Annotated in this window: 53 protein-coding genes (2 of these 53 cut by a window edge); 43 read left to right on the top strand and 10 right to left on the bottom strand. The window is 45.5% G+C overall.

From position 1 onward, the window contains the following. The 10 genes from AC5ZC7_RS28085 to AC5ZC7_RS28040 form a co-directional block, all read left to right on the top strand. A protein-coding gene (locus tag AC5ZC7_RS28085; RefSeq protein WP_496160731.1) for a M28 family peptidase crosses the window boundary here: on the top strand, positions 1–1,072 show its 3' portion. It extends 455 nt beyond the left edge of the window; 1,072 of the gene's 1,527 nt are visible here — the last part of the coding sequence; its start codon lies off the left edge, out of view; its stop codon occupies positions 1,070–1,072. Positions 1,073–1,579: 507 nt separating this feature from the next. Next, a complete protein-coding gene (locus AC5ZC7_RS28080) occupies positions 1,580–2,113 on the top strand; it encodes a DUF308 domain-containing protein (RefSeq protein WP_496160730.1) in 534 nt (177 codons plus the stop codon). Positions 2,114–2,402: 289 nt separating this feature from the next. Beyond that, positions 2,403–2,903, top strand: coding sequence for an RNA polymerase sigma factor (locus AC5ZC7_RS28075; protein WP_079471211.1), 501 nt, complete (start codon positions 2,403–2,405; stop codon positions 2,901–2,903). Positions 2,904–3,297: 394 nt separating this feature from the next. Continuing rightward, a complete protein-coding gene (locus AC5ZC7_RS28070) occupies positions 3,298–4,368 on the top strand; it encodes a fatty acid desaturase (RefSeq protein ID WP_496160729.1) in 1,071 nt (356 codons plus the stop codon). Between the two features lie 252 nt (positions 4,369–4,620). Further along, positions 4,621–6,957 (top strand): UvrD-helicase domain-containing protein, encoded by a 2,337-nt coding sequence (locus AC5ZC7_RS28065; RefSeq protein WP_496160728.1) that lies wholly within the window; start codon positions 4,621–4,623, stop codon positions 6,955–6,957. Between the two features lie 113 nt (positions 6,958–7,070). Further along, positions 7,071–7,529, top strand: a complete 459-nt coding sequence (locus tag AC5ZC7_RS28060; protein ID WP_496160727.1) for a RecX family transcriptional regulator — start codon at positions 7,071–7,073, stop codon at positions 7,527–7,529. Positions 7,530–7,594: 65 nt separating this feature from the next. Then, positions 7,595–8,398 (top strand): amidohydrolase, encoded by an 804-nt coding sequence (locus tag AC5ZC7_RS28055; RefSeq protein WP_496160726.1) that lies wholly within the window; start codon positions 7,595–7,597, stop codon positions 8,396–8,398. A 45-nt stretch (positions 8,399–8,443) separates the two neighbouring features. Beyond that, the gene (gene gloA2 / locus AC5ZC7_RS28050) at positions 8,444–8,833 is read left to right on the top strand and encodes an SMU1112c/YaeR family gloxylase I-like metalloprotein (protein WP_496160725.1); all 390 of its coding nucleotides are present in this window, start codon (positions 8,444–8,446) and stop codon (positions 8,831–8,833) included. Positions 8,834–8,852: 19 nt separating this feature from the next. Beyond that, positions 8,853–9,950, top strand: coding sequence for an N-acetylglucosamine-6-phosphate deacetylase (nagA, locus tag AC5ZC7_RS28045; protein ID WP_496160724.1), 1,098 nt, complete (start codon positions 8,853–8,855; stop codon positions 9,948–9,950). 40 nt (positions 9,951–9,990) lie between these two features. Further along, positions 9,991–11,670 carry a glycosyltransferase family 39 protein gene (locus AC5ZC7_RS28040; protein WP_496160723.1) on the top strand — a complete coding sequence of 560 codons (1,680 nt, stop codon included), beginning with the start codon at positions 9,991–9,993 and terminating at the stop codon, positions 11,668–11,670. A gap of 106 nt (positions 11,671–11,776) precedes the next feature. On the opposite strand, the gene thiL is transcribed toward AC5ZC7_RS28040, so the two are convergent. Together thiL and AC5ZC7_RS28030 are read right to left on the bottom strand one after the other, a co-directional pair. After that, a complete protein-coding gene (gene thiL / locus AC5ZC7_RS28035) occupies positions 11,777–12,811 on the bottom strand; it encodes a thiamine-phosphate kinase (protein ID WP_496160722.1) in 1,035 nt (344 codons plus the stop codon). A 2-nt stretch (positions 12,812–12,813) separates the two neighbouring features. Next, entirely contained in the window at positions 12,814–13,584 is a 771-nt protein-coding gene (locus AC5ZC7_RS28030) for an inositol monophosphatase family protein (protein ID WP_496160721.1), read from the bottom strand. A 179-nt stretch (positions 13,585–13,763) separates the two neighbouring features. On the opposite strand from AC5ZC7_RS28030, the gene AC5ZC7_RS28025 reads away from it, so the two are divergent. Beyond that, positions 13,764–15,302 carry a GH3 family acyl-acid amido synthetase gene (locus AC5ZC7_RS28025; protein ID WP_496160720.1) on the top strand — a complete coding sequence of 513 codons (1,539 nt, stop codon included), beginning with the start codon at positions 13,764–13,766 and terminating at the stop codon, positions 15,300–15,302. Positions 15,303–15,331: 29 nt separating this feature from the next. Then, complete coding sequence (locus AC5ZC7_RS28020; protein WP_496160719.1) at positions 15,332–15,970, top strand: LysE family transporter; 639 nt, start codon at positions 15,332–15,334, stop codon at positions 15,968–15,970. A 127-nt stretch (positions 15,971–16,097) separates the two neighbouring features. Here AC5ZC7_RS28020 and AC5ZC7_RS28015 read toward each other — a convergent pair whose 3' ends face one another. Together AC5ZC7_RS28015 and AC5ZC7_RS28010 are read right to left on the bottom strand one after the other, a co-directional pair. Further along, on the bottom strand, positions 16,098–17,135 hold the full coding sequence (locus tag AC5ZC7_RS28015; protein ID WP_496160718.1) for a thiamine pyrophosphate-dependent enzyme: 1,038 nt from the start codon (positions 17,133–17,135) through the stop codon (positions 16,098–16,100). Between the two features lie 62 nt (positions 17,136–17,197). Continuing rightward, positions 17,198–17,542 (bottom strand): carboxymuconolactone decarboxylase family protein, encoded by a 345-nt coding sequence (locus tag AC5ZC7_RS28010; protein WP_477077300.1) that lies wholly within the window; start codon positions 17,540–17,542, stop codon positions 17,198–17,200. 230 nt (positions 17,543–17,772) lie between these two features. On the opposite strand from AC5ZC7_RS28010, the gene AC5ZC7_RS28005 reads away from it, so the two are divergent. After that, on the top strand, positions 17,773–19,986 hold the full coding sequence (locus AC5ZC7_RS28005; protein ID WP_496160717.1) for a transferrin receptor-like dimerization domain-containing protein: 2,214 nt from the start codon (positions 17,773–17,775) through the stop codon (positions 19,984–19,986). Positions 19,987–20,157: 171 nt separating this feature from the next. Here AC5ZC7_RS28005 and AC5ZC7_RS28000 read toward each other — a convergent pair whose 3' ends face one another. Both AC5ZC7_RS28000 and AC5ZC7_RS27995 read right to left on the bottom strand, forming a co-directional pair. Continuing rightward, positions 20,158–21,897: an N-acetylmuramoyl-L-alanine amidase gene (locus tag AC5ZC7_RS28000; protein WP_496160716.1), complete on the bottom strand. Its 1,740-nt coding sequence runs from the start codon at positions 21,895–21,897 to the stop codon at positions 20,158–20,160. A 173-nt stretch (positions 21,898–22,070) separates the two neighbouring features. After that, the gene (locus tag AC5ZC7_RS27995) at positions 22,071–23,864 is read right to left on the bottom strand and encodes an acyl-CoA dehydrogenase FadE (RefSeq protein ID WP_496160715.1); all 1,794 of its coding nucleotides are present in this window, start codon (positions 23,862–23,864) and stop codon (positions 22,071–22,073) included. 291 nt (positions 23,865–24,155) lie between these two features. Here AC5ZC7_RS27995 and AC5ZC7_RS27990 point away from each other — a divergent pair, with 291 nt between their 5' ends. From AC5ZC7_RS27990 to AC5ZC7_RS27945, 10 genes are all read left to right on the top strand, one after another. Then, positions 24,156–24,956, top strand: a complete 801-nt coding sequence (locus AC5ZC7_RS27990; protein ID WP_496160714.1) for an alpha/beta fold hydrolase — start codon at positions 24,156–24,158, stop codon at positions 24,954–24,956. Between the two features lie 6 nt (positions 24,957–24,962). Then, entirely contained in the window at positions 24,963–26,105 is a 1,143-nt protein-coding gene (locus tag AC5ZC7_RS27985) for a glycosyltransferase (protein ID WP_496160713.1), read from the top strand. 20 nt (positions 26,106–26,125) lie between these two features. Continuing rightward, a complete protein-coding gene (locus tag AC5ZC7_RS27980) occupies positions 26,126–27,253 on the top strand; it encodes an ABC transporter permease subunit (RefSeq protein WP_496161206.1) in 1,128 nt (375 codons plus the stop codon). A 49-nt stretch (positions 27,254–27,302) separates the two neighbouring features. Next, positions 27,303–27,737 (top strand): hypothetical protein, encoded by a 435-nt coding sequence (locus AC5ZC7_RS27975; protein WP_496160712.1) that lies wholly within the window; start codon positions 27,303–27,305, stop codon positions 27,735–27,737. A 77-nt stretch (positions 27,738–27,814) separates the two neighbouring features. Then, positions 27,815–28,930, top strand: coding sequence for a glycosyltransferase (locus AC5ZC7_RS27970; protein ID WP_496160711.1), 1,116 nt, complete (start codon positions 27,815–27,817; stop codon positions 28,928–28,930). A 61-nt stretch (positions 28,931–28,991) separates the two neighbouring features. Then, complete coding sequence (gldC, locus tag AC5ZC7_RS27965) at positions 28,992–29,339, top strand: gliding motility protein GldC (protein WP_496160710.1); 348 nt, start codon at positions 28,992–28,994, stop codon at positions 29,337–29,339. A gap of 18 nt (positions 29,340–29,357) precedes the next feature. Continuing rightward, entirely contained in the window at positions 29,358–29,810 is a 453-nt protein-coding gene (locus AC5ZC7_RS27960) for a GatB/YqeY domain-containing protein (protein WP_496160709.1), read from the top strand. Positions 29,811–29,884: 74 nt separating this feature from the next. Continuing rightward, on the top strand, positions 29,885–30,427 hold the full coding sequence (locus tag AC5ZC7_RS27955; protein WP_496160708.1) for a CvpA family protein: 543 nt from the start codon (positions 29,885–29,887) through the stop codon (positions 30,425–30,427). Positions 30,428–30,498: 71 nt separating this feature from the next. Continuing rightward, the gene (locus tag AC5ZC7_RS27950) at positions 30,499–31,275 is read left to right on the top strand and encodes an alpha/beta fold hydrolase (protein WP_496160707.1); all 777 of its coding nucleotides are present in this window, start codon (positions 30,499–30,501) and stop codon (positions 31,273–31,275) included. Positions 31,276–31,392: 117 nt separating this feature from the next. Continuing rightward, complete coding sequence (locus AC5ZC7_RS27945) at positions 31,393–32,052, top strand: CBS domain-containing protein (protein ID WP_496160706.1); 660 nt, start codon at positions 31,393–31,395, stop codon at positions 32,050–32,052. A gap of 16 nt (positions 32,053–32,068) precedes the next feature. Here the strand turns inward: AC5ZC7_RS27945 and AC5ZC7_RS27940 are convergent, their stop codons facing one another. Then, entirely contained in the window at positions 32,069–32,278 is a 210-nt protein-coding gene (locus AC5ZC7_RS27940; RefSeq protein WP_496160705.1) for a hypothetical protein, read from the bottom strand. Positions 32,279–32,302: 24 nt separating this feature from the next. Here AC5ZC7_RS27940 and AC5ZC7_RS27935 point away from each other — a divergent pair, with 24 nt between their 5' ends. The 17 genes from AC5ZC7_RS27935 (at position 32,303) to AC5ZC7_RS27855 (ending at position 52,541) form a co-directional block, all read left to right on the top strand. Continuing rightward, the gene (locus AC5ZC7_RS27935) at positions 32,303–33,715 is read left to right on the top strand and encodes a POTRA domain-containing protein (RefSeq protein ID WP_496160704.1); all 1,413 of its coding nucleotides are present in this window, start codon (positions 32,303–32,305) and stop codon (positions 33,713–33,715) included. A 123-nt stretch (positions 33,716–33,838) separates the two neighbouring features. Continuing rightward, positions 33,839–34,729 (top strand): NAD kinase, encoded by an 891-nt coding sequence (locus AC5ZC7_RS27930; protein WP_496160703.1) that lies wholly within the window; start codon positions 33,839–33,841, stop codon positions 34,727–34,729. A 155-nt stretch (positions 34,730–34,884) separates the two neighbouring features. Further along, positions 34,885–35,742, top strand: a complete 858-nt coding sequence (gene porG, locus AC5ZC7_RS27925; protein WP_496160702.1) for a type IX secretion system protein PorG — start codon at positions 34,885–34,887, stop codon at positions 35,740–35,742. Between the two features lie 211 nt (positions 35,743–35,953). Further along, positions 35,954–36,715 (top strand): undecaprenyl pyrophosphate synthase, encoded by a 762-nt coding sequence (gene uppS, locus AC5ZC7_RS27920; protein WP_477077284.1) that lies wholly within the window; start codon positions 35,954–35,956, stop codon positions 36,713–36,715. Beyond that, the gene (locus AC5ZC7_RS27915; RefSeq protein ID WP_496160701.1) at positions 36,696–39,452 is read left to right on the top strand and encodes a POTRA domain-containing protein; all 2,757 of its coding nucleotides are present in this window, start codon (positions 36,696–36,698) and stop codon (positions 39,450–39,452) included. Before uppS ends, AC5ZC7_RS27915 begins: the two co-directional genes overlap by 20 nt. A 67-nt stretch (positions 39,453–39,519) precedes the next feature. Beyond that, positions 39,520–40,035: an OmpH family outer membrane protein gene (locus tag AC5ZC7_RS27910; protein ID WP_496160700.1), complete on the top strand. Its 516-nt coding sequence runs from the start codon at positions 39,520–39,522 to the stop codon at positions 40,033–40,035. A 57-nt stretch (positions 40,036–40,092) separates the two neighbouring features. After that, positions 40,093–40,602, top strand: coding sequence for an OmpH family outer membrane protein (locus AC5ZC7_RS27905; protein WP_496160699.1), 510 nt, complete (start codon positions 40,093–40,095; stop codon positions 40,600–40,602). Positions 40,603–40,784: 182 nt separating this feature from the next. Continuing rightward, positions 40,785–40,940, top strand: coding sequence for a 50S ribosomal protein L34 (gene rpmH / locus AC5ZC7_RS27900; protein ID WP_012788729.1), 156 nt, complete (start codon positions 40,785–40,787; stop codon positions 40,938–40,940). A 13-nt stretch (positions 40,941–40,953) separates the two neighbouring features. Continuing rightward, entirely contained in the window at positions 40,954–41,349 is a 396-nt protein-coding gene (locus AC5ZC7_RS27895) for a ribonuclease P protein component (RefSeq protein ID WP_496161205.1), read from the top strand. A 116-nt stretch (positions 41,350–41,465) separates the two neighbouring features. Beyond that, on the top strand, positions 41,466–41,696 hold the full coding sequence (gene yidD / locus AC5ZC7_RS27890; RefSeq protein ID WP_477077281.1) for a membrane protein insertion efficiency factor YidD: 231 nt from the start codon (positions 41,466–41,468) through the stop codon (positions 41,694–41,696). A 49-nt stretch (positions 41,697–41,745) separates the two neighbouring features. Next, positions 41,746–43,422: a S41 family peptidase gene (locus AC5ZC7_RS27885; RefSeq protein WP_496160698.1), complete on the top strand. Its 1,677-nt coding sequence runs from the start codon at positions 41,746–41,748 to the stop codon at positions 43,420–43,422. A gap of 34 nt (positions 43,423–43,456) precedes the next feature. Further along, positions 43,457–44,002 carry a sigma-70 family RNA polymerase sigma factor gene (locus tag AC5ZC7_RS27880; RefSeq protein ID WP_496160697.1) on the top strand — a complete coding sequence of 182 codons (546 nt, stop codon included), beginning with the start codon at positions 43,457–43,459 and terminating at the stop codon, positions 44,000–44,002. A 96-nt stretch (positions 44,003–44,098) separates the two neighbouring features. Beyond that, entirely contained in the window at positions 44,099–45,139 is a 1,041-nt protein-coding gene (locus AC5ZC7_RS27875) for a FecR domain-containing protein (RefSeq protein ID WP_496160696.1), read from the top strand. Between the two features lie 161 nt (positions 45,140–45,300). Next, positions 45,301–48,732 carry a SusC/RagA family TonB-linked outer membrane protein gene (locus tag AC5ZC7_RS27870; protein ID WP_496160695.1) on the top strand — a complete coding sequence of 1,144 codons (3,432 nt, stop codon included), beginning with the start codon at positions 45,301–45,303 and terminating at the stop codon, positions 48,730–48,732. A 20-nt stretch (positions 48,733–48,752) separates the two neighbouring features. Beyond that, on the top strand, positions 48,753–50,432 hold the full coding sequence (locus tag AC5ZC7_RS27865; protein WP_496160694.1) for a RagB/SusD family nutrient uptake outer membrane protein: 1,680 nt from the start codon (positions 48,753–48,755) through the stop codon (positions 50,430–50,432). Between the two features lie 134 nt (positions 50,433–50,566). Further along, entirely contained in the window at positions 50,567–50,968 is a 402-nt protein-coding gene (locus tag AC5ZC7_RS27860; protein WP_496160693.1) for a hypothetical protein, read from the top strand. 181 nt (positions 50,969–51,149) lie between these two features. Further along, a complete protein-coding gene (locus tag AC5ZC7_RS27855) occupies positions 51,150–52,541 on the top strand; it encodes a Gfo/Idh/MocA family oxidoreductase (protein ID WP_496160692.1) in 1,392 nt (463 codons plus the stop codon). A gap of 120 nt (positions 52,542–52,661) precedes the next feature. Here the strand turns inward: AC5ZC7_RS27855 and AC5ZC7_RS27850 are convergent, their stop codons facing one another. Beyond that, a complete protein-coding gene (locus AC5ZC7_RS27850; protein WP_496160691.1) occupies positions 52,662–53,270 on the bottom strand; it encodes a Fe-Mn family superoxide dismutase in 609 nt (202 codons plus the stop codon). Positions 53,271–53,572: 302 nt separating this feature from the next. Between AC5ZC7_RS27850 and AC5ZC7_RS27845 the strand changes: the two genes are divergently transcribed. The 3 genes from AC5ZC7_RS27845 (at position 53,573) to AC5ZC7_RS27835 (ending at position 55,881) form a co-directional block, all read left to right on the top strand. After that, positions 53,573–54,277: a LuxR C-terminal-related transcriptional regulator gene (locus AC5ZC7_RS27845; protein ID WP_496160690.1), complete on the top strand. Its 705-nt coding sequence runs from the start codon at positions 53,573–53,575 to the stop codon at positions 54,275–54,277. Between the two features lie 292 nt (positions 54,278–54,569). After that, positions 54,570–54,785, top strand: a complete 216-nt coding sequence (locus AC5ZC7_RS27840) for a hypothetical protein (protein ID WP_496160689.1) — start codon at positions 54,570–54,572, stop codon at positions 54,783–54,785. A gap of 166 nt (positions 54,786–54,951) precedes the next feature. After that, positions 54,952–55,881 carry an SPFH domain-containing protein gene (locus AC5ZC7_RS27835; protein ID WP_496160688.1) on the top strand — a complete coding sequence of 310 codons (930 nt, stop codon included), beginning with the start codon at positions 54,952–54,954 and terminating at the stop codon, positions 55,879–55,881. Here the strand turns inward: AC5ZC7_RS27835 and AC5ZC7_RS27830 are convergent, their stop codons facing one another. Next, on the bottom strand, positions 55,882–56,343 hold the full coding sequence (locus AC5ZC7_RS27830) for a deaminase (protein ID WP_496160687.1): 462 nt from the start codon (positions 56,341–56,343) through the stop codon (positions 55,882–55,884). 54 nt (positions 56,344–56,397) lie between these two features. Next, positions 56,398–57,671 carry the 3' portion of an NAD-dependent DNA ligase LigA gene (gene ligA / locus AC5ZC7_RS27825; RefSeq protein ID WP_496160686.1) on the bottom strand. 841 nt of this gene lie beyond the right edge of the window, so 1,274 of the gene's 2,115 nt are visible here — the last part of the coding sequence; the start codon falls outside the window, past its right edge; its stop codon occupies positions 56,398–56,400.

Here is a 57,671-nt window from a genome sequence, read left to right as displayed (position 1 = left end):
TGATATAAAAGGACAGGTAGTCATGATCAGAGATGTGGTTAAAAAAGGCCCGGGTCATGATAAAGGCACATTGCAAGACAAAATAAAAATAGCTGGAGGAAAAGGCGCCTCGGCCATATTGGTTATTTCACCGTCTGCCGGCCGTTTCAGCGCATTAAATCAGCAAAAACTCCGTACTACGGGTCTTTACTGGGAAAAAGATACTGTTGGCAAACCCAACACCTACTTCATTACACCCGCGCTGGCTGCCGCTATTATGGGCATTAGCTCCGGCGAAACCTTGCTGGAGGACCTGGAGAAAGGCAGGAAAATACCCACTACTATTAAAACGCCCATCCATATTGTATTTGATAAAATAGCGACCGTATTACATCCGTCTAATGTATTGGCATACCTGGAGGGCACCGACAAAAAAGACGAACTGGTGTTTATTACCGCGCATTATGACCATCTCGGAAAAGAAGGAGACAAAATATTCTATGGGGCTGACGACGATGGTTCCGGTACCAGCGCAGTGATAGAGATTGCCACAGCTTTTGCCCGTGCAAAAAAGGAAGGACACGGTCCCCGTCGAAGCATGGTGTTTATGACCGTTTCAGGAGAAGAAAAGGGGTTGCTGGGATCTGCTTATTATACAGATCATCCCACTTACCCATTAACCAATACCGTTACTGATCTGAATATCGATATGATTGGCCGCATTGATCCGGCCCACGAGAAAGATACGAACTACCTGTATATCATTGGCGACAATAAACTCAGCTCTGAGTTACGTCCCATCAATGAAAAGGCCAATAATACCTACACAAAACTTAAACTGGATTATAAATACAATGACCCCAATGATCCGGAAGCTTTTTACTACCGGTCAGACCACTACATGTTTGCACAACACAACATCCCTATTATCTTTTACTTTAATGGCACACACGCCGACTACCACCAACCAACAGACACCGTAGACAAGATCAGCTATGAATTGCTGGCGAAGCGGGCCCGTCTCGTTTTTTATACGGCCTGGGATATCGCTAACCGCGAGCATAAATTGATTGTAGACCGGCACGAAAAGTAAAACAAAAGCGTACTCTACAGTAAAAATCATGCTTAAAATGCAGTATTATCTAACGTTTTAGATAGTAAGGAAACCTATTTGTTTATTTTAACAAAATTTTTTAAATTGTGTTAGAGCGTCTTTTTTGCCGCAAAGAGTCATTATATACTTTCTTTCAGAGTTATGAAATTGGTGAATGTAGGAATCCGTTCGGTAAAATGTTATCAGGCCATTATTTTTTTTGAGCGTCAGGCTCCCACTAAACATTTTTAACGAAGCTGTTGTTGTTCGTGAAAACTCCGCCACCTTTTTAACTGAGAGTGAAAGCTATCCCACAAGGTGAGCACCCTTGTGTTCTAATTTATCGATGTGACGGAAGTACCTGGTATTCATGCATTTTTTTTTAGACACCTAGTTTAGTTTTAGTAGTCCTGGTTGTTCAGAATAATACGGAAACACTTATTTGCACGCAATGGTATACCCTGCCATGATATTGTTACGTTTTGTGAAACCTTAAACTGAGAATGCATGCTTAATTTTTATAGCGCTTATTGGTGGATCTTTTTGTTGAGAGGAATTTTCGCCCTGGCATTGGGTGTGCTGGCTGTTGGATGGCCTGGTATTACCTTTGCCACTTTCATTGTTTTTATTGGTGCCTATCTTTTTATCGCCGGATTATTTGCTATTATTGGCGCCATTGCAGCACGTAAAACAACTGAAAATTGGGGCATCTTTCTTATCTCCGGGCTCCTGGGCGTTATATTCGGCATCCTCACATTTTATAATCCGTTTGCCACTGGTGCAGCGCTCATATACTTGATTGCATTTTGGGCCATGATAGCCGGATTATTTGAATTGATTATGGCGATCAGGTTAAGGAAAGTTATCACGGGAGAAGGCTGGTATATTGCCGGTGGTTTACTGACCATTATTTTCGGTCTCCTCCTGGTCACCAACCCCGTTGCTGCCGCCGTAACACTTACCTGGATGTTTGGGATTTATGCAATTGTTACTGGTATTATGCTGATATCATTGTCTTTCAGACTCCGTAACCGGCGCTGAAAACAATAGCTGAAGTTAAGATACAATACCCTGTTTACTATTTTTAAAAGTACCCCACATGCAAGCTTATTCTTTAACTAAAACTATTCCTGATGATAACAACACCTGATTAAGGCACCTGCACTGCTTTCAGGGTGTTGGATATTGCCCTGTTAAAGCGTTACAGGTGCCAGCAAAACCAACCCGGGATGGAGAACCGGCGGCTTACTATTACCATTATATGCAGTCTCCCCCTGGCCATTGAACCGGCTGCCGTAGCAAATTGTGAAATAACTTAAAGTTAACCGTTATGTCATCCACCGAATTTAACAACTTATTACTGGGCAATGCTGACTTCCTGCGCCCATACGCAGTTACCCTAACTAAAGATTCAGAATCAGCAAAAGACCTTTACCAGGAAACGCTGTTCAGAGCACTGTCTAACCGCGATAAGTACCTGGCAGGTACCAATATACGGGCCTGGTTGTATACCATCATGCGAAACATTTTTATTAATAATTATCGCCGTGGTAACCGCCAGTACCGGTTGCTGGACAATGCGGTAGGAGACTACCTGTTGAGCCATCAGCCAAGTGCTATCGGGAATTTTGCAGAATCAGACCTGCGTGTGAAAGATGTACAAATGGCCGTATACAATCTGCCGGTCATCTTCAAACAGCCGTTTCTGTTATATTTTGAAGGCTACAAGTATTATGAAATTGCAGCCATCCTGAACGAACCTTTGGGTACCGTGAAAAGTCGTATTCACTTTGCCCGTAAAATGTTGAAAACCCGCATTACCAGGCACTGATGTACTGTATTGAATGATATAATTTAACCCACTCAGGCTTTTGGACACAGAAGTCTGCAAACCCTTGGCAAACCCACTGTCAGCTGATGCTATAACACTATGAATACCCGGTAATCAGCTTCAAATTGTTGTTAGTGAAACCTGCTGTATTATCTGTTAACCTATTGCGGATAAACGGTGAGCCTGCTGTATGCCCGTTTGCAGACTTTTGTTTAATCCGGAAAATACCACGTATCTTCACATGCTGCCTTTTAGCACAATTCTTTGTTAAATAACCACTTATTATTAAAGAAAAGGTACAATTACCGGTTTAAAACCGTTATTTAGCGTGCACAGTATTCAAAATATTCCGGGTGTCCTAGAACTGTCTGTATGCCGGACGTAACAATTAAATATGCCAAAAGTAACTTTCAACAACAAGAATGCGATGTTTTTTCCTGCGCTGAAATCGGCCGTGGAAGACTATTTTAAGTCAAATAACATCCGGAAAACCGGCAACTGGAAGCTGTATCTTAAAACAGCGATCTTGCTGCCGGTAGCAGTAGCCTTGTATGTGTCGTTGTTGTTTATCACCATGCCTGCGGCGCTCTCGATAACCTTATGTGCGGTGCTGGGTTTCGTATTGGCCAGTATCGGATTCAATGTAATGCACGATGCCTGTCATGGCAGCTATTCTACCAACAACCGGGTAAATGATACCCTGGGCCTTACACTAAATGCACTGGGCGGCAACGCCTTCATCTGGAAACAGAAACATAATATCATTCACCATACTTACACCAATGTAGACGGACTGGACGACGATATTGCGAAAAGCCCGCTGATGCGTCAATGCAGCTCCCAGAAATGGGTCCCTATGCACCGTATTCAGCATATCTATGTAGTATTGATATACGCTATATCTTCTTTTGCCTGGGTGTTTATCATGGACTTTGTAAAATACCTGGGTCGTAAAGTATATACCACGCCACTGCAACCCATGAAATTAACCGATCATATGGTTTTCTGGGGCAGTAAAGTATTGTACATGGTATTTTACATTGCACTTCCAATTGCTTTGTTGGGTTGGAAAGCCTGGGGAATTGGTTTTACGGTGATGCACGTGGTGATGGGCTTTACCCTGGCCATTGTATTCCAGCTTGCGCATGTAGTGGAAGAAACCACTTTTGAAGCCGCCGGAGAAGATGCTAAAGTAATTGAAAACGAATGGGCTATCCATCAAATAAAAACCACGGCTAACTTCGCGCCTGGTCATAAACTGATTTCCTGGTTCGTAGGTGGATTAAACTACCAGGTAGAACATCACCTGTTTCCCCGTATTAGTCACGTACATTATCCTGCACTCAGCAAAATTGTGGCCGCCAAATGTGCGGAGCATAATTTGCCTTACAACAGCATTCCTACTATGCAGGGAGCCGTGGTATCGCATTTCCGGTTCATGAAAGCATTGGGAGCTAAACCATAAGCGAATTTTATCTTTATCAGGATTAGACTGATTAAGCTGATTTTATATTTTATAAAAGATAAAGGGAAGACATTAGTGAATAACTTTCGCTAATATCTTCCCTTTATCTTTTTAAAATCTTATTAATCAAAAAAATAAAAATCAGCTTAATCAGTCTAATCCTGATAAAGACAAAATCCGTATTTCTTTTCGTACTTTTACACCCTTCTGAAATACTCATCTTACTATAAATAAATATAAACAGCAGTCGTGATGAAGGCAAATTATTTAGACGAGCTTAACGAACAACAGCGGAAAGCAGTAACACATATTAACGGCCCTTTGATGATTGTAGCAGGCGCCGGTTCGGGAAAAACCAAGGTGCTGACCACCCGTATCGCACACCTGATGCGAAATGGAGTGGACGCGTTTAATATTTTGTCACTCACGTTTACTAATAAAGCCGCCCGTGAAATGAAAGAAAGGGTGGAGAAAATACTCGGTGGCAGCGAAGCCCGTAATCTTTACATCGGTACCTTCCACTCCGTATTTGCCCGCCTGCTCCGCGCAGAAGCCAATAAACTGGGCTATCCAAACGACTTTACCATCTACGACTCTGACGACGCCAAAAGCGTTATCAAAACCATTATCAACGAGCTTAACCTCGATGATAAACACTATAAACCCACCTTTGTCTACAACCGCATCTCGGCCGCTAAAAACAGCCTGATGGGGCCAGATGAATACCAGCTGGATCACCTGGTACAACAGGAAGATATGCGCGCTAACAGGCCGCTCATCGGCAAAATATACGATATGTACGCCAAACGCACCTTTAAGAATGGCGCCATGGACTTCGATGACCTCCTGTTCAAAATGTATATTCTCCTGAAATCATTTCCGGAAGTACTACATAAATACCAGCATAAGTTCAAGTACATCATGATCGATGAGTACCAGGATACCAACCCTGCCCAGTACGAAATCATCAAATTACTGGGTGCCGTAAATGAAAATATTTGTGTAGTGGGAGATGATGCACAAAGTATCTACTCCTTCCGCGGCGCTACGATAGAAAATATCCTCCAGTTTGAAAAAGATTACGATGATGTGAAAGTGGTAAAACTGGAACAAAACTATCGCAGTACCAAAACAATCCTGGGGGTAGCCAACGAAGTGATTGCCCACAATAAAGGGCAGATCGAAAAAAATCTCTGGACAGATAATACCGACGGTGATACTATTAAACTGGTACGCACCAACACAGATAACGAAGAAGGTAAATTTGTAGCCGATACCATTGCAGAACAAAAGCTGCGTAATCACTACGACAACCGCGACTTTGTAATCCTGTACCGCACCAACGCGCAGAGCCGTTCCTTTGAGGAAAGCCTGCGTCGTAAGGCAATACCTTACCGCATCTTCGGGGGCTTGTCGTTCTACCAACGTAAAGAGATCAAGGACTTCGTAGCCTATCTCCGCATTACGATGAATACCCGCGATGAAGAAAGCCTGAAACGTATTATCAACTACCCGGTGCGTGGTATCGGAAAAACTACCATCGAAAAAACCATTGTACTGAGCAACGAACACAATATCACCATGTGGGAAGTGTTGGAAAGAGGCCGTGAATTTGGTTTCAAAGGCGGTACCGTGGAAGCGATGGAAGCTTTTGTGATCATGATTAAAAGCTTTCAGGCATTGCTGACCACGCACAATGCGTACGATGTAGCAGTAGCAGTAGGTAAATCCACTAACCTGGTAAAAGAATTATTCAACGATAAAACTACGGAGGGTCTTGCCCGTTATGAAAACGTGCAGGAGTTACTGAACTCCATCAAGGAGTTTACAGAAACCCCCGATGAAGAAGGCGAACTGCTGGATAAGAGTATGGGCTCTTACCTGCAGCAGATTACACTGCTCACAGATGCAGATCAGGGCACGGATGAAAACAGTGATGTAGTGAAGCTGATGACCATCCACGCTGCAAAAGGACTGGAATTCCCGGTAGTATTTACAGTAGGATTGGAGGAAACCTTATTTCCCAGCGGCATGTCTATCAATACCCGCGAAGAGCTGGAAGAAGAAAGGCGGCTGTTTTATGTAGCCATTACCCGTGCAAAGGCACGTCTCTGGCTTACTTATGCCAATAGCCGTTATCGCTTTGGTAACCTGGTACAGAATGAGCCCAGCCGCTTCCTCGAAGAAATGCCGGAGAAGTTCATTGACCGCAGTTATGCCGGCGGAGGTAGTGTACGTAACGCCTTTGGTGGTGGCAACACATCCGGATGGAGTAACAGCAACAATATGTTTGACCGGATGCAGAAGAAATCACCGGCTCAGGCATCATCGCAGCCAGCTGCACAGAAACCGGCTCCCAAACCCGTTTTCACCGGTGCTACCACGCACGTACCTTCTGAAAACTTTACCCCGGATGATCCGGCAGGTATGGAACCCGGCATGCAGGTTGAGCACCAGAAATTTGGCTTTGGTACCATTGCCGGCCTGGAAGGTGCCCCCAACAACAGGATTGCTACCATCATATTCCCTAAAGGCGGTGGCGAAAAGAAAATCATGTTGAACTATGCCAAGCTGCGGATAGTGAGATAGCTGCTGGCCATTAGCGATTAGCTGTTAGCCTTTTATGCAAAGGCTGATAACTAAAAGCAGCGCTCTGGCTTTTCATTAACTACAAATACTAAACACTAAAAGCTAACAGCGAAATGCTAACAGCTATATTAAAGCTCCGGCAGTTTTGTGCTTACCAGGAACGGAGTCACCAGGAAACCCGGTACAAATGCCTGGAACTGGGACTGAGAGGAGAAGAAGTGGAGCAAGCCATTACCGAACTGATAGCAGAAAACTTCCTCAATGAAGAACGATTTGCCAAAGCCTATGCTGGCGGCAAATTCCGTATCAAACAATGGGGCCGGAAGAAAATAAAAATGGAGCTGAAGCAAAAGCAGGTATCTGATTACTGTATCCGGAAAGGAATGGAGGAGATTGATGAAGAAGATTATGCTGCTGTGTTGCGCAAGCTCACCGAAAAGAAATATGAATCGCTGAAGGGGGAAACCGATATAAAGCGCAAGTATAAAACCATGCAATACCTGTTGCAAAGGGGCTTTGAATCAGAGTTGATTAATGATGCGCTTGAACAAATCGCAAATAAAGCCGTATAAGCAGGCAATAATTTGAAAAGTTTCTAATCCGTCAGGCCGTAATTTTGTGATCACAATAACCGACAATGTCAGATCTGAAAGTAACACTTATACAGTCGCAATTGCATTGGGAGGACAAAGAAGCCAACCTCCGCATGTTTGATGAAAAAATCAACAGCATCAAGGAAAGAACAGAAGTAGTGGTTTTACCGGAAATGTTCAGCACCGGCTTCAGCATGCAGTCGTCCAAACTGGCTGAAACGATGGATGGCAGCGCCGTGCAATGGATGAAGAAAAAAGCAGCAGAGAAAAATATTATTATCACCGGCAGCCTGATCATTGAAGAGAACGGCCAGTACCTGAACCGCCTCGTATGGATGCTGCCTAATGGCACTTATGGGACCTATGATAAACGGCACCTGTTTGGTTATGCTGGAGAGCAGGATCATTATCAACCCGGCGATAAGCGCCTGATTGCACAGGTGAAAGGCTGGAAAATTAATCTGAGCATCTGTTACGACCTGCGTTTCCCGGTATGGGCGCGTAATAACATACAAGCCGATACCAACGAGCCTGCTTATGATGTGCTGATCAATGTAGCTAACTGGCCACAGAGACGCAAAACTGCCTGGATGACCTTATTGCAGGCAAGAGCTATTGAAAACCAATGCTTTGTAATTGGTGTAAACAGGGTTGGAAACGATGGCAACAATATCTATCACAGTGGTGAATCCAGCCTGATTGACCCTATGGGAGAAATCATTTACCGGAAATCTGATGAGGAGGATATCTTTACGTATACCCTTCAACGTGATCATCTCAATGAAATCAGGAAAAATATTCCTTTCCTGAAAGATGCTGATGCATTTACCATTTTACCGAAAGCATAATACTAGCTGCTAATGGCTAACTGCCAATAGCTATAAAATATAATCATGTTCCTGCAAGCCGTCCATCACATCGCTATTATTTGTTCCGACTACCAACGTAGTAAAACATTTTATACTGATGTGCTGGGCTTGCAGGTAATCCGCGAAGTGTACCGGGAAGAACGGGATTCCTGGAAGCTGGACCTGGCTTTGGGGCAGCAGTACATTATTGAATTATTTTCTTTCCCGGATCCTCCGGCAAGAGTGAGCCGTCCGGAAGCTGCCGGGTTACGTCACCTGGCCTTCTCTGTTACCGATATCGATAGTGCAGTAGCGCAATTACTGCAAAAAGGCGTTTCCACTGAGCTTATACGTATCGATCCTCATACTAATCAACGATTTACATTTTTTGCGGACCCGGATGGGCTGCCTTTAGAGTTATACGAAGTTCATTAAGCCTATAAAAATTTACCGTATGTCTGTAACCTACATCAACGCCAACATATTTACCGGTGAGGAAATATTGGAGGACCATGTTGTGAGTACCCATCAGGGTAAAATCACCAGTGTGATGCCTTCGGCAAAAGCAACGCTTACCGGCGATGAAACAGACCTGGAAGGCGCTTTGCTGGCCCCGGCGTTTATTGACTTACAGATTTATGGTGGAAATGGACAATTGTTTTCGTTGTATCCATCGGTTACTTCACTGGCGGCTACTGTAGCCTACAGCAAAGCTGGCGGCGCCGCCTGGATCATGCCTACCCTCGCTACCATTGGCTCCGATATTATGCTGAAAGCCATGAAAGCTATCAGGGCTTATTGGGAGCAAGGCGGACAAGGCGTGCTGGGATTGCACCTGGAAGGTCCGTTTATGAACCCGGCAAAAAAGGGCGCCCACCTCGACAAATATATCCGCATCCCTACACAGGAAGATATTAACTGGATCCTGGAAAATGGCCGGGATGTGGTGAAAATCATGACGCTGGCGCCGGAACGTTGTGATCCGGAACTGATCCGGCAATTAGCTGCAGCCGGCATCACCATATTTGCCGGTCATAGTAACGCTACTTACGCACAGGCATATACGTCGTTTGATAATGGTATCCATCATGCTACGCACCTGTTTAATGCCATGTCGCCACTGGAAAGCCGGGCACCTGGTATTGTGGGTGCTATTTACGACCACCCCCGGGTCTGTGCCAGCATTGTAGCAGACGGTATCCACGTAGATTTTGCATCTGTCCGTATCAGTAAAAAAATGATGAAAGAACGGCTATTCCTGATCACTGATGCCGTAGAAGAGAATAAAGAAGGGGACTATATCTATCTCCGGGAAAAGGATCGCTATGTTAGCGCCACCGGCGTACTCTCAGGCTCTTCTTTAACCATGACCCAGGCTGTTCGTAATTGTGTAGAACAGGTGGGTATTCCGCTGGAAGAGGCATTGCGTATGGCCTCCTTGTATCCGGCCCGCGCTATAGGCCGTGAGCAGGCATTGGGCCGTATTGCGGTGGGCTATGATGCTGCATTGGTGGCAATCGACTCCAACTGGAATACTACAGTATACTGTTAATAGCGCTATCTTCGCAGGATTAATCATACTGTATATCCACATGAGTGCATTAACTCGCTTCTTTAAAAAAGACCGATATAAAAATCTGTTCCTGCTAGGTTGGCTGGTGCTGGGCCTGTTACAGGCCTGCTTCTCTGAGTTATGGGATGATGAAGCCTATTATTGGGTGTATTCACGTCACCTCGACTGGGGATATTTTGACCATCCGCCAATGATCGCCCTGTTGATCAAAATAGGATATGGTATTTTTCATAACGAGTTGGGAGTGAGGCTGCTGATTGTATTGGTGAACACGCTCACGTTGTGGGTAACCGCCCGTCTCATTGCGGCGAAAGACAATACGTTGTTCTACCTGCTCATAGGCGCCATGGGCGCCATGCAAATAGGTGGTATGCTGGCTGTTCCAGATGTGCCGCTGATATTTTTCGCCGCCATCTACTTCTGGGTATACCGCAACTTCCTGAAGGAGCAAACCTGGAAAAACACGATTCTACTGGGTATTTCCATGGTATTAATGTTCTACAGCAAGTATCATGGCGTGTTACTGGTTTTCTTCACTGTATTATCGAATGTCAACCTACTGAAGGTATTCAAGTTTTATGTGGCTTGTATTATTACCACCTTGCTGTTCCTGCCGCATATTTACTGGCAGTATACACATGGTTTCCCTTCTTTGCAATATCACCTGGTAGACAGAAATGCTTCTTCCTATGATATCAGTTATTCACTGGATTACCTGGGAGGACAGCTACTGTTATTTGGGCCTTTACTGGGCTGGCTGATATTGTATTATGCATTCCGTTCTCCTATTCAAAATGCCTTTGAGCGGGCGCTTAAATTTTGTGTAATAGGCGTGCTGGCATTTTTCCTGCTTAGTACCTTCAAAGGCAGGGTAGAGGCTAACTGGACAGTGATGCTCTTTACACCAGTGATGATATTGGCGCATCAGGCGATTGTCCGGAAGGGCTGGTCGCGAAAATGGCTGGTATATACTCTGCCAGTGACGCTCTTGCTGGTATTGGTGGTGCGGGTGTATATGATCTGGGATTTTATGCCAGGTGTGGAGATAAGGCCGGAAATACACAACAATCGTGTGTGGACTTCCCAGGTAGCCGCCCGGGCCCAGGGTAAGCCAGTGGTGTTTGTGAACAGTTATCAACGACCATCGAAGTACATGTTTTATACCGGGCAGTTGTCTTACAGCCTTAACAGCCGTTATGCCCGCAGAAGTCAGTATAATTTCTGGAATACAGAAACAGAATTATGGGGGAAGCCCGTGATGGTAGTATTTGATCCGGGTGCCGGTATTCCGATTACAGACAGCCTGAAAACAGTGCTGGGTACCTGGGACTACAACATCCAAAACGACTATTATTCTTACTCACTTATACAGTTAAAACCTGCGCTGAAATCTATTAAGGCAAAGCGTGGAGAACATGTAAATGTGATCCTGCAGCCTAATAATGATTATCACCAGCCTATCCGCCTGGACAGAACCAATGAACCGGTATTGGGATACGCGTTTACTGCCAAAGAGGATTGGTTGCCGCCGGTAAAATCAACCATGACACTGGAAAAGGCGGTGTTGCGGCGTTTAATTAACCTGGAGGTAGTGATGCCGGAGAAGCCGGGTAAGTACCAACTGAAGTTTTCAGTATTTGCGGGAGATATGCCACCTACGCATAACAGCCCGGTGATACCAGTAGAAGTGGTGAAGTAGCGATTAGCAGTTAGCTATTAGCTTTTAGCAAAAATGCAGCGAGTAACATATTACGTTATGTTCTCCGCTGCATTTTTGCTAAAAGCTAATAGCTAACTGCTAATCGCTACTGTTTGAACGCATTCCATCCCTGGGCTACCAGTTTAAACTTGTTGCCTCCTTTGGTATGAATATGTGCGCCTTCGCTGATATCGGCCATGTAGCCTATCACGCTGATTTGTTCGTTGAGTACTATTTTGTCGTAGTCCTGTTGTTTCATGGTAAACAGCAGTTCGTAGTCTTCTCCACCACTTAGTGCGCAGGCGGTAGGATCCAGGCCAAATTTCATGGCTATTTCCTTGCTTTCCTGTGCAATAGGAATTTTCTCTTCATACAGTACTACGCCCAGGTTGCTTTGTTTGGCGATGTGGAGTATTTCGGAACTGAGTCCGTCGCTGACGTCCATCATGGCAGTAGGCAAGATGTCTTCTTGTTGGAGGAACTCGATAATATCTTTGCGGGCTTCCGGTTTTAGCTGGCGGCCAATGATATAGGTTTGATCTTCCAGGTCAGGCTTTACGGTAGGGCTTTCGAGGTAGATTTTCTTCTCTCTTTCCAGCAGGGTAAGACCGAGATAAGCAGCGCCTAAATCGCCGGTAACGCAGAGCAGGTCGCCTTTTTGGGCAGTAGATCTTTTTACGAATGTATCTGGTGTTACTTCACCGATGGCGGTAACACTGATAATGAGTCCTTTTTGAGAGTTGCTGGTATCTCCGCCCACCAGGTCTACGCCGTATTTTTCGCAGGCAGCATATACGCCTTCGTAAAATTCGTTGAGTGCTTCCAGGGAGAAACGGTTAGAGAAGGCAATGCTCATGGTAATTTGGGTGGGGGTGGCATTCATCGCGTAGATGTCTGACAGGTTCACTACAACCGACTTATATCCCAGGTGTTTCAGTGGGGTATACATGAGGTCAAAGTGGATGCCTTCCACCAGCATATCTGTGCTGATTACGGTTTGTTTGCCGAAGTGATCTATCACAGCAGCATCGTCGCCTACACCTAAAACGGTGCTGGCATTTTGTATTTCAATGTTCCTGGTCAGGTACTCGATTAATCCGAATTCCCCCAGGTCTTGTATTTCTGTTCTTTCCTCTTCCATCTTTATTTACCGTTAACAAGGTCTTGTAATGCACTATGGATATGGCTATTAGTTGCCAATATTTCTTTTTGATAGGGAGAATACCGGTTTCCGGAGAAGTCGGTCACTTTGCCTCCGGCTTCTTCCACGATGAGGTAGCCGGCGGCAGAATCCCATGCCTGGAGGGAATGTTCATAAAATCCATCGAATCGTCCGCAGGCCACCCAGCAAAGGTCTATGGCGGCAGATCCCAGCCGGCGTACGGGAATCCCCTGTTTAATGAGATGTCCCAGCACCTGTAACGGATTATTGGGCATATCCTGCCATTTATAGGCAAATCCCGTGACAAGGCAGGAAGTGGCTACATCGGCTTTGGTGGATACCTGGATGGGTTTATCATTCAGGGTAGCTCCTTTGCCTTTTTCCGCCACAAACAGCTCGTTCATGAAGGGATTATACACGGCGCCCAAAATCATTTCTCCATCTTGTTCTACCCCTATAGATACGCAACAGATGGGGATTCCGTTCGCATAGTTGACAGTGCCGTCGATAGGATCAATGATCCATTTTACGGAGGAGTTGGTTTTTATCTCCCCTACTTCCTCACTCAAGATAAAATGGTCTGGATAAGTTTCCCTGATAATGTTGATGATAGCGGTTTCCGACCTTTTATCCACCTCTGTTACCAGGTCGTTAATGGAACTTTTACTGCTCACCTCGAAAGGGCCATTGAAATATTGTTGCAGTATTTTTCCGCCGGCTTCAGTAGCTTTGAGTAAAGTTGTTTTTAACATGCCGCAAAGGTAATTACGAATTACGAATTATGAATTGCGAATTATAGCCTACATCTTTGGATATTTTGTATGTATAGAAGACTTATAGATAACTCTTATCCTGTAATTCCGAATTATCAGTCAACTTATATTCAATATTCCACTTATTTTTGTAGTTCAATTAAAGAGAGGGAAAGTTAATGGCCATTATAGGTAATCTTATTTCCAGGTCACTACGCATCAGGAAGAAGTTCACGTTTAAATTAGGAACACCTCGCCAATACCAGCTGCAGGTGCTGCATCGGTTGCTGGAGAAGGCCAAGGAGACAGAGTTTGGTCGGCACTATCAATTCCAGGAAATTTTGGATAGTCCCAATTTTATTGGGCAATACCGTGAGAAAATACCTGTGCATAACTATACCAAAATGCACAAGGAGTGGTGGTATCGCTGCCTGGAAGGGGAAGCCAACGTGAGCTGGCCGGAAAAGATAAAATATTTTGCATTGAGTTCAGGTACGTCGGAATCTGCCAGTAAGCATATCCCTGTTACCAAAGCAATGCTCAAAACAGTGAAGAAAGTAGGGGTGAAGCAGCTGTATTCTATGGCTAACTTCAACATACCTCCCCGTTCCTTTGAAAAAGGGATTCTGATGCTGGGGGGTACTACTTCATTATATGAGAAAGGAGATTACTATGAGGGAGATATGAGCGGCATCCAGGCCAAAAATATCCCGAAATGGTTTCGCCGTTTTTATAAGCCTGGTGGTAAAATATCCCGGAAACCCAATTGGGAACAGCGTATCAAACTGATTGTGCGCAAAGCCAGGGAATGGGACGTAGGTACTGTTTGTGGTGTACCTGCCTGGGTACAAATTGTGTTCGAGGAAATTATCAAGTATCATGGCGTGAAGAATATTCACGAAATATGGCCTAACCTGGCTGTTTATATTCATGGTGGCGTATCCTTTGAACCCTATCGCGATAGCTTCCAGAAGCTGCTCGGAAAGCCGATTGCGTTTATTGAAACGTATATGGCTTCTGAAGGCTCTTTTGGATTCCAGGCCCGTCCGGGTACCAGGGGTATTAAGCTGGTACTGAATGCAGGCATTTTTTACGAATTCATTCCATTCAATGAAGAAAACTTCGATGCAGAAGGAGAGGTAAAACCTAATCCTAAATCTTACATGATCAATGAGGTGGTGGAAGATGTGGAATACGCAGTGATGCTCTCTACTTGTGCAGGTGCATGGCGTTACCTGATTGGTGATGTGGTGAAGTTTACGTCTGTAAAAGAACATGAAATTGTGATTGTGGGTCGTACCAAACAGTTCCTCAGCCTTTGCGGAGAGCATATGAGTATCGACAACATGAACAAGGCGATAGATAATGTACAGAAGAAACTGGGTATCACTGTAAGAGAGTTTACCGTAGCTGGTTTCCCTTATCAGAACCTGTTTGCACACCGTTGGTATGTGGGTACAGATACTCCGGGAGTAGATGCAGAGAAAGTACGTGAAATCATTGACCAAACGCTCAGCGAAGTAAACGATGACTACGCCGTAGAGCGTTCTGCTGCATTGAAAGAAGTATTTGTAGAAATACTGCCTAACGATGTGTTTATTGACTATCTCCGCTGCAAAGGCAAGGAAGGTGCCATGAACAAGTTTCCACGTGTAATGAAAGGTGAGAAACTGAAGGACTGGGAGAAATTCCTTGCTGGAAAAACAGTTAAGAACTAAGAAGCACCTGTGACACGGAAATTATAAGCATGATAGCAGCAATCGTAGCGGGATTAGGACTGGGGTTGGTTCTATCATTATCGGTAGGCCCGGTTATATTCGCAATTATAAAATACAGTGTTAATAATGGTTTTAAGGCAGGCATTAGTTTCGCACTGGGCGTGTCTTTCAGCGATATCATGTTTGTGCTGATCGGGAATATCTCTACTGCTTTTATCAGCGGATTGGAAGGATATAACCATACTATTGGAATAGTGGGCGGTATATTACTTATTTGTATGGGTATTTACGGCTTGCTCTTTAAGAAGGTGAAAATCAGTACGGGTGAGGAAAAGCCTGAAATGTTCGGGACGCATGATTACCTCAAAATATGGTTAGCCGGATTTTTAATGAATACCCTCAACCCGGGTGTCGTTATTTTCTGGTTGCCGGTATGTATCGGGTATAGTGCTACACCTGTCAGCCACCGTATTGTAACCTATGGCGTATGTTTAAGTATGGTTTTATCTGCAGATATCCTGAAAGTATTTGTTGCCGATAAAATCCGTCATAAGCTTACCCTGAATAATGTAGAATGGCTGAACCGTATTTCAGGCGTGAGTTTGATCATTTTTGGGGTAGTATTACTTTATAAAGTATTGTTTGATGTAGGGTCGTTGGGACACTGATAAATAGAGCATAAAGCGGAAAGCAGAAAGCAAAAAGCTATTAAAGCGAATGACCAGAGCGTATAAGTAATTTAAATACTCGCTCTGGTCATTCGCTTTAATAGCTTTTTGCTTTCCGCTTTTAGCTTTATGCTATTGTCCAGGTTTCACTACCTGCCAGCAATTTATCCAGGTCGCCGGCGCCTTTTTTCTCCAGGGCTTCGGTCAGCTGGTATTGCATGATGTCTTCATAAGTAGGGCGGTTTGCCTGGTAGAAAACACCAAATGGGCGAGGCAAATGGCCTTCAATACGCACATCATCAAACATGCGGGTCAATATCTGGGCTTTATAGAAATCGCTTTCATCGTGTATCCAGAGATCACTTTCTGAGTATTCGCCACCCAGTTCCACTACTACGGGTTTTAAGCCATCGAGGCGGATACCTTTGTTCCTGGTGGGTCCAAATACCAGTGGTTTACCCTGTTCTACAAACACTGTTTCGTCTGCTTTGCTGCTCTTTTCAGTAAATGCTTCGAAAGCACCATCATTGAAGATGTTACAGTTCTGGTATATTTCCAGGAAAGACGCGCCTTTGTGAGCGTGGCTGCGTTTCAGCATTTCCTGCAGGTGTTTGGGATCGCGGTCCATACTGCGGGCAATAAAAGTGGCATCTGCTCCCAGGGCCAGGGCCATTGGATTGAACGGATGGTCAATACTACCCATTGGGGTAGATTTGGTCACTTTATTTTCTTCTGAAGTAGGAGAGTATTGTCCTTTTGTTAAACCATAAATCTGGTTGTTGAACAACATGATGTTCACATCAAAGTTACGGCGCAGCAGGTGGATGGTATGGTTACCACCAATAGAGAGGCCATCTCCGTCACCCGTTACAATCCATACGCTCAGTTCAGGCCGGGTAGCTTTCAGGCCGGAAGCGATGGCGGTAGCACGACCATGGATCGAGTGCATACCATAAGTGTTCATATAGTATGGGAAACGCGAAGAACAACCGATACCGGAAACAATCACAATATTTTCGCGGGGAACTCCCAGGCCAGGCATAATTGTTTGTACCTGTTTAAGTATAGAGTAGTCGCCGCAGCCAGGGCACCAGCGTACTTCCTGGTCCGTTGCAAAGTCTTTTGCCGTGAGGGCTGCCTGCGGAGCTATAGTTGCTGTTGACATTAGTATGAGTTAAATATAATTTTAGAGTCTGTAAAGTTACGATAGATACCTGTAAATTAAGGTCACTGCGCCTGTAATTCTTCCCAATATTCTGCTGCCCGGCGGGTATGCGGAATCACAATAGTGCCCCCTACAATATTAGCCACGGCGAAAATTTCATACATCTCATCGGTTGTCACGCCTTCGTCAAATGCCTTACCCAGGTGATATTTGATGCAATCGTCGCAACGTAGTACCATAGAGGCTACCAGGCCCAGCATCTCCTTGGTTTTGGTACTCAGCGCCCCTTCTGCATACGTATTGGTGTCCAGGTTAAAAAGACGGTTGATGACTTTGTTCTGTTTGCCCAGTATAACTTCGTTCATTTTAGCACGGTAGTCGTTAAACTCCTGAATCGCATTCGCCATATAACTGCTGTTTATGATGTTAACCTAATCGTTTCACACATTAAAGCTATGAAAGGATTTACAAATATAGAGTAATCTACTTGTTAAGTAGACTATTTGCCCCATAACCTGTATTTATGGATCATAACCAAAAGTTATTGTGCGCTACCACTCGCGTAAAATAGTCTATTGATATAGTGGACTATTTGTATATTAGATGACTAAACCCTCTTTAACAACAAGATCTGCTTATGACGTCAACCAACTGTTTCCGCCTGCTGGCCCTCCTGCTATGCGCCAGTGGCACCACCATGGCGCAGGAGAAGAAACTCCTCGGCTACACCGACAGCGCCGCCATCCAACAACTACACCTGGAACGTGACTTTGATAAACAACTGAGCAGCAGTCATATAGGTGAAACCATCCGGGCATTATCTGCTCACCCACATCCCCTCGGCTCTGCCAGGGGCAAAGCTGTAGCAGAAGACATCCTGCAACGCTTTAAAAGCTATGGCTGGGACGCTGAAATAGTGACTTACCAGGTATTATTCCCCATGCCCAAAGAGCGCGTGCTGGAGCTAACGGCTCCCACTACTTATAAAGCCGGACTGAAAGAACCCGCCCTGAAAGAAGATGCTACCTCCGGCCAGGAAGGGCAACTACCTACCTATAATGCCTGGAGCGCCGACGGCGACGTAACCGGATCGCTGGTATTTGTTAATTACGGTCTCCCGGAAGATTATGAATACCTGGACCGCCTCGGCATCAGCGTAAAAGATAAAATAGTGATTGCCAAATACGGGCACTCCTGGCGGGGCAGCAAACCCAAAGTAGCACAGGAACACGGCGCTGCAGGCTGCATTATCTACTCCGATCCTAAAGACGATGGCTACTATAACGGTGACGTATACCCCAACGGCGCTTTCAAAAATGAATATGGCGTACAACGCGGTTCTGTGATGGACATCGTGATTTATCCCGGCGATCCGCTCACACCCAATGTGGGCGCCACCGCCAATGCCCGGCGACTGGAACGCCTGCAGGCTCCTAACCTGCTTAAAATTCCCGTGTTGCCTATCAGCTACCACGACGCCACGCCTTTGCTGAAAGCACTGGAAGGCCCCGTAGCACCGGAAGAGTGGCGGGGCGCGTTACCATTCACCTATCATATTGGCGGCGGACCAGCCAAAGTACACCTGAAGCTGGCGTTCGACTGGCAAATCCGTCCACTCTATAATGTAATTGCCAAAATAAAAGGGAGCGAACAGCCCGACCAGTGGGTGATTCGTGGTAACCACCACGATGCCTGGGTTAACGGCGCAGCTGATCCCATCAGCGGACTGGCCGCCTTACTGGAAGAAGCCAAAGCTATTGGAGAGCTGCATAAACAAGGTTATCAGCCACACCGCACCCTCGTATACTGCGCCTGGGACGGGGAAGAGCCCGGCCTGCTGGGATCTACCGAATGGGTGGAAGATCATGCCGCTGAATTAAAAGAGAAAGGAGTAGCCTATATCAACTCCGACGGTAATGGCCGTGGTTTCCTCAGTGCCAGTGGCTCTCATGCCCTGGAAACGCTTGTCAACGAGGTGGCCCGGGATATTACCGATCCTCAGACAACTGTCAGTATCCTGGCCCGCAAACAAGCTGCCGAGGTACTTAAAGCCGGTACTGCCAAAGCAAAGAAAGAAAAGCTGGCTAAGCAAGGGATCTCTATTGGTGCTATGGGCTCTGGTTCGGACTATTCGTCTTTCCTGCAGCACCTGGGAATACCTTCCCTGGACCTTGGTTTTGGGGGAGAAGATGCCGGCGGCGAATACCACTCCATCTACGATTCTTACGACAACTACCGACGATTTAAAGATCCTGGCTTCAACTACGGGGTAGTACTTTCTCAAACAGCCGGGCATACAGCACTGCGTTTAGCCGATGCCGTTAATCTGCCATTCGACTTCCGCAAGCTCTATGAAACAGTTAACAGTTATGTAAATGAATTGACTGAGTTGACCAGCAATATGCGGGAATCTACCACTATCAATAATCAACTGATCCGGGAGCATAAGTACGAACTGGCAACAGATTCTGCGGTGCATTTGTCGCCTCCGGCAGTGAAATCGGAAGTGCCTTACCTGGACTTCTCTCCGTTACAAAACGCCTTAATTGGACTTGACTCTTCTACTGCTACCCTGGCTAAAAAGCATCCTGCCGGCGCAGGGGTGAATAAGGCCCTGTATCAGGCGGAGCAACAACTACTCAACGATAAAGGATTGCCTGCACGGGCCTGGTACAAACATACCCTGTATGCCCCTGGCTTTTATACCGGCTATGGTGTTAAAACTATTCCTGGGGTGAGAGAAGCCATTGAGCAACGCAGATGGACAGAAGCGCAGGAACAAATTGGGGTAGTGGCAGCGGCTATCAAAAGGTTGTCCGCATACCTGGATACGGTATCCCGCGGTTTTTAGTCTGGTACAGGATTATACTGATTAAACTGATTTTTATTTTTTGATTTTAAAAGATAAAAAAATTAGGGAAGATAAATGCGGATAACTGCATCTATCTTCCCTAATCTCTTTTAATCAAAAAATAAAAATCAGTTTAATCAGTATAATCCTGTACCAGACAACATTCGCGCGCTATCGCCCTACTGCTGCTTGTTTGAGGTAGTCTTTCACCCCGTCCACGATTTTCTCCACCATCAGCTGTTGAAAAGCGGGTTGTAATACCTTTTCTTCATCGCCGGGGTTGCTGAGAAACAAGGTTTCTATCAGGGCATCCGGAAACTCTGTGGGGTTATTCAGGATAAAATTGAAGTCTGCATTATTGCCGAAATCACGCAGCCCGGTTTCCAACATGCGAGCGTGAATAGCTGCGCTGAGCGGCTCACAGAAAGGATGCTTGTAGTAAGTGGCAGTACCATTTACATCTACCGGGTTTACGGAAGAGTTAAGATGAATGCTGAGCAACAGGTCAGGATTAGCGCGGCGGAAGAAAGACAGGCGATCTTCATTGGCAACAAACTTTTCTGAATACCGCGACATGATTACGGTGCCACCTTCTCTTTCCAGCAAAGCTTTTAGTTGTAATGCCAGGGTCAGCGTAAGATTTTTTTCCACGGCACCGGTAAGACCCGTAGCGCCAGGATTATTGCCACCATGGCCCGGATCAATGCCAATCACGATATTTTTCAGGGATAGTTTTTCCGGTACACGTTTAACCCTCACCGTTATACGGTTATTTTCATAGTATACCTGGTAACCCCAGGGCGCGTGTTGCAATGAAATAACCAGGCGACAAACATCTGGTGTAGGTTGTCCCCAGGCAATAGACGTAATTTCTTTGGTGTTTTGCAGTACAGTGCTGAGCCCTTTTTCTGCATAGGCACCATGAATATCCAGGATGATTTTTTTCGAGGAAACCAGTTGGGTAGACGTATAGGGCAGCTTATCCGACAGGGCTACGGAAACATAGTCGTAACGGTCATCTCCCCATATTTTAGCATCGTCCGCAATGCTTACGGGTAGCTGCTCCTGTGGTATTTCTGTATCTACCAGCGGCTCTGGTATAAAGGCGGTGGCTTTGGAAGATAGCCTTACTTTATAGTAGTCATTTTGCCTGCCTATAATATGTAATAACACATCTTTATCAAGATAGCCAATCTTATCCGGGCCGAGGCGGTCGCCACTGGGGCTGGAAGTAAGATAGGTCATGTTATCGATGGTGCGGCCGGTGAAGGGGATTTCATTGTGCATCACACTATAGCGGTAGGGACTACCCAATACGGCCGTTTCTCCATCGCGATTGCGCAGGCGCACCAGGATTTTTCCGTTCAGCAAAGAGTCGGCAGGCTGTATAACATAGCTGCCGCTATAATAGCCCCTTACGCCGCCAGTTTGGGAAGCGGGGAGTTCTCGCAGTGGCACATTGTTGAACCAGCTGGCTTCCTGACCAGGATAACCTTTCATTTTGATGCGAAGGGTATCTCCTTCGGAGAGTTGCAGGTTGCCGCCGGGGGATATCTCTATATAGTCAATACGAAAAACGGTGGTAGCAGTAGGTGCAGGTGGCGGATTATAATAGAAAGTCAGATTTCTCGTGTAGGTTTCTCCGTTAGGAGCATCTACCCTGACAGCAAAACTACTTCTGCCGGTGGGGAGCTCATATTTGGCGGCGAATGTACCGGTGGAGTAAACATGCACGGTATCATCATTGATACGGACTAAACAACCGGCACAGGTGCGGCCTGCGATAAACTGTTTGGAGCTACTTACATTGATCTGATCCCGGGAAGGCTGACTAAGCTGGAGTGTTGCCTGGCTGCGCGCTATAAAGGGGATACAAAGTACAACAATAACAACCTGTAGGAAATGCTTCACTGATACCATAATAACCTGTCATCAATATCTTGAAAGGGTGTAAAGATAAGCAGGTGAGGGGAATAGGAGGAAAGCTTTTAGTATTTAGCTGTTAGCTTTTAGCAAAATGCAGCGAAAGGATAATAACATAACATCCTCTCCGCTGCATTTTGCTAACAGCTAAAAGCTAACAGCTAGAAGCTGTATTTATTGTCTGCAATCAGTTTGTCCGCAATTCTTCTGCGGGCTTCTTTTGCATTAAAGGAGGCCGCTTTGGTAAAGCGTTTGAGGCCTAAGAGCATCATACGTTGTTCATCGCCTTCAGCAAAGGCGTTGATAGCATCTTTACCGGATTTGTTGATACGGTCGGCCGCATCATAGATAAAGGTGCGTACAATATCTGCCTGGAAGGAAGCGGCGCTTTCTCCTTTGGCCTTGGTCAGTTTGATCAACCGCAGGAGGGCACTTTCTGCCACAAAAGTTTCAATGGCCATATCTGCAATGTCCATGAGGATTTCCTGTTCACTTTCCAGCTTCATCATCAGCTTTTGTGCAGCGGCGCCGGCAGCCATGAGGATGGCCTTTTTGAAGTTGGTGATCAGTTTTTTCTCTTCGGCAAAAGGTGTTTCATCGTCGTTGCCAAAGTCTGGGATACTCATCAGTTCCTTCATCACGTTCATCGCCGGTGTCATCAGGTCCAGCTTGCCTTTCATGGCGCGTTTCAGCGTCATATCCAGGGTCAGCAAACGATTAATTTCGTTGGTACCTTCAAAGATGCGGTTGATACGGGAATCCCGGTAAGCTTTAGAGATGATGTATTCATCGCTGAAGCCGTTGCCACCGTGAATTTGTACGCCTTCATCCACTACAAAGTCCAGCACTTCGGAGCCGTTTACTTTCAGGATGGCGCATTCTACGGCATATTCTTCAGCGGCACCCAGCAGGGCTTCGTTGAAAGGTTTGCCGGCAGCGAGTAATTCTCTTTCTTTATCATCTATCAACTGGGCAGTACGGAACAGCGCTGATTCAGAAGTCCAGGTACGGATGGCCATTTCCGCCAGTTTATGCTTGATAGCGCCGAAGTTGGCGATCGGTTGTTTAAACTGTGTGCGGGTATTGGCGTATTGTACGGAGGTGTTGATACATTTTTTGGAGGCACCCAGTGCAGCAGCACACAGTTTCAGGCGGCCGATGTTCAGGATGTTGAAGGCAATCAGGTGACCTTTACCAATTACGCCCAATACATTTTCTGCAGGGATTTTAGCATCCTGGAAATAGATCTGGCGGGTAGAGGAACCTTTAATACCCATTTTGTGTTCTTCCGCGCCCAGTGTAAATCCAGGAGTACCTTTCTCTACAATGAATGCGGTAAATTTATCGCCGTCAATTTTGGCAAATACGGTGAATACATCTGCAAAGCCGGAGTTGGTAATCCAGCTTTTCTGACCATTCAGGATATAGTGTTTACCATCTTCCGTTAATTTGGCAGTGGTTTTGGCGCCCAGTGCATCAGAGCCGGAATCGGGTTCAGTGAGGGCATAAGCGCCTTTCATTTCACCGGTAGCCAGTTTTGGAATGTATTTTTGTTTTTGTTCTTCAGTACCAAAGTAGAGAATAGGCAGGGATCCAATACCGGTATGTGCGGCCATGGCAACAGAGAACGAGTGACCAGCACCTAATCCCTCGTTGATAATGGTAGCTGTTACAAAGTCTTTGCCCAGCCCGCCGTATTCTTCGGGGAACGAAGCGCCCAGCAGTCCCTGTTCACCCGCTTTCTCCAAAAGCGCCTGCATCAATCCTTCTTCCTGCTTGTCGAGTCTTTCTACAATTGGTGTTACTTCTTTACTGATGAACTGGTCTGCCATGTCTTTGATCATCAGCTGCTCTTCCGAAAAGTCTTCGGGGGTAAACACTTCCTCAGGAGCACTTTCCTTTACCAGGAATTCTGCGCCTTTCAGCGCAGTCTTATTTTCAACTGTTGCGTCCATGTTACTGAATTTTTGGTAGTTCTGTAATTTACTGAAAAAAGCAGATACGCGAATTTTGTCTTTACCAGGATTATGCTGATTATGCTGATTTTGGGATTTCTTTAAGATTTATAGGGATGATTTAAAAGCGTTTAAAAAATCATTGCGAATATATCGCAGGTATTTTCCCTCATCTTTTAACTTCTTTCCTGGAAAATCTTTTAAAAAACTAAAATCAGCATAATCAGCATAATCCTGGTAAAGACAAAAACTCGCACCTTTGCGCATTATTCACTATCATTGTCGCCCTTTATGCCCGATTTCTATCTGTCATATCTGAAAAGCCGGTTTCACGGCACCTGTGAAGGTGCGGGCAGCGAGCTATTGATTTGTTTGCATGGATTTGGTGAAAGTGCGGCACATTTTCACCCGCTGGTGGCTACGCTGGGAGATACCTTTACCATTGTGGCGCTGGATATGCCTTTGCATGGCGGTACCCAATGGGAAGAACCCCGGGTGTTTGAAAAAGATGACCTGGTGGCACTGATACAAATGGTACTGCAGCAACAGGGAAAGGAAAGATTTTCTCTAATGGGCTACAGCATGGGCGGGCGCTTGTCGCTGTGTGTGGTGGAAAGAATGGCCGATCGTATTGATCATCTCATCCTGGCGGCGGCCGACGGACTAAAGAATAACCCCTGGCATATGTTTGTTACACAAACTACAGTAGGGAATAAAATCTTTAAGTACAATACCCACCACCCGCAGTTATTTTTTGCCTTGTTACATACCTGGCGCAAATTGGGATTCCTGAACCAAAGCATCTACAAATTTGCCCTGCACAGGATGAATGAACCGGAGAAGCGGGCGATGGTCTATAACATATGGACCAACCTGCGGCATATGATGCCGGATAAAAAACGTTGTAAACAATTATTATCCCGTTATAACGTTTTAACCCTTCTGATCTTCGGGAAATATGATCGTGTGATTCCCCCGGTGTTAGGAACCCGTTTTGTGGATGGATCTTTTCCCTGCAAAACATTAATACTGGAAAAAGGGCATCAGCTGATATCGCCACAGTTGGGGCTCATCATCAAAACAAACCTTTAAACCCGGATGTACATTTTTGTAGTCATAGTAATTGGATTGGCCTTAGGGTATGGTATACTGATGCTTTGGTATAACCTGGGCTGGAAACGATTGAGAAAATTTGGGCCCGAGGTGCATGCCACCGGGCACACCCCGGTAACGGTGATTATTCCTGCCAGGAATGAAGCGGCTAATCTTCCCCCGTTGCTGGAGGCTTTGCACCGGCAAAGCTACGATCCGCGCTTGCTGGAAGTAATTATCATCGATGATTTCTCTACAGATGATACGGCCGCCATTATCCGCGATTATCCGGCAGCAAATATTCACCTGCTGCAGTTGAGCGAACATCTCGATAAAACGGAACGACTCAATTCCTACAAGAAGAAAGCGATTGAAATAGCGATCTCTAAAGCCAGTGGCGACCTGATAATTACTACGGACGCCGATTGTGTGATGGGACCACGCTGGATTGAAATCATGGTGCAATACTATGAGCAATATCGACCAAAGTTCATTGCGGCGCCAGTGAGCTTCTATAAAGAGCATAACTTCTTTAAAAGGCTGCAGTCGCTCGACTTTATGACCATGCAGGGCATTACGGGCGCATCGGCAGCACTAGCTTCCGGTACCATGTGTAATGGCGCCAACCTCGCCTATGAGAAAAAGGCGTTTTATGAGGTAGGAGGCTTCAAAGGAATCGATAATATCGCTTCAGGAGATGATATGCTGCTGATGTATAAAATTTATAACGCCTACCCCGACGGGGTGAGGTACCTGAAATGTGAAGAGGCCATTGTACGCACCCTGGCGGTAGATACGCTGAAAGACTTCATGAACCAGCGTATCCGCTGGTCGTCAAAAGCAGATAAATATGAAGATAAACGGCTTACCTGGGTGTTGCTGTTGGTTTATCTTTTCAATGTGGGCTTGCTGGCGATGGCGGTAATGGCGCTTTTCCTGCCGGCATGGTGGCCCTGGTTCCTGATTATCCTGTTATTTAAAGTAACGCTGGAACTCTATTTCCTGCTGCCGGTAGCACGGTTTTTTAATAAAACAGAGCTGCTACTGTGGTTTATTCCCGGGCAGATATTTCATATTCCTTATATTGTAATTGCAGGCTGGCTGGGAAAGTTTGGTAGTTATCAGTGGAAGGGCCGCCAGGTAAACTAAACATACTTCCTTTGTCAAATATGCAATCTTCCTGGAAACGATTACGCCGTAATAAAGGCGCAGTGGCTGGTTTGCTGGTTATTGTGCTATCGGTATTTATCAGCGCCACGGCTTATTTGATTGCGCCGGACAATACGCCCGATGCCAACAGGATGGTATTGGAAATAGAAGGACAACATCCTGGTTTCGGTATCACGATGCTGGCTATACGTAAAGACATGACTGTAAAGCCCACCCCTGTTTATGAGCGGGTGATATCCGGGCAAAAGCCTGTTCAAACCTGGATACCGGTACGCGCCTGGCAGTTCAGAGACAGCGTATTGGTGGTACAGCGTTATGTGGATGAATCTACCAGCCGCGAAGAAATTTATCCGCTCACAGATATCTGGTATGGAAAAGGGTTGGCGCCGGCAGGGCGCTTGTCTGACCAACAGTTGCAGGCGCTTATTCTGCAGGAGCGGCTGTTGCACCGTACTTACTGGCTGGGTACTGATAAGTTTGGCCGGGATATTTTAAGTCGTTTGATTATTGGTACGCGGGTAAGTTTGGGCGTGGGCTGTATTGCGGTGGTCATTTCCCTGAGTATAGGTGTGTTATTGGGCGCGGTGGCGGGCTATTTCAAGGGCCGTACCGATGATGTGGTGATGTGGTTGGTGAATGTGGTGTGGTCTATGCCTACGTTGTTGCTGGTATTTGCGTTGACCCTGGCGCTGGGCAAGGGATTCTGGCAGGTATTCATTGCAGTGGGGTTAACAATGTGGGTGGGCGTGGCCCGTATTATCCGGGGGCAGGTGTTGGCGATCCGGGAGTTAGAATTTGTAGAAGCTGCACGGGCATTGGGATACAACCATTTGCGGATTATCACGAAACATATTTTGCCCAACATTATGGGGCCAGTAATGGTGGTGGCAGCGGGTAATTTTGCTACCGCCATTGTGGTAGAGGCGGGGCTGAGTTTCCTGGGGGTAGGGGTACAACCGCCGCAACCCTCCTGGGGGCTGATGATCAAGGAAAATTATAACTTCATTATCACGCATAATCCACTGCTGGCACTGGCGCCGGGGGTAGCTATTATGTTGTTGGTGCTGGCTTTCAATTTATTGGGTAATGGTCTCCGCGATGCCCTGGATGTGAGAAGTAAAATTTGATTTGCATATAAAAAAAAGCTAATTTCATCTTCCATATACACTTGAAAAAATGTTATTGAAAACCTTTTTCCCTGCATTTTTAGCTATTGCCCTGGTTAGTTTTTCTGCCTGTAAGAAAAAGAATAAAGGAGGCGATCCTGCGCCCGGTACGCAGGAGGAAGCATTGGCATTTGAACTGCCTGAAATCCAGGTAGGCAAATACAACATGGCACAAGACAGTACTTATGGGTTGAAGGTGAATATTACCTCCAAACTGCCTGACAAAGGCGTGAAAGTCACCTTGAATGTGGTAACGGAAACAGGCAATATACCTTTAGGTCAGGACGCCGTGGCGGATGTAACAACCACGCCGTTTACCATTACCCTGAAGCACCTGAAACCATTGAAAACATACACTGTAACGGTGACGCTGGCCTCCCTCGGTAATGCCGGCAACGTAGCTACCCCTAAAGTGTTTTACCTGACCAACAAGTCTGCTGAGTAAACGGGTATCTCAAAATCCATCTCCTCCCGAATCTAAAATTGTGTAGGTTTGCAAGCTCGCAGACAAAGGAATCGTTTATGCAAATTGCTGTTAATGCCGCTTGTTTACGACAGGATATGCCTGCCGATACCGGGAGAGTGGCTACGGAGATAATATTGGCGATGTGCCGGCAACAGCCTGGTCATCAGTTTACATTATTTTTTGATGGAGAGATACCCACCGGATTGGCTTTCCCTGCCAATGTGACCAAGGTCCTGTTGCCCCTGAAGGGGAATAAGCCGTGGCATCTGTATTGGTGGCTGGAGTGGCAGCTGGTACGGGCTATGAAGCCTTTTCGCCCGGACTTGTTCCTGGGGCTGGATGGCGCATTGCCTTTGCGTAGTAAAATCCCTGCTGGTTTGTTGGTAAGGGATCTGTCCTTTTTGAAAGATGCGGGTTTGCAATCCGGCGCCCGGCAACGTGCATTGAAGAAGAATACGGCCAAATACCTTGCTACTGCGAGGAGGATAGCCGTATTATCTGATACCACCAGGGAAGAAGTGATTCGCTATGCGCCTGCCGTAAAAGAGAAGCTGGCCAGGCTGGATACAGGTGTAAGCCCCTTGTATAAGGCATTGGAGTGGGAGCAGCGGGAAGCGGTGAAGAAAGCCTTTACCGGTGGGGCTGAATATTTCCTGGTAACGGGTAGCTTGCATCCCCGTAATAATATTATTCCGGTGCTGAAAGCATTTTCAGCCCTGAAGAAACGGCAGCGCAGTAATATCAAGTTGGTGCTGGCCGGTAGTATTACCCCTGCAGGTGCCGACATTGCGTCGGCTTTGCAAAGTTATAAGTTCCGGCAGGATGTGGTAATAGTGGAATCCGCGGACGAGGATACGTTGGCCCGGTTAACGGGGGCCGCTTATGCCATCGTGTATCCGTCGAGGTTTGAAGGGTTACCGCTGCCTATTTATGCTGCACAGCGTTGTGAAGTGCCGGTAATTGCGCTGGACAGCGTGGCTGCCAGGGAAGCCGGAGGCGATACCGTGCTGTATGTGGATCCTGCAAGCCTGGACGACCTGTCTGAGAAAATGAGTCTTTTATATAAAGATGAGCAACTAAGAGCCAGACTGCTGGCCAAAGCGCCTCCCCGTGAACCATTTACCAGCTGGGAGCGTGCTGCAGAGCAGTTGTGGGCGCATTTAACCGCATAATTCCGGCCCGGCGTCTGAAAATCAGTAAATGATGGCTAAATTTGCGCTTTAATCGATAAACATGAGTACTACATCTACCATAAAGATCCAGGTAGGACTGGACGATCAGAAGGTGCCCGAATCAATAGAGTGGAGCGCTACCGATAATAGAGACGAAAAAATGATCAAAGCCAAAGGGATGATCGTATCTTTCTGGGATCCGGCTGAAAGGGCTGCCCTCCGCATTGACCTGTGGACAAAAGAGATGATGGTAGACGAAATGGCGGATTTCTTTTTTCAGACCATGATGACCATGGCAGATACTTATGCCAGGGCTACTCCTTATAAAGACCAGGCAGATGAACTGCGTGCTTTTGCGAAAGACTTCTTTAAGAAGTTCCAGGATAAGCAGGCCGCTGAAGGACAATAATCCATTAAACCTTACCATATGTCATTAGAATTAAATATCAACGCAGAAATCAAAGCTGCGATGCTGGGTAAAAAAGAAGCTGATTTGCGTGCGCTGCGTGCTATCAAGGCTGCTATATTAGTGGCTAAAACAGCGGAAGGAGCTAGTGGAGAACTGACAGCTGCTGACGAAGCAAAAATTTTGCAGAAGCTGGCCAAGCAAAGAAAGGATTCCCTCGAAATTTTCCGTACCCAGAACCGTGAAGACCTTGCTGTAAAAGAAGAAGAAGAGCTGGTGGTAATTGAGCGCTTCCTGCCCAAACAGATGAGCGAAGCTGAATTACGTACAGCCATTGCAGATATTATTATTTCCACAGGCGCCAGCTCTGCCGCCGATATGGGGAAAGTAATGGGTGTTGCCACCAAACAACTGGCAGGTAAAGCCGATGGAAAGGCTATTTCCGCGCTTGTTAAAGAACTGCTTAGTAAGTAATCTGACAGGAGTGTTGCCATTTTTTGATCGGAAAAGGGTTCTTATCAAAAAATGGCGGCTCCTATAGCTCTATCATGCCTATAGACATTATTTTCGCTATTATCATGGTGTTTGCCCTTTACAGGGGGTATACCCGTGGATTGATAGTTGCCTTGTTTTCGCTGGTAGCTGCGATACTGGGATTGGCCGCTGCACTGAAATTATCGGCCGTTACCGCTTTATATGTACAGCAGCATTGGGATATGCATTCCCGTTGGGTACCCGTGCTTTGCTTCATTTGCCTGTTCCTGGGAGTAATCCTGTTGGTTAGGCTGGGAGCCGGGATGTTACAGAAGCTGGTGGAAGCCGTGATGTTGGGCTGGCTGAATAAATTGGGGGGAATACTGTTGTATAGCGTTATATTTATAATAATTTATAGTGTAATGTTATGGATGGCCAACCAGGTATATTGGCTGAGCCCTGAAACAAAGGCCCAATCTGTTGTGTATCCGTATATAGAGAATATAGGCCCGTGGGCATTGGATCATATTGGAACAGTGATACCGATTTTTAAGAATATGTTTGCCCAATTGGAATCTTTTTTCGAGACAACGGCCCGGCATATTCAACCTGGGTAACTCGTTTCAAAGATTATTTAGATTAATAAAAAGAATTATTTTAGCGTAAAATTGACTTTCAAGATTTGGCAATGGATTACGAAATCAAAACACAGGGTAAGTTTAATTTTATAGAAGAAGGAGAAGGAGAACCACTGGTATTATTGCATGGACTTTTTGGTGCTTTGAGCAATTTCTCGCACATGATCGAGTATTTCAAGCAATACAACAAAGTGGTAATCCCGATGTTACCCCTGTACGATTTGAACATCCTGGAAACATCGGTAGGGGGATTAGCCAAATATGTGCATAAGTTTATTGAAGCCAGGGGATACAAAGATGTAAACCTGCTGGGCAATTCACTGGGAGGTCATGTGGCTTTGGTATACCTGCTGAAACACCCTGAAGCAGCTGTTAAATCGCTGACCCTGACCGGCAGTTCCGGCTTGTTCGAAAACGGAATGGGCGAAACCTATCCTAAACGCGGTGACTATGAGTACATCCGCAAAAAAGCAGAACTTACTTTTTACGATCCGAAAGTCGCTACCAAAGAGCTGGTAGACGAAATGTTTGAAATAGTGAACAATCGCCTGAAAGTGATTAAAATTATCACGCTGGCTAAATCCGCGATACGCCACAACCTGGGCGATGAGCTGAAAGATATCAAACAACCAACTTTGCTGATCTGGGGTATGAACGATACCGTAACACCACCCATGGTCGGAGAAGAATTTAAAAAGCTGATACCTAATTCTGAGCTGCAGTTCATCGACAAATGTGGCCACGCTCCTATGATGGAAGTACCCGATGAGTTCAACAAAATTCTGCATACTTTCCTGGAGAAGCTGAAGTCTCAACCGGCCAGTTAAACCGGCCTTTATCCGCACCCGGACTACTGTACCAAAAGGTGCAGTGATTTCGCGTACATGTAATTTCTTTTTCTGTTGGCATATTCTTTCGTATTCTTGTGTAAGAATACGCGACACATGATTGCCAGAGAACTCATATCATCAGTACCTGTCCTGCATCCTTCGGATACAGGAGCAAAGGCGCTGCGTTTGATGAATGAATATCATCTGACGCAACTACCCATGGTAGTGGATAGCAAATACCTGGCCCTGGTGGAGGAAGACGAGATCATGGATCTCGAGGATCCCGATGTACCGCTGGAATCTACCGCGTACGGAAGCACCCGCCCGGCTGTCATGGAATATGCTCATCTGTTTGAAGCGCTGAAACTTTTTTACGATTTCAAATTATCTGCCCTGCCGGTAGTCACAAAAGAAAATGAATACCTCGGTATCATTACAAAAGATAATCTCCTGGCTGCACTGGCAAGATATAACGGCGTAAAAGAGCCCGGCGGTATTATCGCATTTGAAGTAGATCCGCGCGATTACGCCCTCAGCGAAATTGCCCGCATCGCAGAATCAAATGATGTAACCCTGCTAAGCGTTAATACCATCACTAATCCCGTAACCGGGAAACTGGAAGTGGTACTGAAAACAAACAGACAGGAACTACAAGGCCTGCTGGCCACCTTCGAAAGGTTTAACTACGTCATTAAATACGTGTTCGCAGAAGAACCGGAAGAAGAATTGCTCAAAAAGAACTACGACCTGCTCATGAATTATATCAGCATGTAGTTCCCACTCACAGATTTTATTTTGTTAGATTTATAATGATTAGCGAAGATGGATGCGGATAAAACTGCATGTGTCTTCGCTTTTTATATAAAATCCCACAAACAAAATCAGTATAATCAGCAGCATCCCCCGGCAAAATAATTGCGCTGAGATCATTCGCTTCAATAGCTTTTTGCTTTTCGCTTTCTGCTTTCACCTTTTCATTATATTTGGATATTGTCAACACGTTTTTAAATTTTACAGAGCCTACATGCTGAGACGCTGTTACCTCCTGCTGGCGATGATCTGCCTGTTGGGAATAGTGTTACCGGAAATTGCCAAAGGACAGTCTGCGCCTGCAACCGATGGGGGCTATCTCATCGTACGTAATATTATCGTTACCGGCAATAAACAAACCCGCACCTCCGTCATCCTGAGGGAAATCAGTACTGTGCCCGGTGATACCATCTATCTCCGGGATCTTGCCAATATCCTGGAAGAAAGACGAAAACAACTACTCAACACCTCTCTCTTTCTGAATGTGACCGCAAACATAAAAAACTGGGATGGCGACAATGCAGACCTCGTATTTGAAGTATGGGAACGCTGGTACACGTTTGCCTTTCCCATCTTTAAACTGGCAGACCGTAATTTTAACCAATGGTGGGTAGAGAAAAAACACAGCCTTGACCGTGTTAATGTAGGCGTTAGCGGGACCCAGGAAAATCTTACCGGACGTAATGATGCCCTCAATGCCTCACTACAGTTCGGGTATACCCAACGATTTGCATTACAATATAACCTGCCCTATATCGATAAACATTTTCGGCATGGTATCGGCATCCTCGCTTCCTACAAGCGTAACCGTGAGGTAAACGACAGCACCAACTTCAATAAGCAACAGTTTTTCCGGAAGGACGAATTCCTGCGCCAGGTATATGTGGTGGGCGTTAACTATAGTTATCGCAAAGCGATCAATACCAGGCACCAGGTATTTGTGAATTACAACTACGAAAAGGTAGCCGACTCTGTGGCCATCCTGAATCCCAACTACCTGGGGAAAGGCCGTACGAAAATAAGTTTCCTGGATATCACCTATCGTTTAACCTATATTAAAGCAGATAGCTGGGTATATCCCCTTAAAGGATTCAACCTGGTGGCTGAAGTGGGTAAAAAAGGCCTGGGTCCATGGAATGACATCAACGACGTGCATTTCCGGCTAAATATGGCAAAATATTGGGAGCTGCGCCCCAAAACCTTTATGGCGCTGGGTATACGCAGCCAGGCAAGGCTTTCCAATGATCAACCCTATATCAACCAGCAGGCGCTGGGTTACGGCGATGATTACCTCCGCGGTCTCGAATATTATGTGATAGATGGTACCAGCTTCGCCGTGCTGAAATCCACACTCCGCCGGGAATTAGTGTCATTCAAGGTTAAATTGCCCATTGTACCTAAAAAGTTTAATACCGTTCCGGTGCGCATTTTTGCCAAAGGCTTTGGCGATGCAGGTTATGCTTATAGTAAATTTCCTGGTAACGGAGCGCTCAATAACCGGCTTTTATACACCACCGGCGTGGGTATAGACATTGTTTCTTTCTACGATACCTGCCTCCGGATTGAGTACAGCTTTAACCAGTTAGGGCAAAAAGGTCTATTTTTACACACAAGCGTAGATATGTGAGGAAGAATTACGAATTACGAATTACGAATTACGGATTTGTGGCTAGATCTACCCACAAATCCGTAATTCGTAATTCGTAATTCGTAATTTTTCCCCTGAAGAACCACTTAAAAGAAACATGGAATGCATGTAGCACTATATAGCAGGGGATTTATTACAGAAGATATTGCAAACATCCACTTATTGCTGGAGGAATTGCAGCGGGCCGAAATTGAAGCCATTATTTACGAACCTTTTTATCGCACCCTTCAGCAACACATACCTTTTACCAGTGAGCCGCCATTATTCAGTTCTGCGGAGGATTTGCCGGGGAGAATTGACTTCCTGATGAGTTTGGGGGGAGATGGTACCTTACTGGACACCGTTTGCTACGTACGTGATACCAACATTCCGGTGATCGGTATTAATTTCGGAAGGCTTGGATTCCTGGCCAGTATTGGTAAGGAAGAAATTCATGCATTGGTGCAGGCCCTGCTGAACCGCACTTATGTGGTAGATCAGCGGTCGCTCCTCCACCTGGATGCCAATATTCCCTTGTTCGGGGATGTGCCTTATGCCCTGAACGAGTTTACCATCCATAAGAAGGATACTTCCGCCATGGTAAAAATTCATACTTACCTGAACGGCGAATTTCTGAATACTTACTGGGCGGATGGGTTGATTGTGGCTACACCTACGGGTTCTACCGGGTACTCTTTGAGTTGTGGCGGCCCCATTGTATTCCCGGATGCCGGTAATTTTGTGATTACCCCGGTAGCGCCGCATAACCTGAATGTACGGCCTATTATAGTCCCCAATAACAACATCATTTCTTTTGAAGTAGAAGGCCGTAGCGATCAGTTCCTGTGTACCCTGGACAGCCGCATGGAAACGATCGATAATACCGTGCAGCTGGCGATTAAGAAAGAGGAGTTTAAGCTAAGCTTGCTGCGACTGGACGACAGTAACTTCCTGCATACCCTGCGTAACAAATTGTTGTGGGGAATTGATGCGCGGAACACGATTAAAATATAGAAATGTAAAATATATTGTTACATTTACAAATATATTGCCTGCTGATTGTAATATCAATTATGCCTGTGAATGGAAAAAGGTCTATGCAGGAAGCATAATCATCGGCTATACATTAAATAAATCCGGCATTTTAGCGTTTAAGTAGGACTGATTTTATGCTGAAACCTTTTCTATATCTAAAATACATCACCCTATTGTTGCTGGCAACAGGTTTTGCCAATCGGACAGTGGCGCAGAATGAGTTGTCGTACGTAGGGGAGTTGGGTTTATCTGTTGGCGCGGCGCAATATTTTGGGGATCTGAACACCCGGGGGGCGTTGAATGCGCTGAAACCTGCTGTGGGTATATATTATAGGAAGTATTTGAATGATTATGTTGGTGCGCGGGTACATGCCCGGTATATGCAGTTAGGCTATTCTGATGTGTATAGTAAGAATGAATTCCAACAGCGCCGTAACCTCAGTTTCAATACTAATTTGTATGAGTTGTCGCTGCAGGGCGACTTTAATTTCTTCCGGTTTGAACCGGGGAGTTTATATGAGCGATTTTCTCCATATTTGACGGGGGGCGCCAGTATTTTTTATTTTAACCCGTACACCTACCTGGACGGCCAGAAATATTTTTTACAGCCCATGCGTACGGAAGGACAGGGAACGGCCCTGTATCCGGATCGCAAGCCTTATAGCCTGGTATCCTACGCCTGGCTGATAGGTTGGGGCTTTAAATATAACATCTCCAAAAAAGTGAATGTAGGGTTGGAGGCTTTATATCGTTTTACGCAAACGGACTACCTGGATGATGTAAGCACCACTTATGCAGGGCCGGCGGCGTTCCCGGTGCTGGCCAATGGCAAGCCATCAGTAGCCATGCAATTGCAGGACCGGTCGGGAGCGTATGGTACGCCGATAGGGGTAATGGGCCGTCAGCGCGGCAACAGCCGGGATAAAGACCAGTACCTAACTATCGAGTTAACGATCAGCATTCTTTTTACTTCTTACAACTGTAAATTTTAATTTAAGAAGAAAATACTTTCTGCGGGCCGGCTTTCCATACCTACGAACCGCCCGGATAGGTCTCCGAAATTGCTAAAATCCCCACTGGTATTGATTTCGCTGTTAAAACTACGTTAAAACAACTTCTTGGGCTTTGCCAAAAAAGTCATTACTCTATTTTTGTATCTTTGCACCCTTTTAGGAATAATCTGTTATAATACGCCTGACACAAATGAGCTTGAAGGATAAATTGGACTTACAACGGTTACCGCGCCATATAGCCATTATTATGGACGGGAATGGCCGTTGGGCAAAAGAGCGGGGTCAAGACAGGCTGTACGGGCACCACGAGGGGGTAGAAAGCGTGCGAAATATAGTGGAGACCTGTGCAGAACTTGGGATAGGTTATCTGACCTTATACGCCTTTTCTACCGAAAACTGGGATCGCCCGGTGTATGAAGTAAATGGCATTATGGAGTTACTCGTAAACACTATCCGTATGGAAGTGAATACGTTATCAAAAAATAATATCCGTTTGAGCGTGATTGGCGACATGGACATGTTGCCGCCACAGGCTCAGCGGGAAATGGAAGAGGCTATTGCGCTTACCAGCCAAAATACCGGTCTTAACCTCATTATGGCACTTAGCTATAGTGCCCGGTGGGAAATCGTGAATGCCGCCAGGAAAATAGCCCTGGACGTGAAAAATGGAGCCCTGGACCCTGCAGCAGTAACACCGGAAGTATGGGAGAAATATCTCTGTACCGCTGGCTTACCAGACCCTGAATTAATGATTCGTACCAGTGGAGAATGCAGGATCAGTAATTTTCTACTATATCAGCTGGCCTACGCGGAACTGTATTTTACAGATACCCGTTGGCCGGATTTCCGCAATGAACATCTTTACCAAGCCATCTTAAATTACCAAACCAGAGAACGGCGCTTTGGCAAAACAAGCGAACAAATTCAGCAGAATGAAGAAATTATTTCCTAAGGGCCTTCTGGCTATAGCATTATGTTGCAGTGCAGGCATTCGTGTATCCGCTCAGCAAAAAGATACCGTACCGCCCACGCAGCCTCCTGCTAATCCGCCGGCCGTTTCTCCTATTAGCATGGGAAATCCGCAACAGTACGAAATTGCCGATATCACCGTTGCCGGTACCCAATACCTGGATAAATCATTGCTGCTGTCGCTTTCCGGCCTCAGCGTAGGGGATAAGGTAACTTACCCTGGAGGTGACCAGTTTACCAAAGCTATTCAAAGCCTTTGGTCACAAAGATTGTTTGCAGATGTTACCATCTATGTGACAAAAATTGAAGACAATAAAATCTGGCTGGAAATCGGGTTAACCGAAATGCCCCGTATGTCCTCTTTCTCCTTCAAAGGAATCAAGAAGACAGAAGGAGACGATATCGCTACCAAAGCTACCCTGCGTAAAGGAAGCGTTATTACCCAGGCCTTGAAACAAAATGTGATTGGGGTAGTTCATAAATTCTATGCAGATAAAGGGTTTGGTAATGCCAGCGTGAAAATAGAAGAAAGAGCAGATAGCGGCCAGGTAAACTCCAGGCACGTTATCTTCTACGTTACCAAAGGAAATAAAGTACGCATCGAGAATATCAATATCGTAGGCAACTACAATATTGCAGATGCCAAAATCAAGAAAAAAATGAAGGGTACCAAAGAGCGTTCACGCTTTACCCTGCATCCCGATAATGAACACGTGTATGTAGATTCCCTGGCACAACCAGATGACTTCTGGCAAACCTATGGTTTCCTGCAACCCACCCGTGCACTGGATAAGCTGGACCCTTACTTCCGCTTTAAACTCTTCAGTTCCGCCAAGTTTAATGAAAACAAGTACCTGGAAGATAAAGCTAAAGTGGTAGGCCTCTATAACTCCAAAGGCTATAGAGATGCGGTGCTGGTACGCGATACTACCTACAAATCCCGCGAAAAGAATCTGAATATCGATATGCAGATCTCCGAAGGGAAAAAATATTATTTCGGTGATATCACCTGGAAAGGGAATACCCGCTATAGCGACTCTGTATTGACCCGTATCCTCGGTATCAAGAAGGGAGATGTGTACAACCTGGAGCTGCTGGAAAAAAGAATCGGTAAACAAATGTCACAGGAAGGTGGCGATATCAGTGGTTACTACATGGACTACGGTTACCTGTTCTTCCAGATTGACCCGGTAGAAATAGGGATCCGTGGCGATACCATCGACTACGAAATCCGTTTACGTGAAGGTCCGCAGGCTACTATCAAAGAAGTACGCATTGCCGGTAACGAAAAAACAAACGAACACGTAATCCGTCGTGAATTGCGCACCATCCCCGGTGAAAAATTCAGCCGCCAGGATCTGATCCGTTCTAACCGTGAAATTGCCAACCTCGGCTTCTTTAACCCGGAAAAAATTGGTATGAACCCGGTGCCTAACATCCAGGATGGTACTGTGGATATTGATTATACAGTAGAAGAAAAAGCCAATGACCAGCTGGAACTGTCAGCAGGTTGGGGTGGTTATATCGGTTTAACCGGTACCCTCGGTGTAACGTTCAATAACTTCTCTTTACGTAATATCTTCAAAAAAGAAACCTGGGATCCGTTACCAAGCGGCGATGGACAGAAACTTTCTGTTCGTGTGTCCTCCAATGGTAAAGCTTACCGTTCCTATAACTTCTCTTTCACTGAGCCTTGGCTGGGTGGTAAGAAGAGAAACCAGTTTTCTGTGAGCTTCTATAGCAGCTACCAGAATCCATACGCTTACAACGATTACTACAAATTGCCGGGTGACACCAGCAGATCTACAGATGGTCACTTTAAAGTATTGGGTGCTTCCGTATCATTGGGTAAGCAGCTGAAATGGCCGGATGACTATTTCACCCTGATTTACTCTTTGAACTATCAACAGTATAAGCTGAAAAACTACAACTACTTCGGTATTGCCGGTTTTGAAAATGGTACTTCCAATAACGTGAACGTAAAACTCACGCTGGCAAGATCTTCTGTGGATCAGCAGATTTTCCCGCGCAGTGGTTCCAACTTCATGTTATCTGCACAGTATACGCCACCATACTCTTTGTTTAATCCTGACAAGGACTACTCCAAAGAGCCGGCTTCCAAGCAGTTTAATTTTATCGAGTACCAGAAATACCGCTTTAACGCAGAATGGTATGTGCCTTTGAGCAAACCAATGGGTAGTGATAACAAAACCTTTGTGTTGAAAGTAGCGGCTAAATTTGGTTATATTGGCCGTTATAACAACCGCACCACCTTGTCGCCTTTCGGCCGCTTTGAAATGGGGGGTGATGGTTTGAGTAACTTTGCGATTTATGATCGTGATATCATCTCTCAGAGAGGTTATCCGGTGTATTATACTTCCGATCCAAGTATAAATCCTGAAAACGGTCAGCCAGCTAACTATTCCGGATTCACCGTATTTAATAAGTTTGTAATGGAACTGCGGTATCCGTTCAGTCTGAATCCAAGCTCCACCATCTTTGGTTTGGCTTTCCTGGAAGCAGCGAACGGTTACAAGGATCTCAATGAGTACAATCCGTTCCGTTTACGTCGTTCTGCAGGTTTAGGTATGCGTTTCTACCTGCCTATGTTCGGATTGCTTGGATTTGATTACGGTATTGGATTTGATCGTCTTACACCAGGAGGTGGTCTGAAGGATGCGGCTAAGTTTACCTTTATGCTCGGCTTTGAACCAGAATAATGTGAAAATAAATTATATATTGCAAGTTTAACCGTTGTCTTGGTTTTGCAAAAAAATCTATTGTAGCATGAGAAAACTATTTATTACAGCCGCAATCGTATTGGCTATGGGCGGTGCAGCAAGTGCACAGCGCTATTGTGTGATAGATACGAAATATATACTGGAAAGTATTCCGGAATACAAGGAATCGCAGAAGAAACTGGATGCCGTTGCTGAACAGTGGCAGAAGGAGATTGATGCCAAATTCCAGGAAGTGGATAAGATGTATAAGTCTTACCAGGCCGAACAGGTAATGTTAACAGAAGAATTAAAGCGGAAACGAGAGGATGAGATTGTAGCCAGGGAAAAAGAGGCAAAGGATTTGCAGAAGAAGCGTTTTGGTTATGAAGGCGATCTTTTCAAAAAAAGGGAAGAGCTGGTAAAACCAATCCAGGACAGGATCTACAATGCAGTGCAGAAATTATCTGCCAGCAGGATGTTTGACTTTGTGCTGGACAAGGCCGCAGGTGCCACCGTTATTTTCTCCGATCCCAAGCTGGATAAGAGTGAAGAAATACTGAAATCCCTTGGGGTGAAGAAGTAATCGTGTACCTATTTTTTAACTATAAGTATTTAAATTTTTTTAAACACAGACAACATCATGAAGAAGTACGTAATTATTGCTTTTGTGGCGGTTACCGGTTTGTTCAGCGTGAATGCAATGGCACAATCCAAAGTCGCACATATCAATGCGCAGGCACTGGTAGCCAGCATGCCGGAAGCTAAAAAAGCAGAAACTGATCTGCAGACTTTTGCTCAAAGCCTGGAAGGTGAGGGTAAAACTATGGTGGATGAGTACACAAAGAAAATGAAGGATTTTGATGACAAGGCAGCTACTATGACCGATAATATGAAAGAAATTAAAGGTCGTGAAATCCAGGACGCACAGAAACGTATCCAGGACTACCGTGAAGCTGCTGAACAAAAAGTACAGGCTAAACAACAGGAACTGCTGAAACCTATCTACGATAAAGCCCGCAAAGCCATCGAAGATGTAGCAAAAGAAAAAGGTTACGGCTATGTAATCGACAGCTCTGCTGGTGTATTGCTGGTTTCTCCTGCTGCTGACGATATCCTCGCCGCTGTTAAAACTAAACTGGGCGTTAAATAATTAACTTTTTTAATGTAAAGGTGGGATGCGGCTAGTACTGCATTCCACCTTTACATTTAAGAATTTCAGATTTTAATTTTACTTTCTAAATATTTTCTGCTACCTTTGCCTTCCGTTTTAAAAAACAGTATACTTTTAATTCGGGAGTTCTAGTATAGTACAGGTAAAAACAAAAAAAAGAAATGAAACGTACTTTTCAACCGCATAACAGACGCAGAAAGAGCGTTCACGGCTTCAGAAAGAGAATGGAAACTGCTAATGGCCGTAAGGTATTGGCTTCCCGTAGAGCAAAAGGTCGTAAGAAGCTGACTGTTTCTGACGAGCGTAAGCTGAAATAATTATAGTAGCTAAATACTATTTGCCATAAAAACTTATTCTTTTAAAAAGGAAGAAAGGTTAAAAAGCAGAAAACTTATTGAAACGCTTTTTCGAGAAGGAAAAGCGTTTTCTGTTTTTCCATACCGCGTGGTGTACATGCCCCTCCCGGGGCCATGTAAATATCCTGTGCAGGTAGGATTTAGCGCCGCTACCCGCCGTTTCCCACATGCGGTGGACCGTAACCGCATTAAACGCCTCGGACGCGAGGCATGGCGCCTCCAAAAGCAGGAATTGTACGACCATCTCCTGTCGCAATCCCAACAGCTCGCCGTTTTCCTCATCTACACCGACAAAAAAATAGCTCCCTTTTCTGTCCTGCAAGACAAAATTTCGGTAATTTTAAGGAAACTGCAGAAGGCGGAAATCTAAAAGCAGAAAGCTATTGTAGCGAGTGCTCCTTGCGAATAGTCATACGCTGTGTTCAGTCGCTACAATAACTTTGTGCTTTGCGCTTTATGCTTTCAGCTATTTAAAATTTTCGATCTATGTCCCGTGTTGTGCGCTGGTTGGCTTATCCATTTATTTTCCTGATAAAAATCTATCAATGGTTTATATCTCCCCTATTGGGTAGTAAATGCCGTTATACCCCCACCTGCTCGCAATATGGCCTGGAAGCATTTAAAAAATATGGCCCCTTCAAAGGTGGCTATCTCACCATAAAGCGTATATTGTCCTGTCATCCCTGGGGAGGACATGGATACGACCCGGTTCCCTGAACAATGCTACCGGTTGCCAACTATCATCAATCATTTTATACATTGTTGCATGCGTGCGTTTTTTAATAAAAAAAAGAAACTGACAGCAGCGCTGTTGTTGCTGATTACAGCAGCCGGCATCTTTGCTTTTAATGAAAACGACAAGTACTTCCAGATTGCCAAAAACCTGGACATATTTGCCGCTTTCTACCGTGAACTGAATACTTACTACGTAGATGACCTGCCTCCCGAAAAAGTGATGCGCAAAGGCATTGATGCCATGCTCGAGGAAACCGATCCATTTACCGACTTCGTCTCCGAAGAAAACCTGGACGACCTCAAATTTATGGCTACCGGCAAATACGGCGGTGTAGGCGCTTCTATTAATACCAACGGGGAATGGACTTCCATTACCGATGTATATGAAGGCAGCCCTATGGATAAAGCCGGCGTAAAACCAGGTGATATCATTGTGAGCATGGACGGGAAATCTACCAAAAATGTAGCCCAGGAAGAAGTGAGCAAGCAGCTGAAAGGCGCCGCAGGCACACCGCTGAATATGGTATTCAGAAATCCTGTTACGGGAGTAGAAACCCCCAGGAAAATTATCCGCGAAGAAATTAATGTAAAGGCAGTCAGCTACGCCGGCATCCTGAAAAATGATATCGGGTACATCAAAATGACCCAGTTTACCGAAAATAGTGGCGCCCTGGTACGTCGTGCCGTAGAACAACTGAGGCAAGCCAACCCTGCCCTGAAAGGGATGGTGCTCGATTTACGCGGTAACCCCGGTGGCCTGCTGGATGAAGCCGTGGTAGTAGCCAATATTTTTGTGGATAAAAACAGGTTGATTGTCAGCACTCGTGGAAAAGTAAAAAACTGGGACCGCAGCTATGAAACTTCAGAGCAACCAGTGGATATCCGTCTCCCTTTAGCCGTACTCACCAACCACTCTTCTGCTTCAGCCTCAGAAATCGTAGCAGGCAGCATCCAGGACCTGGATCGGGGCCTCGTAATAGGTCAGCGCTCCTATGGCAAGGGACTGGTGCAAACCACCCGGCAATTGCCTTATAACACCAAACTGAAAGTAACCACCGCTAAATACTATACGCCAAGTGGCCGCTGTATACAGGCGATCGATTACTCGCACCGGAATGATGATGGCAGTGTGGACTATGTACCAGATTCTCTCCGTAAATCATTTACCACCATTGGCGGCAGAGCCGTGAAAGACGGCGGCGGTATAGAACCGGATGCTAAAGTAGAACCTACTTACATCAGCCAGGTAGCTGTTACCCTCATCCGTAAACAGTTCATCTTCGACTATGCCACTAACTATTATTATAATCATCCTAAAATAGCAGCTGCTGGAAGCTTCAGGCTTACCGATGCAGAATTTGAGGACTTCGAACGCTATCTCGACAACAAAGATTACAGCTACAAAACCCGTAGTGAAGATGCATTAGATGCTTTTAAAACCACGGCGAAGAAAGAGAAGTATTACGATGCCATCGCCCAGGAACTGGAAACACTGGAAACAAAGATGAAACATGATAAGAAACAGGACCTGTTGAAGAATAAAGAGGAGATCAAACGCTTGCTGGAAGAAGAAATCGTGAATCGCTATTATTTGCAGAGAGGCCGCATTATCAAATCACTGGAGTGGGACAATGAAGTGAATACTGCCATAGATATCCTGCATAACCAGGCGAAATATAAGCAGCTGTTAACCGTTGCAAAACAATAACGAATCACTTTTTTCTATCAAAAGTTTTAGTGGCTTGAAGCATTTAACAGATCCTGAATTGCTGGTGTTAGTAAGAGAAGATGATGAGTGGGCTTTCAGGGAAATTTATGAACGCTACTGGAAGATGCTGTATCAGCAGGCGCTTAAAAAGCTGGCTACCACAGAAGAAGTAAGGGATATGATACAGGAAATCTTCTTCTCGTTATGGAAGTCGAGGCACGCATTGGTGCTACGGGAATCCCTGTCGCAGTACCTGTTTTCAGCACTACGTTATAAAATTATTGACTATTACCGGCTACGCACTGTGCGCGGCCGGTACTACGATACCCTGCTCCAGGAAGACGAAATGCTATCGCCTGAAATAAGTGAACAACTACACTACCGGCAGCTGAATACACTGGTAGAAGAAGAAATAAGGCAGATGCCCGCTAAAATGCAGGAGGTATTTGTACTCAGCCGTGACCATAACCTGAATGCGGTGGAAATTGCTCAAAAGCTATCATTGTCGCACCAAACTGTACGCAACCAAATCAGTACTGCACTAAAAAGAATCCGCAAAAAACTGGATAAAACCCTGTGATGGCATCCATGAAATCCTATGCCCGCAGTGGATTAAAAAAAAGTTAATTCTTATCTGGTACACTCACCTTACTTCATCGACAACTATCTGGACGCTATGAAAAATGACATGTCGGGCAATATGCCGGAATCAATCCGGGCGCTGCTGCTAAAGCAAAATAGTACCGCTTTATCAGCTGCAGAAAGCCAACAGCTGAATGAATGGTACGATACACTGAACCTGGAGCCGGTGGGAAACCCGTTGGCAGCAAGTAACAGCGCCGAAGCAGAGCAGGAGTTGATCTGGGAAGGATTGCAGCACCGCATGCAGGAAGCTGCGTCTCCACGGGTATACCGCATCAAGCCCTGGCTTTGGAAAGCCGCGGCAGTAGTACTACTGGCAGGAGTAGGCGCCGGCTGGTTATGGTATCAACAACGCCCATATCCAATAGAAGTGGCTACCAATATAGGGAACATAAAGCATGTTACCCTGCCGGACGGCTCACAGGTATGGCTAAACGCCAAAAGCAAACTACAATATAGTAACTGGAAAGCCGGAAAGTCAAGGGAAGTAGTATTGACCGGGGAAGCCTTTTTTGATATCGCACAAAAAGCGCAGCACCCCTTTATTATACATACTAAAACGGTAGATATCCGGGTATTGGGTACCTCTTTTAATGTGAAGGCTTATAGCGAAGATGGGAACACGGAAACCACACTGGTTACCGGAAAGGTACAGGTAGTCATGAAACAGAAAGAAGGTAAAACGGTGGAGCTGAAGCCCAGTGAAAAACTGGTAGTACTCAACCACGACGATATCAGCCGTATTGAAACGATCAAACATCGTAAAATACAAACGCCGGACAGCGTTGCTTATCATATTTCGCATGTTAGTACAAAGCCCGGCGACAGCATGCTGGCAGAGATATCTTGGAAGGAACGCAAACTGACCTTCTTTGATGCGCCATTATCTGAAGTTGCTATGCAGTTACAACGCTGGTATGGAGTGACGGTTATTTTTAAAGAAGAAACAATGAAAAATACCCGGTTTACAGGCACGTTCCGGGATGAATCATTACCAAGGGTAATGCAGGTACTGCAGATGTCCGCTCCATTTAATTATCATATCAACAATGACACGTTATCGATTAGTAAATAAAAAATCCACAAAGACTTATGCACAAATAATTTCAGTGAACACATGAAAAAAGGGAAATGCTGAAACATTTCCCTCTACGATCAACTGGCTTAAACGGCACCCTCTCTTGGAAGGATCAGGGATGCTGTAGCCATTTTATTGACCTCTAACTACCTAAAAGTATGAAAAAAAACAGACTTTCCGGGATGGTGTATGCCCCACCCGGGATGCCGTTCACTTATGTTCTAAGAGCCATGAAGCTGACAGCTATTTTAATGTTGGCCGCTTGTTTGCAGGTTTCTGCCACCGCATTTTCGCAAAATAAGATCACACTGAATGCCAAGCGGATGCACCTTTCCAGAGTACTGCAGGCAATTGAAGCACAAGGAAATGTACGCTTTGTGTACAATAACGATGTGTTGCCCAACAACGAATTTATTTCCATTGATGTAAAAGATCAGCCACTGGACGTGGTATTGAGCAGGGTACTGCAAAATACCGCTCTCACTTTTAAAGTCCTGGACAAGGAATTAATCGTGATTGCACCCGGTAATGCAGTCATAAAAAATATCACCGTAAAAGGTAAGGTAACCGACGCCAAAGGCACCCCTATTCCGGGCGCTAATGTGCAGGTTGCGGGCACCAGCCGCGGAACGGTTACTTCCCCTGAAGGGATTTACCAGATAGAAACGCCGGATGATGCTACTTTGCTGTTTTCTTTTGTAGGATATATACAAGAGAAAATAGCAGTGAACAGCCGTACTACCATCGATGTGGTTCTGAAAGAAGATACCAAAGGATTAAATGAAGTAGTGGTAGTAGGTTATGGTGCGCAGAAAAAGGTAAACCTTACTGGCGCCGTATCTTCTATTACTGCGCAGAACCTGGTTTCCCGCCCGGTTACCTCTGTGCAAAATGCCCTGCAGGGACTGGTACCGGGATTAACGGTACTGAGCACACCCGGCGATGTGGGCAAAAGCAATGGTACCATTACCATCCGTGGACGGAGTAACCTCACCAACGCCACCTCTGCACCTCTGTATATCATTGATGGTATTCCTTCTACTGCTGCAGATCTGGCTGCCGTGAACCCTAACGACATCGAGAATATGTCGGTGTTAAAAGATGCGGCATCTGCCTCTATTTATGGTTCCCGCGCTGCCAATGGCGTTATCCTGATTACTACCAAACGCGGCAAAGAAGGTAAAATGTCTATTGATGTAAATACCAGCTATGGTATTTCTTCACCTACCCGTATACCTGATTACCTGGGATCAGTAGACTATGCAACACTGTACAACGAAGGAATGGTGAATGCCGGTAAAAATCCATTATTCACCGATGAGCAGATACAGAAATTCAGAGATGGTAGTGATCCGGACCATTACCCTAACACCAACTGGTACAAAGAAGCATTACGCAAAAATCCCTCCTATAAAGACGTTCAGGTAGGCGTAAATGGTAGCTCCCGCAATACCACCTACTATTTGAGCCTGGCTTATATGAACCAGGAATCACTGGTACCAACTACTGCGCAGAATCGTTATACCATGCGGTTGAATACCACTACCCAGGTGTTGCCCATCTTCAACATAGGAACTAACATCTCTATGGTGAAAAACGACCTTAAAAACAACGGGGGCGACCTGGGCTTCGTAGAACTGAACCGTGCTGTACCAACATTGGTGGGCCGTCAGAGCGATGGTACCTGGGGCACCATTAACGGTGGTAAAGTAGATGCTACGCTGAGTAAAAACAACGTGATGCGTAACAACCTGGAAGGGGGCAGAAGCTGGGACAGAACCAATACCTTTACTGGTGGCGTAAACGGTACATTAACTCCTCTCAAAGGGCTTGCTGTAAAAGGTTTGGCTTCCCTGAAGCTGGATAACCGTACGGCTAACCGTTTTGTGAACACCATGCCGGCGCTGATAGATTTCGATTCAAAAAATGAACTCACTTCTACTGCCAGAGTGCTGAATGAAATGCAGGAAAAATGGGGACAGCGTCAGGCCTTGTTGTTACAGGCGTACGCGGAATATGAAAGAACATTTGCCCGCCATAGTGCCAAAATCATGATGGGTGCTTCAGAAGAAAGCAATGTTTACCGTGATGTATATGTTGGCCGTAAAAACTTTGCGAACAACACATTAGGTACGGTAGGCGGTGGTAGCCAGAGCCCGGATGATATGAGCACCGGTGATGACCTGGCGGCACTGTCGCCTGATGGCAAAACCAAGCAGGCGCCTAATGGTTCCTACTCAGAATCATGGGCCATCCGATCCTATTTTGGCCGTTTGAACTATTCATTTGCAGATAAATACCTGATCGAAGCCAATATGCGCTTTGACCTGTCTTCCCGCTTCCACCCGGATTACCGGTTGGCTAAATTCCCATCTGTATCTGCGGCCTGGAGAATTTCAGAAGAAGACTTCATGAAATCGGTGAAATGGGTAAGCAACCTGAAGTTAAGAGGCTCCTGGGGTATTTTAGGGAATGAAAGTGCTGTGCCTATCGGCAACTATGCCAACTACCTGGAAAGCGGTATTACCTATACGTTTGAAGGCAATCCGGTAAATGGTGTTTATCAGAAATTTGCCTCCAACCTGATGACTACCTGGGAAAAAGTATACATGAGCAATGTGGGACTGGATGCAACTTTCCTGGGTGGCAAACTGGATGTAACTGCAGATTACTTTATTAAGAAAACAGAAGGAATTTTACTTGACAGAGCCAATCCGGCTATATTCGGTCTGGACCCGGCCAGCATCAATGCCGGATCTACCCGTAATAAAGGTGTGGAGTTAATGCTGTCTTACAATGATAAGATTGGTAAAGACTTTGGCTACAATGTGTCTGTAAATATGTCGATGATTAAGAATACTATTCTTAGCCTGGGAGGTGATAAAGACCGTATGCACGATACTTACTACATTGATCGTGTAGGCGAATCCGTTGGATCTTTCTATGGTTATGAAGTAGCGGGCTTATTAACGGAGGACGATATTAAAAACAAATATCCCCTGTTGTACCCTAATTCTCAACCCGGAGATATCAAGTATAAAGATGCTGATGGCAATGGTAAAATTGATGGAAACGACCGTCGTGTATTGGGTAGCGAAGTACCCTGGTTTAACTATGGTGTAAACCTGGGTGCGCACTACAAAGGTTTCGACCTGGGAGTATTGACTTATGGGGTAGCCAATGCCAAGATATACCTGGCAAATGAGGCTTCTTATGCCTTCTTTAATGGTGCTGGTGTAAAAGGTTATCACCTGGACCGCTGGACAAAAGACAATCCTAATCCTAATGCACCTTATCCAAGAATGCTGGTAGGCGGAGACGCTACGCAGAACAATGATCCCGTATCAGCATTCTGGGTTTTCAATAGCTCTTACCTGCGCATCCGCTCGCTCACCCTGGGTTATGCCGTTCCGGCTACCTGGGTTAAAAGAGCAGCGATGTCATCTGCCCGTATTTATGTGGCAGCCAACAATCCTTTTACAATCATGTCAGATAAGCGTTTGAGAGATTATGATCCGGAAATGGCTTCTGGTCGTGGTACATATCCAGGTGTAAAAACATGGGTAATAGGTCTTAACGTGAAATTTTAAAAGGCAGCAAAAAGAACATTATGAAGAAACTTACTATAATAAGTGCAGCACTGGGTTTGTCTATGACCTGGGCTGGTTGCAGCAAAGATTTTCTCAACAGAACACCTGAAGGAAAGGTGGCTGAAAACACTTTCTGGAATACACAAACGGATGTTACCAATGCACTGAATGCCATCTATGGCTTTATGGGCTCCGGAGATGCGCGGCTATTGGACGGACAGAATGCCATTTATGAAGATGGGGCATCAGATAATGCGCTGGCACAATATCCATGGGAAAGTAATGCCACCAATATTGCCAAAGGCAATATCACCCCGGCTGTTGATGAGGGCTGGGAGTTCAGAGGCATACGCAGGGCCAATTACTTCCTGGAGAATGTGGACCGCGTGAAAATGGATAATGACCTGAAAGAACGCACCAAAGCAGAAACCCGCTTCCTGCGAGCATTCTTCTATTCAGGCCTGGTATTGAAATTCGGTGACGTGCCTTTGATCGTTACCACCCTGAAACCAGAAACATCTTTTGGTGCCCGTACGCCAAAAGAAGAGGTCTGGAAGTTTATTTTCAGTGAGCTGGATGCCGTTATCAAAGTATTGCCTGCCGCCTATTCCGGCGGCTACCCATCTGAAAAGGGAAGAGTTACCAAAGGCGCCGCATTGGCCCTGGCTGCACGTTTACACTTGTATCGCTCTGAATGGAAAGATGCCGTTGAATATGCGAAAGCAGTAATGGCCATTCCCGGTTATCAGTTGTTTAAAGTAGTAAGTGAAGATGGTGACGAGCAAATGGATAACTACACCGGCTGGGTAAACTTTTCATCTACTGCAGATGAGAAGAAATTCCGCCTGGGACTCAGAAGCTATGAAAAGCTCTTCTGGGCTACCAATAAAGGCAATGCGGAAGTTATTTTCGACAGGCAACATATGTTGCAGAAAGATGTGCAGAGTGAAAATACTTACCTGCCGCCTGCTATCCTCGGTGGCTGGAGCTCTGTAACACCCACACAAGACCTGGTAGATGCCTACGAAAGCTATACCACCGGTGAACCGCGTGTGGTGCTGGATAATGCTACCAGGGCGGCACGTTTTAAAACCAGGGACCAGGATAAATTATTCTTCGATGAGTACAAGAATCTTGACCCGCGGTTTTATGCCACCATTATGTTCGATAGCTGTACCTGGAACGGACTAGAGAAGGACTTCCTGTTCAGATGGAAACGTGGATCCAATAACTCTACTACCGGCTACAACTTCCGTAAACTGGTAGATCCGGCTGCTTACAAGCAACAGGTGGATAACTATTCAAACCATATCATTATCCGTTATGCAGAAATCTTACTGACCTATGCAGAAGCGCAGAATGAACTGGCAGGCCCGGATGCCAGCATTTATGATGCGGTAGACCAGATCCGTGAAAGGGTGGGTATGCCTAAGCTAAACCGTGTGAAATACGCTACCCAGGCTACATTGCGTGAAGCCATCCGCCGTGAGCGCCGTATTGAACTGGCGCTGGAAGGCAATCGCTTTATGGACATCCGCCGTTGGAAAATAGCACCACAGGTGATGACTACCACCCTGTACGCTATTGATGGTGGTAAAGCAGATAGCCGCACCTGGTATGATAAATTATACCTGATGCCGGTACCGCAAACCCAAACAGATCTCGACCCTAAGCTGTTACCAAACAACGAAGGATATTAATATCAGGAGAAAGCCCCCGCATCGCGGAGGGCTTTCTTTTACCCCGTAAATGTACCCCTGCTATCCGGCCCCGTGAGTAATTGTTTGTAGGGAGATGACGACTCAGTTTCATTTTAAACCCAAAAACAGATACAATGAAAACAATGATGTTCCTCTTTGGCAGTCTCTTATGCTTTACTGGTGTCCACGCACAGGAAAATCTGGTAACCCCGTTGGCAGAGAAAGTACAGGCCCGTACTATTCCCGCACAGGTGAATGTGAGCATTATTCCTGCTCCCGCCGTATCACAGGGATTTTTGATACTGGATGCTGCGGAGCCTTATTACAATTTTTATGCAGACAATGTGCCCGGATGTACCTACCAGTGGGTGTTTCAGTCGGTAACATCCAGCCCGGTCATGTTTATCTCTGATCCCACCAGCGCTGCGATGTGGATAGAAGACTACACCGCGGGTACGGCTTACATTGCCAGTTTGGTCCTGAGCGACGGTACGAACAGCCAAACGGTTTGGCGGCAGAAGGTGAAGGTACAGTAACGAAGTACCGTTAACTAGCTGATCAGCCACGCCGGCATTGTTAAAAGCACCCTGCTTTTTAACGATGCTGGCGTGGCTGTGTTTTTTACATAAATTATGAATTCCGGTTTATTGTCTTTATTTTGAGAGTCTCAGTGAATAAGAAACAGTTATCATTTACAACCGAAAAAAGGGTTCAATCATGCCAGTAAATTCCAATGAAGACTCTCGCCGGAGCTTTCTTAGCAAATTTGCCAAAGGTGTAGTAGGCGCGTCACTGCTACCCAGTATTCTGACTGCTGCGGATAGACAAAGAAATATTCAGTCGCTTTCCCGGTTGAGGGAAAGGTACAGTGCAAACGACCAGATTCAGATTGCGCTGATAGGTGCAGGTAATATGGGTACCGCAGATGCAAATACTGCGATCACCGTGCCTGGTGTAAAACTGATAGCCGCCTGTGATTTGTATGACGGCCGGTTGGCAGATGCGAAAAAGAAATGGGGTAACGATATATATACTACCCGTAGTTACCAGGATATCCTGGATCGTAAAGATATTGATGCCGTTATCATTGCAGTACCGGATTTCTGGCACAAGGAAATTTCGGTAGCCGCCATGAATAAGGGCAAATCTGTGTATTGCGAAAAGCCGATGGTACATGATATCACGGAAGGACCGGCAGTAGTGGAAGCACAGGCACGTAACGGGAAAGTAGTATACCAGGTAGGCAGCCAGGGGATGAGTTCTTTGGGAAATGAAAAGGCAAGACAACTCCTGAAAGATGGCGCCATTGGTAAACTGAACTATGCAGAAGGCTTCTGGGCACGTATGTCGCCTACCGGTGCATGGCAATACCCTATTCCGGCGGATGCATCCACTAAAACCGTAGATTGGGACACTTACCTCAAAAACGCGCCCAAACGCGCTTTTGACCCATTACGTTTCTTCCGCTGGCGTAATTACAAAGATTATGGTACCGGTGTTTCCGGCGACTTATTCGTACACCTGTTTTCCAGTCTTCACCTGGTAACCGGCTCCCTCGGTCCTAATAAGATCATGGCTACCGGCGGTTTACGTTACTGGAAAGATGGCAGGGAAGTACCGGATGTAATGCTGGGTATGTTTGATTATCCTGAAACAGCGATACATCCTGCCTTTAACTTATCACTCCGTGTGAACTTTGTAGATGGTACCGGTGGCACCAATTACCTGCGTATGGTGGGTAGCGAAGGCTCTATGACCGTAGAGTGGGATAGAGTAACCGTATATCGCAACAGCGAGCATGTAGATGAGAATGATCCGTTGGCAGCAGCGAATGCAGCCGCTAATAACGCGGGTGGTAAAACGTATGTATACAACCGTGCGGAAATTCTGCCACAGGAGAAAATGGTGTATGAGGCAGAGAAAGGCTATAAAGGCGCTCACTTTGATCACTTCTACAACCTGTTTAACGCCATGCGTACCGGTGGTAAAGTAGCAGAGAATCCAACCTTTGGTTTCCGTGCCGCAGCACCCGCATTACTGTGCAATGAAAGCTATTTTGAAAATAAGATTATCCACTGGGATCCGGAAACACTGAAAGTGAAAGCCTAGATCCGGGTAAGCTGAAAGCATAAAGCGAAAAGCATAAAGCTATTGTGTAGTAGCGTAAAGCGTAGATCCGCTTATATCTCGTACACAATAGCTTTATGCTTTTCGCTTTATGCTTTCCGCTTATTTAGCTGCTGCTTCGAAGCGTTTGCTGATAGCGTTCCAGTCAACAACGTTCCAGAATGCTTTCAGGTATTCCGGACGACGGTTCTGGTATTTCAGGTAGTAAGCATGTTCCCATACGTCTACACCGAGGATAGGAGTACCTTTTACTTCTGCAACATCCATCAGGGGATTATCCTGGTTAGGAGTGGAAGACACTTCCAGTTTGCCGTCTTTAATCAGCAACCATGCCCAGCCGGAACCGAAGCGGGTAGCGCCGGCGGTGCTGAATTTTTCCTGGAATGCTTCAAAGGAACCAAAGGCGCTGTTGATAGCATCTGACAGTTTACCGGTTGGAGCGCCACCTGCGTTAGGAGCAAGGCTGGTCCAGAAGAAACTGTGATTCCAGTGGCCACCGCCATTGTTTCTGACTGCAGGGCTGATTTTGCCAGCGTTAGCTACCAGCTCTTCCAGTGATTTGTTCTCATTTTCGGTACCTGCAATTGCTTTGTTCAGATTGTCTACATAAGCCTGGTGGTGCTTACCGTGGTGAATTTCCATAGTAAGTTTATCGAAATGCGGCTCTAACGCGTCAGTTGCGTATGGTAAGCTCGGAAGTGTAAATGCCATAACTCAATTTTTTATGGGTTTTAAAATATGATTTCTTGATAGTCGCCAAATTTACTGCCAATCCGTTAAAATTTAGACATTTAATTATTTAGTTATTTAGATATTTAGTTTGCCTAATGGATTTAAACCGGTAAAACCCAATACGCAAACTGGAAAATCACGAAATCAGCTAATAGCAGGACTTGATCATATGGAAAATTATTTTATATTTACGGATACCAGGTTTAACAGGACGTAACATATAGGCATATTTCGTGTGTGCTTGATTGTTGTTTACCTATTGTTTGTTTAAAACTTATAGTATGCAGACAGGCTCAGACTCAGGGCAAAATTTTTCCCTCAATGCCTTACAAAAGGAAAATGAGTTGTTAAGAAATCGTATTCACTGGCTGGAAAGCGTTATCCATCATGTTCCCGCGATGATTTACAGCTATGATAACAACAATAAATCTGTTACCTGGTGCAATGACCGCCTGGCGGCAACGGTTGGTTTCTCTTCCGAAGAAATGGCAGGAATGGGCATGGAGTTTTTCCGGCACATCATGCACCCGGATGATTTTAAACTGGCGGCTGTAGCGCAGCAATCATTCATTAATAACAAGGCACAATTTGGCGGCCTTGCCCGCATACGTAAGAAAGGAGAAATAGACTACAGCTGGTTGCTGGGGTTAGAAGTGCCGTTTACGCATGATAAAAATGGGAGAGTAGTAGAAATCCTTTGCGCTTTCCTGGACCTCACGGATGCTATCGATACCAATGTACAACTGTCGGAAGCATTGAGTGCCATTCTGCGCCGGCAAAATGAAACACTGTTCAATAAACTCACACCCAGGGAAAAAGATGTACTGGCCATGGCGGTGAAAGGGCTTAATAACAAGGAGATTGCCCATTCGTTGAACCTTAGCCGTTATACGGTGGAAACACACCGTAAAAATATCCGCCTGAAACTGAAGGTGCGTAATACTTCTGAATTGGTCACCATTGCACGTAAGATTGGTTTTGAATAAATAGCAGAGAGAAGATAGTATCAGTATTTAACCTGGCTTTCCAACGAAAGCATGTCACTTATTTCGTTTAACTGCGAGGAATAGCAGTCAGCATTCTAAATTGCACTTTCCTGCAAACCAGCGACTGGCTTAAAGAATTGTTAAAAAGATTTTTGCTAAAATTTGCTAAATTTTTCAAAAATACCCAAGCTTGGGTATTTGCTCGTCTTTTAAAGTCCACTAATTTTGTGAATTAAATATTACGCGTGTTTGTGAGAAACATCCCGTATGATAACTAGCCGAAATACCCCCTATGACTATGATAACCGAGGAAAGAGCATATTCTATTTTGGAACTGGCAGAAACTGCCTCTGCTGAAGAAATTGTAGCTCGTTATGAAATCCTGAAAGACCAGTACAGGAAAATAAAAGATGAAACAGAAGACCTTCGAACAAGGCTCGCCTATCAGTTAAAGCAAATAGAACTGGATGATGTATTTATCTACTTCAGAAGAAAACAAAGAATATAAAGGATTACTGCCTAAGCTTTTTTAATATTCATTCGTTGTGTTTTTAAGCTCAGCTTTCATCCATTGTTATTTTTCTTCTTCCTGCTTTAGCTTTCCTGCTTTCCGCAATTAGCTCCATTTAATTCAGTATATTTACTAGTTCAAATCCTATCTAAACAAATATACTATGAACGTGTACTTGCTTATTGTTCTGATACTGCTGTTCGCAGTCGTCATGTCGTGCTTTGTGACCGTACAACAGGGAAACATTGCTGTGACCACCATCTTTGGAAAATACAACCGGGTATTATTTCCCGGCCTTAACTTCAAAATCCCGGTGATTGAAAAAGTATTTAAAAGGGTATCTATCCAAAACCGTTCAGTAGAACTGGAATTCCAGGCAATTACCATTGATCAGGCCAACGTTTATTTCAAGGCAATGCTGTTATATGCCGTATGGAATCAACAGGAAGAAACGATCAAAAATGTGGCTTTCAAATTTATGGATGAAAGAAGCTTCATGCAGGCGCTGGTACGCACTATTGAAGGCTCTATCCGCGGATTTGTGGCTACTAAAAGACAGGCGGAAGTACTGGGCCTGCGTAAAGATATCACCGAACACGTAAAAGAACAGATCGATAAAACCCTGGAGGAATGGGGTTTCCACCTGCTCGATCTACAAATGAATGATATTACGTTTGATGAAGTGATCATGAAATCCATGGCGCAGGTAGTAGCATCAAACAACCTGAAAGCCGCTGCGGAAAACGAAGGACAGGCATTACTGATCACCAAAACCAAAGCCGCCGAAGCAGATGGTAATGCTATCAAAATTGCCGCCGAAGCAGAGCGCCAGGCCGCTCAGCTGCGCGGTATGGGCGTGGCATTGTTCCGGGAAGAAGTAGCCAAAGGTATGAGCATGGCCGCTAAAGAAATGCAGCAAGCCAATCTCGATACCTCTGTGATCCTCTTTTCCATGTGGACGGAAGCCATCAAGCACTTCGCTGAAAACTCAAAAGGAAACGTCATCTTCCTGGATGGCTCTTCTGAAGGAATGGATCATACCATGAAGCAAATGATGGGTATGAATAAACTGATGGATTCCAACAAGAAATAATTATCTTCTTTGTTCAAAGAAAGTTTTCATTAACTGTAAGCTTTCTTCGCTGCACGGACCGGCTTCCAGTTTCGTTTTAGGATGAAACGGGGACCGGTCTCCGGTAGCTCTCCGGTAGCTGTTCTTATCATCTGCCGCCGCATATACAATCCTGCCAATCTTGCTCCAGTAAAGGGCGCCCGCGCACATCAGGCAAGGCTCTACCGTTACATACAATGTAGCTTCCATCAAATATTTACTACCCAGTGTATTAAAGGCTGCGGTTAGTGCAATCATTTCTGCATGCGCCGTACAATCATTTAATCTTTCTACGTGATTATATCCACGGCCAATGATGCGGTTGTTCAATACTACCACGGCACCAATAGGTACTTCCCCGTCTTCAAAGGCTTTGCGTGCTTCCTGCAACGCCTGCCGCATAAAATGTTCATCGGTCATATATAGCTGTTGGCTTTTAGCCATTAGCTTTTAGTTCATTGAAGTAACTAAAGGCTAATGGCGATTTGTTATACTAAGTTAGATGGTAATATTCAGGAGCTGAATGAATTCCTCTTCTGTCAATATTTTAATGGTATTGATTTTTTTGGCTTTTTCCAGTTTGCTGCCGGCTTCTTCCCCTACTACCAGGTAGTTGAGTTTGCTGCTTACACCACTAACTATTTTGCCGCCTTCTTTTTCTACCAACTCCTCTGCATCACTGCGTTTCAGCTTGTGCAGGGTGCCGGTAAAGAGGAAGGTTTGTCCACTCAGGTTACCGGATTCGGTAGATGACTTTTTGGTGTTTTCCATGTTAATGCCCAACGCTGCCAGCTTGTCCAGCATGGCGATGTTATCGGCATTGGCAAAGAAACTCCGGATAGAACCTGCTACTTTAGGGCCTATGTCTTCCAGCGCGAGGATTTGTTCTTCTGTCCAGTTCTGCAAATCCATGATATGTGTAACGGCGTTGGCCAGCGTTTTAGCCGTAGTTTCACCTACATAACGAATACCCAACCCAAAGATCAAACGGTGCAGCGGTTGCGTTTTAGACTGTTCGATAGCGGTTTCCAGGTTGGTCAGGGATTTCTTTCCAAAACCTTCTAGCTGCCCGATTTTTTCGAAATCGAGTTCATAAATACCGGGGATTTCTTTTAGCAGTCCTAATGAAAAGAATTTGCGCACATTGCTTTCGCCAAAGCTTTTAATATCCATGGCATCTTTGCTTACAAAGTGGATCATTCTTTCTACCACCTGTGCTTCACAGTTAATATTGGTACAGCGCCAAACGCTTTCCTCTGCTGGCTTTACGAGCTTGTCATGACATACCGGGCAGTGAGTAGGGAACACGATATCCTGTTCGCTGCCGTCTCTTAAATCGGCAACAGATTTTACAATGTAGGGAATCACATCTCCTGCTCTTTCTACCAACACCATATCTCCCAGTTTCAGGTCTTTCTCCTTAATCACTTCTTCATTAAACAGGGAAATAGAGCCTACGGTAACGCCACCAATAGGCACCGGATCAATTTTGGCTACTGGCGTAATAGAGCCGGTGCGGCCCACCTGGAATTCAACGGCCCGAAGCTTGCTGGTAGCTTGTCGGGCTTTGAATTTATAAGCAATGGCCCAGCGGGGATGGTGGGTAGTCATACCTAGTTTATCCTGCAGGGTATAGTCATTTACCTTGACTACCATGCCATCTATTTCATAGGGCAGGTTGTCGCGTTCATTTTCAAACCAGAGACAGTGATCAATCACCGCCTGTATACCTTTCACTACTTTCTTTTCTTTGGCGGGGCTTCTGAAACCGA

It is taken from the genome of Chitinophaga sp. 9-1-y (assembly GCF_059511905.2).
This window is presented reverse-complemented; position numbering and strand designations above follow the sequence as displayed.

Excerpts from the sequence above, each read along its gene's own strand:
- AC5ZC7_RS28080 (WP_496160730.1), top strand. The coding sequence starts at position 1,580 with ATGCTTAATTTTTATAGCGCTTATTGGTGGATCTTTTTGTTGAGAGGA.
- AC5ZC7_RS28075 (WP_079471211.1), top strand. The coding sequence starts at position 2,403 with ATGTCATCCACCGAATTTAACAACTTATTACTGGGCAATGCTGACTTC.
- AC5ZC7_RS28070 (WP_496160729.1), top strand. The coding sequence starts at position 3,298 with ATGCCAAAAGTAACTTTCAACAACAAGAATGCGATGTTTTTTCCTGCG.
- AC5ZC7_RS28065 (WP_496160728.1), top strand. The coding sequence starts at position 4,621 with ATGAAGGCAAATTATTTAGACGAGCTTAACGAACAACAGCGGAAAGCA.
- AC5ZC7_RS28060 (WP_496160727.1), top strand. The coding sequence starts at position 7,071 with ATGCTAACAGCTATATTAAAGCTCCGGCAGTTTTGTGCTTACCAGGAA.
- AC5ZC7_RS28055 (WP_496160726.1), top strand. The coding sequence starts at position 7,595 with ATGTCAGATCTGAAAGTAACACTTATACAGTCGCAATTGCATTGGGAG.
- gloA2 (WP_496160725.1), top strand. The coding sequence starts at position 8,444 with ATGTTCCTGCAAGCCGTCCATCACATCGCTATTATTTGTTCCGACTAC.
- nagA (WP_496160724.1), top strand. The coding sequence starts at position 8,853 with ATGTCTGTAACCTACATCAACGCCAACATATTTACCGGTGAGGAAATA.
- AC5ZC7_RS28040 (WP_496160723.1), top strand. The coding sequence starts at position 9,991 with ATGAGTGCATTAACTCGCTTCTTTAAAAAAGACCGATATAAAAATCTG.
- thiL (WP_496160722.1), bottom strand. The coding sequence starts at position 12,811 with ATGGAAGAGGAAAGAACAGAAATACAAGACCTGGGGGAATTCGGATTA.
- AC5ZC7_RS28030 (WP_496160721.1), bottom strand. The coding sequence starts at position 13,584 with ATGTTAAAAACAACTTTACTCAAAGCTACTGAAGCCGGCGGAAAAATA.
- AC5ZC7_RS28025 (WP_496160720.1), top strand. The coding sequence starts at position 13,764 with ATGGCCATTATAGGTAATCTTATTTCCAGGTCACTACGCATCAGGAAG.
- AC5ZC7_RS28020 (WP_496160719.1), top strand. The coding sequence starts at position 15,332 with ATGATAGCAGCAATCGTAGCGGGATTAGGACTGGGGTTGGTTCTATCA.
- AC5ZC7_RS28015 (WP_496160718.1), bottom strand. The coding sequence starts at position 17,135 with ATGTCAACAGCAACTATAGCTCCGCAGGCAGCCCTCACGGCAAAAGAC.
- AC5ZC7_RS28010 (WP_477077300.1), bottom strand. The coding sequence starts at position 17,542 with ATGGCGAATGCGATTCAGGAGTTTAACGACTACCGTGCTAAAATGAAC.
- AC5ZC7_RS28005 (WP_496160717.1), top strand. The coding sequence starts at position 17,773 with ATGACGTCAACCAACTGTTTCCGCCTGCTGGCCCTCCTGCTATGCGCC.
- AC5ZC7_RS27995 (WP_496160715.1), bottom strand. The coding sequence starts at position 23,864 with ATGGACGCAACAGTTGAAAATAAGACTGCGCTGAAAGGCGCAGAATTC.
- AC5ZC7_RS27990 (WP_496160714.1), top strand. The coding sequence starts at position 24,156 with ATGCCCGATTTCTATCTGTCATATCTGAAAAGCCGGTTTCACGGCACC.
- AC5ZC7_RS27985 (WP_496160713.1), top strand. The coding sequence starts at position 24,963 with ATGTACATTTTTGTAGTCATAGTAATTGGATTGGCCTTAGGGTATGGT.
- AC5ZC7_RS27980 (WP_496161206.1), top strand. The coding sequence starts at position 26,126 with ATGCAATCTTCCTGGAAACGATTACGCCGTAATAAAGGCGCAGTGGCT.
- AC5ZC7_RS27975 (WP_496160712.1), top strand. The coding sequence starts at position 27,303 with ATGTTATTGAAAACCTTTTTCCCTGCATTTTTAGCTATTGCCCTGGTT.
- AC5ZC7_RS27970 (WP_496160711.1), top strand. The coding sequence starts at position 27,815 with ATGCAAATTGCTGTTAATGCCGCTTGTTTACGACAGGATATGCCTGCC.
- gldC (WP_496160710.1), top strand. The coding sequence starts at position 28,992 with ATGAGTACTACATCTACCATAAAGATCCAGGTAGGACTGGACGATCAG.
- AC5ZC7_RS27960 (WP_496160709.1), top strand. The coding sequence starts at position 29,358 with ATGTCATTAGAATTAAATATCAACGCAGAAATCAAAGCTGCGATGCTG.
- AC5ZC7_RS27955 (WP_496160708.1), top strand. The coding sequence starts at position 29,885 with ATGCCTATAGACATTATTTTCGCTATTATCATGGTGTTTGCCCTTTAC.
- AC5ZC7_RS27950 (WP_496160707.1), top strand. The coding sequence starts at position 30,499 with ATGGATTACGAAATCAAAACACAGGGTAAGTTTAATTTTATAGAAGAA.
- AC5ZC7_RS27945 (WP_496160706.1), top strand. The coding sequence starts at position 31,393 with ATGATTGCCAGAGAACTCATATCATCAGTACCTGTCCTGCATCCTTCG.
- AC5ZC7_RS27935 (WP_496160704.1), top strand. The coding sequence starts at position 32,303 with ATGCTGAGACGCTGTTACCTCCTGCTGGCGATGATCTGCCTGTTGGGA.
- AC5ZC7_RS27930 (WP_496160703.1), top strand. The coding sequence starts at position 33,839 with ATGCATGTAGCACTATATAGCAGGGGATTTATTACAGAAGATATTGCA.
- porG (WP_496160702.1), top strand. The coding sequence starts at position 34,885 with ATGCTGAAACCTTTTCTATATCTAAAATACATCACCCTATTGTTGCTG.
- uppS (WP_477077284.1), top strand. The coding sequence starts at position 35,954 with ATGAGCTTGAAGGATAAATTGGACTTACAACGGTTACCGCGCCATATA.
- AC5ZC7_RS27915 (WP_496160701.1), top strand. The coding sequence starts at position 36,696 with ATGAAGAAATTATTTCCTAAGGGCCTTCTGGCTATAGCATTATGTTGC.
- AC5ZC7_RS27910 (WP_496160700.1), top strand. The coding sequence starts at position 39,520 with ATGAGAAAACTATTTATTACAGCCGCAATCGTATTGGCTATGGGCGGT.
- AC5ZC7_RS27905 (WP_496160699.1), top strand. The coding sequence starts at position 40,093 with ATGAAGAAGTACGTAATTATTGCTTTTGTGGCGGTTACCGGTTTGTTC.
- rpmH (WP_012788729.1), top strand. The coding sequence starts at position 40,785 with ATGAAACGTACTTTTCAACCGCATAACAGACGCAGAAAGAGCGTTCAC.
- yidD (WP_477077281.1), top strand. The coding sequence starts at position 41,466 with ATGTCCCGTGTTGTGCGCTGGTTGGCTTATCCATTTATTTTCCTGATA.
- AC5ZC7_RS27885 (WP_496160698.1), top strand. The coding sequence starts at position 41,746 with ATGCGTGCGTTTTTTAATAAAAAAAAGAAACTGACAGCAGCGCTGTTG.
- AC5ZC7_RS27875 (WP_496160696.1), top strand. The coding sequence starts at position 44,099 with ATGAAAAATGACATGTCGGGCAATATGCCGGAATCAATCCGGGCGCTG.
- AC5ZC7_RS27870 (WP_496160695.1), top strand. The coding sequence starts at position 45,301 with ATGAAAAAAAACAGACTTTCCGGGATGGTGTATGCCCCACCCGGGATG.
- AC5ZC7_RS27865 (WP_496160694.1), top strand. The coding sequence starts at position 48,753 with ATGAAGAAACTTACTATAATAAGTGCAGCACTGGGTTTGTCTATGACC.
- AC5ZC7_RS27860 (WP_496160693.1), top strand. The coding sequence starts at position 50,567 with ATGAAAACAATGATGTTCCTCTTTGGCAGTCTCTTATGCTTTACTGGT.
- AC5ZC7_RS27855 (WP_496160692.1), top strand. The coding sequence starts at position 51,150 with ATGCCAGTAAATTCCAATGAAGACTCTCGCCGGAGCTTTCTTAGCAAA.
- AC5ZC7_RS27850 (WP_496160691.1), bottom strand. The coding sequence starts at position 53,270 with ATGGCATTTACACTTCCGAGCTTACCATACGCAACTGACGCGTTAGAG.
- AC5ZC7_RS27845 (WP_496160690.1), top strand. The coding sequence starts at position 53,573 with ATGCAGACAGGCTCAGACTCAGGGCAAAATTTTTCCCTCAATGCCTTA.
- AC5ZC7_RS27840 (WP_496160689.1), top strand. The coding sequence starts at position 54,570 with ATGACTATGATAACCGAGGAAAGAGCATATTCTATTTTGGAACTGGCA.
- AC5ZC7_RS27835 (WP_496160688.1), top strand. The coding sequence starts at position 54,952 with ATGAACGTGTACTTGCTTATTGTTCTGATACTGCTGTTCGCAGTCGTC.
- AC5ZC7_RS27830 (WP_496160687.1), bottom strand. The coding sequence starts at position 56,343 with ATGGCTAAAAGCCAACAGCTATATATGACCGATGAACATTTTATGCGG.